The 57671-nt window shown below is 44.1% G+C and carries 45 protein-coding genes and 1 tRNA gene (2 of these 46 running past the window's edge); 24 read left to right on the forward strand and 22 right to left on the reverse strand.

The genetic code is table 11. The features are described from left to right. Positions 1–912, reverse strand: the 5' portion of a protein-coding gene (fabF, locus tag BLU80_RS00400; RefSeq protein ID WP_091392028.1) for a beta-ketoacyl-ACP synthase II. It extends 342 nt beyond the left edge of the window; only the first 912 of its 1254 coding nucleotides appear in the window; its start codon is at positions 910–912; the stop codon falls past the left edge of the window. A gap of 73 nt (positions 913–985) precedes the next feature. Between fabF and BLU80_RS00405 the strand changes: the two genes are divergently transcribed. Further along, positions 986–1276 (forward strand): hypothetical protein, encoded by a 291-nt coding sequence (locus BLU80_RS00405; RefSeq protein ID WP_091392030.1) that lies wholly within the window; start codon positions 986–988, stop codon positions 1274–1276. 145 nt (positions 1277–1421) lie between these two features. Here BLU80_RS00405 and BLU80_RS00410 read toward each other — a convergent pair whose 3' ends face one another. Beyond that, complete coding sequence (locus tag BLU80_RS00410) at positions 1422–1658, reverse strand: acyl carrier protein (RefSeq protein WP_091392032.1); 237 nt, start codon at positions 1656–1658, stop codon at positions 1422–1424. Positions 1659–1888: 230 nt separating this feature from the next. Here BLU80_RS00410 and BLU80_RS00415 point away from each other — a divergent pair, with 230 nt between their 5' ends. Further along, positions 1889–2329, forward strand: a complete 441-nt coding sequence (locus BLU80_RS00415; RefSeq protein ID WP_091392034.1) for a GNAT family N-acetyltransferase — start codon at positions 1889–1891, stop codon at positions 2327–2329. An 81-nt stretch (positions 2330–2410) separates the two neighbouring features. Here the strand turns inward: BLU80_RS00415 and BLU80_RS00420 are convergent, their stop codons facing one another. Beyond that, positions 2411–2896 (reverse strand): YcxB family protein, encoded by a 486-nt coding sequence (locus BLU80_RS00420; RefSeq protein ID WP_091392036.1) that lies wholly within the window; start codon positions 2894–2896, stop codon positions 2411–2413. A 245-nt stretch (positions 2897–3141) separates the two neighbouring features. Between BLU80_RS00420 and BLU80_RS00425 the strand changes: the two genes are divergently transcribed. Beyond that, a complete protein-coding gene (locus BLU80_RS00425; protein ID WP_170831088.1) occupies positions 3142–5724 on the forward strand; it encodes a M1 family metallopeptidase in 2583 nt (860 codons plus the stop codon). Between the two features lie 340 nt (positions 5725–6064). Here the strand turns inward: BLU80_RS00425 and rho are convergent, their stop codons facing one another. After that, entirely contained in the window at positions 6065–7873 is a 1809-nt protein-coding gene (gene rho / locus BLU80_RS00430; protein ID WP_091392038.1) for a transcription termination factor Rho, read from the reverse strand. A gap of 249 nt (positions 7874–8122) precedes the next feature. On the opposite strand from rho, the gene BLU80_RS00435 reads away from it, so the two are divergent. The 8 genes from BLU80_RS00435 to BLU80_RS00470 all read left to right on the forward strand — a co-directional run bounded on the left by BLU80_RS00435 (position 8123) and on the right by BLU80_RS00470 (position 18825). After that, positions 8123–8494 (forward strand): MmcQ/YjbR family DNA-binding protein, encoded by a 372-nt coding sequence (locus BLU80_RS00435; RefSeq protein ID WP_091392040.1) that lies wholly within the window; start codon positions 8123–8125, stop codon positions 8492–8494. A gap of 30 nt (positions 8495–8524) precedes the next feature. After that, the gene (locus BLU80_RS00440; RefSeq protein WP_091392043.1) at positions 8525–9322 is read left to right on the forward strand and encodes a TIGR00266 family protein; all 798 of its coding nucleotides are present in this window, start codon (positions 8525–8527) and stop codon (positions 9320–9322) included. Positions 9323–9452: 130 nt separating this feature from the next. Beyond that, a complete protein-coding gene (locus tag BLU80_RS00445; RefSeq protein WP_170831089.1) occupies positions 9453–10037 on the forward strand; it encodes an RNA polymerase sigma factor in 585 nt (194 codons plus the stop codon). Between the two features lie 71 nt (positions 10038–10108). Continuing rightward, a complete protein-coding gene (locus tag BLU80_RS00450; RefSeq protein ID WP_091392047.1) occupies positions 10109–11329 on the forward strand; it encodes a FecR family protein in 1221 nt (406 codons plus the stop codon). A 134-nt stretch (positions 11330–11463) separates the two neighbouring features. Further along, a complete protein-coding gene (locus BLU80_RS00455; protein ID WP_091392049.1) occupies positions 11464–14943 on the forward strand; it encodes a SusC/RagA family TonB-linked outer membrane protein in 3480 nt (1159 codons plus the stop codon). Positions 14944–15004: 61 nt separating this feature from the next. Next, a complete protein-coding gene (locus BLU80_RS00460) occupies positions 15005–16795 on the forward strand; it encodes a RagB/SusD family nutrient uptake outer membrane protein (RefSeq protein ID WP_091392051.1) in 1791 nt (596 codons plus the stop codon). Between the two features lie 209 nt (positions 16796–17004). Then, positions 17005–17841, forward strand: a complete 837-nt coding sequence (locus BLU80_RS00465; RefSeq protein WP_091392053.1) for an oxidoreductase — start codon at positions 17005–17007, stop codon at positions 17839–17841. A 63-nt stretch (positions 17842–17904) separates the two neighbouring features. Next, on the forward strand, positions 17905–18825 hold the full coding sequence (locus tag BLU80_RS00470; protein WP_091392055.1) for a helix-turn-helix domain-containing protein: 921 nt from the start codon (positions 17905–17907) through the stop codon (positions 18823–18825). Positions 18826–18946: 121 nt separating this feature from the next. Here the strand turns inward: BLU80_RS00470 and htpG are convergent, their stop codons facing one another. Beyond that, positions 18947–20761 carry a molecular chaperone HtpG gene (gene htpG, locus BLU80_RS00475; protein WP_091392057.1) on the reverse strand — a complete coding sequence of 605 codons (1815 nt, stop codon included), beginning with the start codon at positions 20759–20761 and terminating at the stop codon, positions 18947–18949. A 233-nt stretch (positions 20762–20994) separates the two neighbouring features. On the opposite strand from htpG, the gene BLU80_RS00480 reads away from it, so the two are divergent. After that, positions 20995–21711, forward strand: a complete 717-nt coding sequence (locus BLU80_RS00480) for a phosphorylase family protein (protein ID WP_139188058.1) — start codon at positions 20995–20997, stop codon at positions 21709–21711. Between the two features lie 4 nt (positions 21712–21715). On the opposite strand, the gene BLU80_RS00485 is transcribed toward BLU80_RS00480, so the two are convergent. Together BLU80_RS00485 and BLU80_RS00490 are read right to left on the reverse strand one after the other, a co-directional pair. Next, on the reverse strand, positions 21716–21997 hold the full coding sequence (locus BLU80_RS00485) for a hypothetical protein (RefSeq protein ID WP_091392061.1): 282 nt from the start codon (positions 21995–21997) through the stop codon (positions 21716–21718). A gap of 196 nt (positions 21998–22193) precedes the next feature. Next, on the reverse strand, positions 22194–22658 hold the full coding sequence (locus BLU80_RS00490; protein ID WP_091392063.1) for a regulatory protein RecX: 465 nt from the start codon (positions 22656–22658) through the stop codon (positions 22194–22196). Positions 22659–22934: 276 nt separating this feature from the next. Between BLU80_RS00490 and dnaN the strand changes: the two genes are divergently transcribed. Beyond that, positions 22935–24044, forward strand: coding sequence for a DNA polymerase III subunit beta (dnaN, locus tag BLU80_RS00495; RefSeq protein ID WP_091392064.1), 1110 nt, complete (start codon positions 22935–22937; stop codon positions 24042–24044). Between the two features lie 205 nt (positions 24045–24249). Here the strand turns inward: dnaN and BLU80_RS00500 are convergent, their stop codons facing one another. The 3 genes from BLU80_RS00500 to BLU80_RS00510 form a co-directional block, all read right to left on the reverse strand. Then, positions 24250–24567 carry a Rieske (2Fe-2S) protein gene (locus BLU80_RS00500; protein WP_091392066.1) on the reverse strand — a complete coding sequence of 106 codons (318 nt, stop codon included), beginning with the start codon at positions 24565–24567 and terminating at the stop codon, positions 24250–24252. A 25-nt stretch (positions 24568–24592) separates the two neighbouring features. Beyond that, positions 24593–25780, reverse strand: a complete 1188-nt coding sequence (gene hflX / locus BLU80_RS00505) for a GTPase HflX (RefSeq protein WP_091392068.1) — start codon at positions 25778–25780, stop codon at positions 24593–24595. A 215-nt stretch (positions 25781–25995) separates the two neighbouring features. Beyond that, on the reverse strand, positions 25996–26844 hold the full coding sequence (locus BLU80_RS00510) for a porin family protein (RefSeq protein ID WP_091392071.1): 849 nt from the start codon (positions 26842–26844) through the stop codon (positions 25996–25998). Positions 26845–27116: 272 nt separating this feature from the next. Between BLU80_RS00510 and BLU80_RS00515 the strand changes: the two genes are divergently transcribed. Beyond that, the gene (locus tag BLU80_RS00515) at positions 27117–28061 is read left to right on the forward strand and encodes an isopenicillin N synthase family dioxygenase (RefSeq protein ID WP_091392074.1); all 945 of its coding nucleotides are present in this window, start codon (positions 27117–27119) and stop codon (positions 28059–28061) included. Between the two features lie 115 nt (positions 28062–28176). On the opposite strand, the gene BLU80_RS00520 is transcribed toward BLU80_RS00515, so the two are convergent. Next, on the reverse strand, positions 28177–30147 hold the full coding sequence (locus BLU80_RS00520; RefSeq protein WP_170831090.1) for a M1 family metallopeptidase: 1971 nt from the start codon (positions 30145–30147) through the stop codon (positions 28177–28179). Between the two features lie 238 nt (positions 30148–30385). Here BLU80_RS00520 and BLU80_RS00525 point away from each other — a divergent pair, with 238 nt between their 5' ends. The 8 genes from BLU80_RS00525 to BLU80_RS00560 all read left to right on the forward strand — a co-directional run bounded on the left by BLU80_RS00525 (position 30386) and on the right by BLU80_RS00560 (position 39211). Continuing rightward, complete coding sequence (locus tag BLU80_RS00525) at positions 30386–31513, forward strand: glycosyltransferase (protein ID WP_244518631.1); 1128 nt, start codon at positions 30386–30388, stop codon at positions 31511–31513. 61 nt (positions 31514–31574) lie between these two features. After that, a complete protein-coding gene (locus tag BLU80_RS00530; protein WP_091392078.1) occupies positions 31575–32912 on the forward strand; it encodes a sensor histidine kinase in 1338 nt (445 codons plus the stop codon). Positions 32913–33049: 137 nt separating this feature from the next. Continuing rightward, a complete protein-coding gene (locus tag BLU80_RS00535; RefSeq protein ID WP_091392080.1) occupies positions 33050–35242 on the forward strand; it encodes a glutamine synthetase III family protein in 2193 nt (730 codons plus the stop codon). Between the two features lie 148 nt (positions 35243–35390). After that, on the forward strand, positions 35391–36149 hold the full coding sequence (gene rsmA / locus BLU80_RS00540; protein ID WP_091392082.1) for a 16S rRNA (adenine(1518)-N(6)/adenine(1519)-N(6))-dimethyltransferase RsmA: 759 nt from the start codon (positions 35391–35393) through the stop codon (positions 36147–36149). Between the two features lie 4 nt (positions 36150–36153). Then, a complete protein-coding gene (locus BLU80_RS00545) occupies positions 36154–37092 on the forward strand; it encodes an NAD(P)-dependent oxidoreductase (protein ID WP_091392083.1) in 939 nt (312 codons plus the stop codon). 122 nt (positions 37093–37214) lie between these two features. After that, positions 37215–37688 (forward strand): transcription elongation factor GreA, encoded by a 474-nt coding sequence (gene greA / locus BLU80_RS00550; protein WP_091392085.1) that lies wholly within the window; start codon positions 37215–37217, stop codon positions 37686–37688. Positions 37689–37783: 95 nt separating this feature from the next. Beyond that, positions 37784–37860 (forward strand) — tRNA-Pro (locus tag BLU80_RS00555). Positions 37861–37978: 118 nt separating this feature from the next. Further along, the gene (locus BLU80_RS00560; protein ID WP_091392087.1) at positions 37979–39211 is read left to right on the forward strand and encodes an ISL3 family transposase; all 1233 of its coding nucleotides are present in this window, start codon (positions 37979–37981) and stop codon (positions 39209–39211) included. Between the two features lie 561 nt (positions 39212–39772). On the opposite strand, the gene BLU80_RS00565 is transcribed toward BLU80_RS00560, so the two are convergent. The 3 genes from BLU80_RS00565 to BLU80_RS00575 form a co-directional block, all read right to left on the reverse strand. After that, a complete protein-coding gene (locus BLU80_RS00565) occupies positions 39773–40780 on the reverse strand; it encodes a type II TA system antitoxin MqsA family protein (RefSeq protein WP_211481696.1) in 1008 nt (335 codons plus the stop codon). After that, positions 40777–41133 (reverse strand): toxin, encoded by a 357-nt coding sequence (locus tag BLU80_RS00570; protein ID WP_091392088.1) that lies wholly within the window; start codon positions 41131–41133, stop codon positions 40777–40779. Before BLU80_RS00570 ends, BLU80_RS00565 begins: the two co-directional genes overlap by 4 nt. Before the next feature lie 1115 nt (positions 41134–42248). Then, positions 42249–42692 (reverse strand): AlbA family DNA-binding domain-containing protein, encoded by a 444-nt coding sequence (locus tag BLU80_RS00575; RefSeq protein WP_091392090.1) that lies wholly within the window; start codon positions 42690–42692, stop codon positions 42249–42251. 532 nt (positions 42693–43224) lie between these two features. Between BLU80_RS00575 and BLU80_RS00580 the strand changes: the two genes are divergently transcribed. Next, on the forward strand, positions 43225–44022 hold the full coding sequence (locus tag BLU80_RS00580; protein WP_091392092.1) for a methyltransferase domain-containing protein: 798 nt from the start codon (positions 43225–43227) through the stop codon (positions 44020–44022). Positions 44023–44192: 170 nt separating this feature from the next. Here BLU80_RS00580 and BLU80_RS00585 read toward each other — a convergent pair whose 3' ends face one another. From BLU80_RS00585 to BLU80_RS00595, 3 genes are all read right to left on the reverse strand, one after another. Then, positions 44193–44762 (reverse strand): hypothetical protein, encoded by a 570-nt coding sequence (locus tag BLU80_RS00585; protein ID WP_091392094.1) that lies wholly within the window; start codon positions 44760–44762, stop codon positions 44193–44195. Between the two features lie 195 nt (positions 44763–44957). Further along, a complete protein-coding gene (locus BLU80_RS00590; protein WP_091392095.1) occupies positions 44958–45272 on the reverse strand; it encodes a hypothetical protein in 315 nt (104 codons plus the stop codon). A gap of 716 nt (positions 45273–45988) precedes the next feature. After that, complete coding sequence (locus tag BLU80_RS00595; protein WP_091392097.1) at positions 45989–47080, reverse strand: helix-turn-helix domain-containing protein; 1092 nt, start codon at positions 47078–47080, stop codon at positions 45989–45991. Positions 47081–47337: 257 nt separating this feature from the next. On the opposite strand from BLU80_RS00595, the gene BLU80_RS00600 reads away from it, so the two are divergent. Beyond that, positions 47338–48369, forward strand: a complete 1032-nt coding sequence (locus BLU80_RS00600; protein ID WP_091392099.1) for a LacI family DNA-binding transcriptional regulator — start codon at positions 47338–47340, stop codon at positions 48367–48369. Between the two features lie 12 nt (positions 48370–48381). Here the strand turns inward: BLU80_RS00600 and BLU80_RS00605 are convergent, their stop codons facing one another. The 5 genes from BLU80_RS00605 to BLU80_RS00625 all read right to left on the reverse strand — a co-directional run. Further along, a complete protein-coding gene (locus BLU80_RS00605; RefSeq protein WP_211481697.1) occupies positions 48382–49878 on the reverse strand; it encodes a glycoside hydrolase family 28 protein in 1497 nt (498 codons plus the stop codon). A 37-nt stretch (positions 49879–49915) separates the two neighbouring features. Beyond that, a complete protein-coding gene (locus tag BLU80_RS00610; protein ID WP_091392101.1) occupies positions 49916–52156 on the reverse strand; it encodes an alpha-N-acetylglucosaminidase in 2241 nt (746 codons plus the stop codon). A 2-nt stretch (positions 52157–52158) separates the two neighbouring features. After that, a complete protein-coding gene (locus BLU80_RS00615) occupies positions 52159–53400 on the reverse strand; it encodes an acyltransferase family protein (protein WP_211481698.1) in 1242 nt (413 codons plus the stop codon). Positions 53401–53531: 131 nt separating this feature from the next. Further along, positions 53532–55199: a RagB/SusD family nutrient uptake outer membrane protein gene (locus BLU80_RS00620; protein ID WP_244518632.1), complete on the reverse strand. Its 1668-nt coding sequence runs from the start codon at positions 55197–55199 to the stop codon at positions 53532–53534. 27 nt (positions 55200–55226) lie between these two features. Next, positions 55227–57671, reverse strand: partial view of a SusC/RagA family TonB-linked outer membrane protein gene (locus BLU80_RS00625; RefSeq protein WP_091392106.1) — the 3' portion only. Its footprint extends 600 nt past the window's final position; the window shows 2445 of its 3045 coding nt (coding positions 601–3045); its start codon lies off the right edge, out of view; the stop codon is at positions 55227–55229.

Here is a 57671-nt window from a genome sequence, read left to right on the forward strand (position 1 = left end):
CGTATTGATATAGTCAATTTCTTCGATTTTCATATCCGCATCCTTTAAGGCATCCAGCATTACATTCTGGGCGCCCAGGCCTTCCGGATGTGGTGCTGTGATATGATGTGCATCCGCGGTGGCTCCGCCACCCGCTACCTCACAGTATATTTTGGCGCCTCTGGCCAGTGCGCTATCCAGGGTTTCCAGCACAATAATGGCTCCGGCTTCACCCATTACAAATCCGTCTCTGTCCTTATCATAAGGACGGCTGGCTGTTTTGGGATCGTCATTACGTTCACTCATGGCCTTCATGGCATTAAATCCGCCGATACCGGCTTCACTGATAACTGCTTCACTTCCACCGGTCAGCATGATATCTGCCTTACCCAGACGTAAAAGATCCAAAGAGGTATTGATGGCATGGGTACTGCTGGCACAGGCACTTACCGTAGAAAAGTTAGGTCCGCGCAGGTTATGACGCATAGAGACCTGACCCGGCGCAATATCCAAAATCATTTTAGGGATAAAGAAAGGATTAAACCGGGGTGTTCCGTCTCCTTTGGCAAAGTCAATGACTTCATTCTGGAAGGTAATCAGTCCTCCGATCCCGCTACCAAGTACCACGCCGGTACGATCCGGATCAATATTGTCTTTGTTCAGACCGGCATCATCCATAGCCTGTACACTGGCTGCAATGGCCAGTTGGGTAAAGCGGTCGATTTTACGGGCATCTTTGCGATCCATATAATCCGTCGGATCGAAGCCTTTTACTTCACACGCAAAACGTGTCCGGAACTTAGAAGCATCAAATAAGGTGATCATATCGGCACCAGAAACACCGTTAATAAGACCCTGCCAATAATCATGAAGATTATTACCAAGAGGAGTAAGGCATCCGATTCCCGTTACAACAACACGTTTTGTTTGCATAATTATGGTGTAAAGTTACTTACTTACAGTTTAACGTGATGTAGTCCGGCCACATGAATTTAATTAACCGGCTTTGCACGAATTACAGAAGAACGCCGGCCATTACCGGCATGGCATCCCTTTAAATATTTTAATATCAGACCAACCATCTTTGGCCCTTCCGGGAAACAGAGGTTGTCAAAACTACGAACAACCCGCCATTTCAGCAAAAGAAGGTAAATGCTGCAAGTTTTCCGCTTTTATTGCATGCATGCTTAGCCAGTCTCCGGTCAGATCCTGCAGTATCCTGATCAAGGAATTATTGTCAACTCCCGCTTATCTGAACACCAGAACCGTTAAAAGAGTGTTCAGCCGTACTGCCTGAGCGCTTTAAGTTTATAATTGCCGGCAGCAACACCTGCCGCTCCACACTGGTTATAAACTTAAGATAAGCCCGCCCCACGGTAATTTAAATTATCGGGAGACGGACTTAAATGTTGAAATATCTTAACAATATATTCTTCTAAAAACTATTTGGCGTGTTCTTCAAGGTAAGAAACGGCCTGACCCACAGTAGTGATTGTTTCTGCTTGTTCATCAGGAATAGAAATGTTGAATTCTTTTTCAAATTCCATGATCAGCTCAACCGTATCCAGTGAATCGGCGCCTAAGTCGTTAGTGAATGAGGCTTCAGAAGTCACTTCCGCTTCTTCAACACCTAATTTATCAACAATAATTTTTTTAACTCTTGTTGCGATTTCTGACATTGTAAAAAATTTTTAGTTACGGGCACAAAAATATAATTTTTAATCAATTGGCAATGCAATATCTCGGTTTTGTTTTGATTTTGTCTGCTTTAAAAATACCGGCCAAAAGCATTTGCCATTGATTATCAGTACAAAATAAACTAATTTTCATGAAAGTTTTATTTTTGTTTTGAGAAAATAATATAATTTTAGTGGGTAGCAACTGATTTAGAAACCGTTAAGTTTGTACAATGGCAATACAAATAATTGATTATGGCAGTGAGGCCTATATGCAGATGCTGCAGTTAAGGCACCAGATTTTAAGAAAACCCCTTGGGCTGGAACTCTCCAAAAGAGATACCGTAGAGGATGAAAGCGACATATTAATCGGCTGCTTTGAAAGCGACAAGATTATGGGCTGCTGCATGCTCAAAAAGATGGACGCCGGCTCCATGCGCTTGCGACAGATGGCTGTTCACAGCGGCTTACAGGGAAAAGGAGTGGGCCGGGCCCTGGTCGGGTTTGCAGAGACCATCGCCCTGGATTTTGGCTATGGCCATATGATTTTACATGCCAGAAACTCTGCCGTAGGCTTTTATCAGAAACTTGGATATCAGGTATTCGGGGAGCCTTTTACGGAGGTCTCCTTACCCCACAGGCTGATGGAAAAAAGACTGGAAAGACTCTTATAAGGCAGCAACTGCTCCGCCTGGCCGGGGAGCCGATACGAACCGTGCCCGACCAATAACTGACGATCAAATAGTTAAAAAGCCCTAGGTTCTTCCTTTCCGGACATGTTCCCCCAGCAGTGCCCTTAGATGAATAATAAAATCTGCATCCATAGGTGTTTTGGGGAATAAGAAAAAGGAGCGGGGACCGAAGTACAGGTGAAAGAACTGACCGGATTCAAAATAATTAGAGAATTTAGACCAGTCCCAACTCATGGACCCGCGATCGTTTTCCAGCCCTACGCCGACGGCGTTAAAAGTCGCAATATATTGATCTTCAAATGTCTTTTGTGCTCTTTTATAGACCATTCTGGGCATAAAAAACCAAAAAATCAGCATTAATATAAACCACAGCAAAGAACAGAGTAAAAATGCCTGAGGCCGGATTTTATGCATATAAAATAGCACGGCGGCCACAATGGCAAAAATATTGACGGCGTAAGCCATAATCTTTACTTCCGGCCGGGAGACAAAATGTACCCGCAGACCTTGCAGGACCCTGGGCTTCTCGTATTGAAAACTATATTGCATAATTGCGCCAAAATTAGCGCAATAATCCAAAACAAAGGATCCTCCCTTAAAAATTTATCGTCCTTAAAATTGCACTATTGTTAACAACGTCGTAAATTGTGCCAGTAATAATTGGCTTAGTGTTACATAATCCGCTACTTTTTGACTCAATCCGGCCCTTCTCATCTCCCACTTTATAGAGATGGACAACCAGCCCGGCGTTGATTTAAACCAGCTATAGTAAGAAAACCTAAAACAAAATTTGGATGAAAAAATTTTATTTGTGTGCTTTATCCCTGCTTGTGCTGCAAGGACTTTTTGCGCAGCAGAATGGCAGTAAGTACAACCAGCACGAAGCCTTTGCCCCGGGTTTTTATACCCAGACCGGCAATATGTACCGTAGTGCCAGCGGCACCCCCGGGCCCGATTATTGGCAAAACCGTGCAGACTATGATATCCAGGTCAAGCTGGATACGGCGGCCAAGACCATTAAAGGAGCCGTCCAGATCAATTACACCAATAATAGTCCCGATGAGCTACCTTATTTATGGCTCTATGTGGATCAAAATATTTACAGAGAGGATTCCAGGGCCACCGCTACAACCGATATAGGCGGCGGCAGGTGGGCGACGCCCATCTATACCCAGGGTGACGAGATCAGTAATATTACCCTTAAGATGGATGGCAAGTCCTACCAGCCCAAATACAGAATCACGGATACCCGGCTGCAGATTCTTTTGCCTAAGGCACTTGCGGGCAAAGGCGGAAAAGTCGCTGTTCAGATTGATTACGGTTTTTCCATTCCGGAAAGAGGCACCGACAGAATGGGCCGGCTGGACACCAAAAACGGATGGATTTATGAAATCGCCCAGTGGTACCCCAGAATGTGTGTCTATGACGATGTAGAAGGCTGGAACACCCTGCCTTATCTGGGCGCCGGCGAGTTTTATCTGGAATACGGGGATATTCATTATTCCATTACCGCACCTTCCGATCTGGTCATCGTCGGTTCCGGCACCCTGGACAACCCCAAAGAAGTATTAACTAAAAAGCAGATTGAGCAACTGGACAAAGCCAAAAACAGCGATGCTACGGTCACCATTCATTCACTGGACGATGTAAAAAGCGGTAAAGACCATCTCAGTCAAAAAGAGCTCACCTGGAAATTTAGCTGTATCAATACCAGAGACGTAGCCTGGGCAGCCTCCAAGGCCTTTATCTGGGATGCGGCCCGCATTAAAATGCAGAGCGGCAATCAGATCCTGGGGCAGTCCGTCTATCCGGAAGAATCCGCCACCACAAATGGCTGGGACAGCTCAACTTATTATACCAAAAAAGCCATTGAGATCAATTCTTACTGGCACGATTTTCCATACCCCGTTGCCACCAATGTCGCCGGTACCGTAGGTGGGATGGAATATCCGGGTATTGTATTTTGCAGTGCCCGCTCCACCGGACCCGGACTCTGGTTTGTTACCCTGCATGAATTCGGTCACAACTGGTTCCCAATGCTCGTGGGCTCCAATGAGCGCAAATATGCCTGGATGGATGAAGGCTTTAATACCTTTACCAATTTCTACTGTTCCCGGATTTTTAATAACGGTGCTTATAATAATGAACCTGATAAGTACAGAATTGCCAGAAGTTTCTTCAAACCGGGCGCCGAAGTGCCCATGACCATTCCTGATGTGCTGCAGGCGGCCAACTTAGGTAATGAAGGCTATTATAAACCGGCTGTTGGTCTGTTGATCTTAAGAGACGTAGTATTGGGACCTGAGCGCTTTGACGCCGCCTTTAAGCAGTATATCAAAGACTGGGCTTATAAACACCCCACCCCCGCGGATTTCTTCCATAGCATGGAAAATACGGCAGGAGAAGATCTGGGCTGGTTCTGGAGAGGCTGGTTCTATAATAACTGGGCCATCGATCAGGCGGTAAATAAAGTGGACTATGTTAACGGAGATCCAACCAAAGGCGCTTTAATTACCCTTGAAAATATCGGCCAGATGCCCCTTCCGGTTCAAATGGATATTGAACAGGACAATGGTCAGACCCTGCATTTGAAACTGCCGGTAGAAATCTGGCAGCGTGGCGGCACCTGGACCCTGCAGGCTAAAACCACCTCCAAGGTGAAAAAAATCACCCTGGACCCTCAAAGACAATATCCCGATGTAGACTCCACCAATAATGTCTGGCCCAACGCCGCCAGTACGGCTGAGGCGATACCGCAAGGCGTCAGTGCGCAGGATATCATCAATGATTATTTGCAGGCCATCGGCGGCAAGGATAAGCTTTCCGCCGTCAAGACCTATCATGAGACCCTGACAGGAGATGCCAGCGGCACAAAATTAAATGTCTCCTTAAACTATAAAGCGCCGGATAAATTCGCGGAGGAAGTAAACCTGCCGGATATGAATATGCAGGTGATGAAGGTCGTTCTGGACGGAGATAAAGGCACCATGACCCAGCAGGGAAAAACCCAGCCTTTAGAAGGGAAAATGCTGGAGTCCTTTAAAAGCTCCCTGGGCGTATTCCCGGAACTAAAATATCAGAATCCGGGGTACAAACTGGAAGCCAAAGACATACAGGAAATTAACGGCAAAAAAGCCTACAGAGTCCTGATAACAGATCCTATAGGTCAGGTAACGACCAGTTATTATGACATTGACTCCCACTTAAAGGTAAAAACGGAGTCTGCTCAGGGCGGCGCACAGTTTAGTGATTACAAAGCCGTTAAAGGCATCCTGATCCCTCATGCCAGCATCACGGAAAACATGGGGCACTCCGCCAAAATGACGGCGACCCTGATTCAGATTAATGAAAACATTGCAGACAGTACTTTTCAATAATCAGGACCCTGTTTAAACAACGACGCTGTCAACTGATCTTTACCGGTAAAGCCGGATAAGTAAAAGCCCCGTAACGAAAATGTTACGGGGCTTTTACTTATCCCCCATAGGGGCGAATATTCCTAACCTTACCGGCAGCCGTCTCAGGTATTAATTGTTGCCTAACAAATGACTCGGCCTGCCTGAAAAACGCATCCGCTATTACCTTGGGACCGCATCCTTATTTTCCCCTATTTAAAAACCCCCGCACGGTCATTTGAAACCATAACGGGGGCGATAAATTTTCGGGCATTTTAAACCCTTATCATTAGCGGCAACGCGCCGCAGCAGTTACATCTGATTAACCGTTCATTGAAGCCAGGAACTCTTCATTGCTCTTGGTTCCGCGCATTTGTTTTAACAGATCATTCATGGCTTCTTCCGTCTTCATGTCACTTAAATAAACACGCAGCACATTGATTCTGGTTAAGGCTTCCTTACTGATTAACAGGTCATCTCTTCTGGTTGAAGAAGCAACAATATCAATGGCAGGGAAGATACGACGGTTCGCCAGTCTTCTGTCTAAAGACAGCTCCATGTTACCGGTACCCTTGAACTCTTCAAAGATGACTTCATCCATCTTACTGCCGGTATCAACCAGTGCGGTCGCAAGGATGGTCAATGATCCGCCGTGCTCAATCTTACGGGCTGCCCCAAAGAATTGTTTAGGCTTTTGCATCGCATTACTTTCCACACCACCGGAAAGCACTTTACCTGAGGCAGGTGCCACCGTGTTATGTGCTCTGGCCAGACGGGTAATGCTGTCCAGCAGGATCACCACGTCATGACCGCATTCTACCAGTCTTTTGGCTTTCTGCAGGGCCATCGTAGAGACTTTAACGTGTTTTTCTGCCGGTTCATCGAAAGTGGAAGCGATTACTTCTGCCTTTACGCTGCGTTCCATATCGGTTACCTCTTCCGGACGCTCATCAATGAGTACCACCATCAGGTAGCATTCCGGATGATTGACCGCAATAGCGTTGGCTACTTCCTTTAATAAAACGGTTTTACCCACTTTAGGCGGTGCCACAATCAGTCCGCGCTGTCCTTTACCGATTGGGGTAAACAGATCCATTATACGGGTGCTGTAATTGATGGAACTCTGAAATAAATTCAGTTTCTCAAAAGGGAATAAGGGAGTCAGGTAATCAAAAGGCACTCTGTCACGGACTTCATCGGGGCTTTTGCCGTTGATGGTTTCCACCTTCAAGAGCGCAAAATATTTTTCTCCTTCTTTTGGAGGTCTGACAGATCCGTATACGGTATCGCCTGTTTTTAATCCGAATAATTTAATCTGGGATGGAGATACGTATACATCATCGGGAGAGGATAAGTAATTATAATCAGAGGAGCGTAAGAATCCATATCCGTCCGGCATCATTTCCAGGACACCTTCGCTTAGAATGATTCCGTCAAATTCAATATTAAATACCGGTTCTTTTTTCTGGAATTTAGGCCGGCGATCTACAACTGTCGGAGGAATTAATTCTGATTCGTCCAGTTTTTCCAGCTCTTCGACAGAGATATCTCCCTCATCATTGGATAATAAAGCTAGAAACGCGTCAGAGATTTTCGGGATTTCCTCATCACTTAACAGATCGCTTTCTTTCTCAGTGCTTTCTTTGTATTGTTCTTTACTTTCAGTAGGATGTGTTGGTTTTGCTTTAGTAGCAGGCACTGTTTCTTCTTTTTTAGTCGGCTGAGGTTTTATTGCCGTATTTTTTGTTTCCCTTTTAGCTTCCAGTTTAACACCTACCTTATCCTGATGTTCTCCATCATCCTTTTTCTCTGCTTTAGCAACCGGGGCTTTTTTAATCACTTTTCTGGCTCTTTTTCTTGGGGCGCTTTCCTGCTCCGGTTCATCACTCATGACTTCAGCATCTTCGGTCGTATTACCGGTGGTCGCCTTGATTGTTCTTTTTCTGCCGGGCTTTTTCTTTTCCCCTGCTTTTTTATCTTCACTCTCATCTACGGCCTGTTTGTCCAGTATTTTGTAGATAAGATCTTGTTTGTCGTTTTTTTTCGAGGCAGGTATTTTTACTTTCAGCTGTTCGGCAATTTCGAGTAACTGCGAAACCGGCATATCATTTAATTGCAAAATGTCGTACATAAAATATGTATAAATTGAAATGTGAGGTTCACTTGAGCGCGCATAAAAATAGGGACGCTGTCGTTGTATTTATTAAATAAATAAGGATAAGTTTGTGATCTTTTTTGAAAAAAACAAGCAAAGAAATGAACTGGTTGTTTTAACTTAAAGCCTGTTTCCGGTGCAATATTACAACAAATATTTAATTGACAAATTATTTTAGACGTTAAAATTTTAGTGAAAATCGGGTATTTTTGAACAAAAGCACTTATGTATTTAGACGATATCCGGGATTATGCATTATCCCTTGATCCTGAAATAGATGAATGTTTCCCCTTTGGTCCGGAAACCTTTGTCTACAAGACTTCCGGTAAAATATTTTTGCTGATGCGCTTCGATGATGTAGATTTAAGGCTAAATCTTAAATGCAGTCCGGAAGAGGCGATTGAACTCAGGGAGAGATATCCGGCGATTATCCCCGGATATCATATGAATAAAAAGCACTGGAACACCCTGATTATAGACGGCAGCCTGAGTCAGGAACTGATTCAAACACAGATTCGGCAATCCTTTGACCTGGTGCATAAAAAACCGGCCAAAACTCCCAAAAAGGCATCCGGGACTCCAAAGTCAAAAAAATAAACGTTCAAACTAAGAAAATCCAATATACTCATGCAAAACCATGAAATAGACTATAAGATAATAGGGGAGGAGATGCAGTACGTAGAAATCGAACTGGATCCTGAGGAATCCGCTATTGCAGAGCCGGGCAGCTTTATGATGATGGAAGAAGGCATTCAGATGCAGACCATTTTCAGCGACGGCAGCGCGCAGAATGCCGGCATTTTAAATAAGCTCTTTTCCGCAGGCAAGCGGCTGCTTGCCGGTGAAAACCTGTTTATGACGGCCTATACCAATATCTCGGCTCCGGGTCAGAAAAAACATGTAAGTTTTGCGGCGCCCTATCCCGGCAAAATAATCCCGCTGGACCTTTATCAGCTGGGAGGCAGGATCATTTGCCAGAAAGACGCGTTTTTATGTGCCGCTAAAGGCGTCTCTGTCAGCATTGAGCTTCAGCGCCGCCTGGGGACCGGTCTATTCGGCGGTGAAGGCTTTATCATGGAAAAACTCGAAGGAGACGGCATGGCCTTTATGCATGCCGGCGGCCATATCGTAGAGAAAATATTAACGCCGGGCGAGCGATTAAAAGTGGATACCGGCTGTATTGTAGGCTTTACAGGTCAGGTCGATTATAATATTGAATTTATCGGCGGCATCAAAAACACGCTATTTGGCGGAGAGGGCGTATTTTTTGCCACTTTAACCGGTCCGGGCAAGGTCTGGATCCAGTCACTGCCGGTCAGTCGTCTGGCCAGCAGAATCCTCGCATACGGGACTTATAAACAAAAAGATGAAGGCAGCATATTAGGCGCCCTTGGCGGCTGGCTGGATGGAGACAACAGCAGATAACTCATTTTCAAACGCATATTAATCATACTCCCATATACTTCAATGCGGTCTATAACCTTATAAGTCAGCATAGAAGCACCAGGGGGTGGCATCATGATATCATAGAACTATAGAGCCCAGGAAGATCAAGGTGGATCAACATTCAATTCCGGATAAATTACAGATACTGGCAGCGGTCGCGGCAGGCGACCAGCTTGCCTTTAAAAAACTGGTTGACCTTTATAGTGACCCGTTAGGCCGTTTTATTGCCGCCATTACCAAAGACCATGGCCTGGCAGAAGAAATCGTGCAGGATGTCTTTTTAAAAATATGGCAAAACAGACAAACCCTGCCTGAAATCAAAAACTTTCACGGCTGGCTCTTTGTCATTGCCAAACATCAGGCGCTCAATGCGCTTAGAAACGCTTTGGTCATTCACTATGATTTACAGACCCCCCTTTTCCAGCTAACAGATTCGAATGATTCCATAGAGCAACTGCAGGAAAAAGAACGCCGGCTGTCCCTGCTTGAAGCAGCCGTCCAAAGCCTGCCCAGTCAACAGAAAACCGCCTACCTGCTGAGTCGCAGAGCTGGCAAATCTTATAAACAGATCGCCCAGGAAATGGAGTTATCGCCTCAGACGGTCAAAAAATACCTGCAACTCGCTACCGGTCATATTATTAAATATATTGAGGCCGGCACCACTTTAACTTTATTTGCACTTTTTGTAAAATAATTAAATTTTTATACCCCTTTTTTTAACGAATGGTGTCATATAGGTAGAGACACTGTTAAAAAAAGCGGAAAATGGAGCCAAGTTTAGACATCTTATTACAAAAATGGTTGGATGGCCGGCTATCTAAGCAGCAGGCGGAAACCCTGCTTGATTACAGCCGGGATCCCGCACTGCGTACGGCCTTTGACGCATGGATGGAACTGCACTATAATGAGCAAATGAGTGCAGCAGGGTTCTTTTTTTCAAAAAGACAGAAAAAGGATATTTATGCGTACGCCTTGGGCAGGACGCCAGATCATCCGGCAAGTCCCAGCCAGGCGCCGGATGATCTGGCAAAGCCCTTTGCTTTTGATGCTGAGCAGGTTCAAAAGCAGGTTCAAAGGCGCAAAAAGTCAAAACGGCTGTGGCGGGCGCTGGCCGTCATTACCACGATCAGCTGCCTGACCTTTCTTTTCTATAAAATAAACCGTCCTCCGGCCAGCGTAACGGCTGACACCGGGCACGGCTCTTCCGGTCAGGATATTACAGCTCCCAAACTGACTGCCCCCACCATCAGCTGGGGCGTACAGGGCCAGGCCCTGCACCTGGACCAGGCCCTGAAAGAACAGGCTACCCGTGTCAAAAGAGCCGCTGACGGACGGCTGGTCTTTTTAAAAACATCTGCGCTGGCGCCCCCTAGTGACATCACGGTTCCTAAAGGCTCCAGACCAGTGCATATCCAGCTTCCGGACAGCTCTGAAGTCTGGATCAATACCGGTTCCACCCTTAGTTTTCCAGGAGATTTTGCGCCGGATAAAAGAACAGTCCGGCTCACCGGAGAAGCTTATTTTGAGGTACGTCACAAGGACAAACAGCCTTTTGAAGTCCTCCAGGAATCCAACTCCGTTCTGGTACTGGGCACCCATTTTAATATTAATGGATATAAGGATAACGGACAAACCAAGATTACGCTGCTGGAAGGACTCGTGGAAGTAAATCACCATTCCTATCTTCACCCCTTAGAACAGGCTGCCATCCGAGATGGCAATATTCAGGTGCGAAGGGACATTGATCTGCAGGAGGTCATGGCCTGGAAAAACAATCAGTTCTATTTTAACGGGACCTCGGCCGAAGAGATTTTAAAACAGCTATCCCGGTGGTATAATATTGAAATTGTGTATAAAAGTCAAATACCCAAGGGTCATTATTCCGGTATTATCAGCAAAGACAACAGCCTCTCTCAGGTCTTATCCATTTTAGAGACCGGAGGGATAAAGTTTGAATTACATCAAAAAGCGCTCTGGATCTTATAAACTAAGACTTGATTTAAATTTTTCAAAGCCCTGAAACAATAAAATGGTCGGAACATGGCAGTGTTCCGACCGGCCTCGGGCTTATTGGATAAACATCGCGTATTTATTTTTTAACCCAAAACTTGATCAAAAGTATGACAAAGATTTTTAACCTTGTCTGGCGAAAATCCAGACACAAAATCTGGCTAAAGATGCGACTTACCACACTCCTTGTAGTGGCCTGCTGTATGCAGCTCAGCGCCAAAGGCGTTGCACAAAATGTGTCTATCAAAGCAAAACAGCTGACGGTAGCTCAGTTCATCCGGGAAATCCACCGTCAAACAGGCTACCAGTTCTTTTTTAATGATGATCTGATCAAAAATGCGCCGGACATCAAAACCGTTCCGATGGTGAATGTGCCGCTTGAAGTGGCCCTGAAAAACGCCTTTGCCCATCAGGATTTTTCTTATAAAATAGTTGAGAAAACGATTACATTATTACCGGAAAAAAAGCAGGAACCTACTGAATCTCAAGCAGCTATTCAGCCTAAACCCTGGCGCCTGACCGGCACTGTAACCGATTCCACAGCAAAGGCCTTGTCCGGGGTATCCGTCAGGCTTGCGGGAACAGGCAAAGGAACCATCAGTAACGGCTCCGGCGCCTTCTCCTTATTTGTCAACGAGGGCGATGTATTGGAGTTTTCCTATATCGGGTACAAAAATATATCCGTCACGCTGAATAGTGAAGCGTCCTACACCAGTGGCCTGCATATTACCTTACAGGCAGATCAGGCCAGTAGTTTAAACGACCTGGTGGTCGTCGGTTTCGGGAAGCAGAAAAAAATCAATCTGACCGGAGCGATTTCACAGATATCAGGCAAAGACCTGGAAAACAGGCCGGTCTCTAATATCGGTCAGGCTTTGCAGGGATTAATGCCCAATGTCAACATCAGTATTGCCAACGGAAGCCCCAATACAACACCCAGCATTAATATCCGCGGCGGTACTTCCTTTGCCAAAAACAGCAGTGGCGATTTTGAAATACAAACAGGCAGTCCTTATACTTTAGTGGATGGCATACCGATGGACATCAGTCAGGTAAATCCGGAAGACATAGAAACGGTTACCGTCCTTAAGGACGCGGCCTCATCGGCCATTTACGGGGCACGCGCCGCCTATGGCGTCATGCTGATTACAACCAAAAAAGGTACCCACACCGAAAAACCAGTACTCAGCTATTCCAATGATTTTCAGTGGAACAGGCCGGCTGCCAGACCTGACCTGCTGAATGCCTATGAGATCCAGCAGGCATCTAATGACGCCTATGCCTTTACTGGTCAGAGTGTGCCTTCTGACCAGGTCACCAAACTGGAGGCTATTAAAGCCTACATGGCGGACCCTGTGCATAATTCCCCCTATATCATGAGTGTGCCTGGCAACGACTCCAGCTCCATCATCTGGGTAGGCAACCAAAACCCTTATGATGAGGCCGTCAAAAGCGCCACCCCTATGATGAAGCATAATCTGAGCATTTCCGGGGGGTCAGAAAAAACGACCTATTACGCCTCCGTCAGCTACCTGGGTCAGCAGGGTATCTACAAGATGAATACAGACAAGTTCCAGCGCTATAACGCCAACTTCAATCTAAACACCAAGGTTACGAACTGGTTTTCCATGGAGTTTAAAACCAACTATTATAACACGCAGTACAAACAACCCGTCTATCCTTCCGGCAAAGGCGGCTGGTGGCGCGCCCTGGCCCAGGAACCGGGACGTAATATCAATATGCCATTAAAAACACCGGCTGACGCTCCTTTTGGCATGGGCGGCCTGTATACGGATAACATTTTATCCTTTATGGATTACGGATCCTTAGACCAGGATAATACCGAGAATCTTCTACTGGCTGCCTCTCCTACCTTTCAGTTAACCAAAGACTGGAAAATTAAGGGAGACATCTCCTATACTTCAAACAATTACCGGGGCAAAACCATTATACCGGAACTCGACAGGGTGGAGAACTCATGGCTCAATACGGATAATGTATATACCAGTCCCAGTTCAGTTTCCAAAACCTATAATCATTTTAATCAATACCTGATTAACCTCTATTCTGATTATTCTTTCAGCAAAGGCGGTCATAATCTATATGGCCTGGTGGGTTTTAATCAGGAATGGTACAGTTATGATGAACTGGATGGCAGCGGCAATGATATTATTACCCCCGAAGTTCCGGCCATTGATCAGACCACCGGAGAGCGTACTGCCAGTGATGGGGTCTCTTCCTGGGCTGTACGGGGCGCGTTCTACCGTTTGACCTATAATTATAAGGGGAAATACTTACTGGAGTCCAACGGCCGCTATGATCTGACCAGTAAGTTTCCGACGGATTCCAGAGGGAAGTTCTTCCCCTCCATCTCCGCCGGCTGGCGTATCGGCCAGGAGGGCTTTATGCAGGGCTTAAAGCCTGCACTTACCGACCTTAAACTACGCGGTTCATATGGTAGCATCGGCAATCAAAATGTATCCAATTATATCTATATCCCATCCTATGGGACGACCGCTAAGGTTTCCCAGCTTTTTGATGGCAAACGCCCGGTGGGCGTCTACCCTCCGGGTCTCGTAGACCCAAATATTACCTGGGAAACTGCAGCGACCCTTGACTTTGGTATGGATATGACCCTTTTTAATAAACTGGACATCAGCTTTGACTGGTATAACAGAACAACCAGTGATATCTTAGTAGACGGCGATAAATTTCCGGCCGTTTTAGGCGCCGCATCGCCTACTAAAAACTCCGGTGAATTAAAAACGGTCGGATGGGACCTGACAGTCGGATACAAGGACAGAACAGATTATGGACTGAACTATAGTCTGAACTTTGTGCTGTCAGACTATCAGACAGAAATCACCAAATTCGACAATAACCCCAATATGCTGTTGAGTACCCTTTATGTGGGTCAGAAAATGGGAGATATCTGGGGCTATCAATCAGTAGGCATCTTTCAAAATCAGGATCAGATCGATAAGGCGACCAGCCAGAAGTTAATAAATTCCGGAGTCTGGTATCCCGGTGATATGCAGTATGCCAATTTAAACGGAGATTCTGTTATCAGTGGCGGAGCCGGTACACTGGCCGATCACGGAGACCGGCGCATCATCGGCAACAGTACGCCCAGGTATCAATTCGGGCTCAACTCCAATTTTTCCTGGAACGGCTTTGACCTCAATATCTTCTTCCAGGGTGTGGGCAAAAGAGATGTCTATATCAGTGACAACTTATTCTGGGGCGCCATTGCCGGCGGCTCCGGCACCAGAGAAGTCTATGAAAATTCCTGGACCCCTGACAGGCCCAGCGCCCTGTATCCGGCTTATAGAAACGCCAGTAAAAACATCATTACGCAGACCCGTTTTTTACAAAACGCCGCGTATATCCGGCTTAAAAACCTGACGCTTGGCTATACCCTGCCTCAAAATACGGTCCGCAGGTTAGGCCTGCAAAAAATCAGGGTATATGGCGCCGCCTATAACCTGTGGCAATACAGTAAGGTGCCGGACATTTTTGATCCTGAGCTGTTAAGCGCCAACTATCCTATGATTAAATCCCTGGCGGTTGGTCTGCAGGTGAACTTTTAAAAGGCAAAAAGCCAAACAAAATTTTAAAAACTGATTTCTATAAAGTATAAACGAATTGATCATGAAACGACATTTTATCACCGCTGCTCTGGCTCTTTTAGTGCTTGGCAGCTGCAATAATAAATTTCTGGAAAAATATCCTGAGGACAAACTCAGCGATGCCACTTTCTGGACCACGGAGCAGGATTTAAAACTCTATTGTAATGACATTTATCCCGACTACATTGTAGGCTTTGGATACGGATTTGGAGATGCAACTGTCAGCCCTTATGGCTATACCCAGGCCGCGGTTGTCTATGGCGATGTCATTACCGATAATGCCGCACCCAGCAGCTATTCACTGGTGGCGGCCAATGAATATATCGGGTATCTGACAGGCGCCTCGGGCAGTGGCGGCTGGAACTTCGATAATATCCGCACCTTAAATCTTTTCCTGGAAAACTTCAGAAGAGCAGCCATCCCTACCGCTACTCAAAACATCTATGGTGGAGAGATTCTTTTTTTCAAAGCCTGGGATTATTTTAAAAAGGTAAGGTTATTCGGAGATGTTCCCTGGCTGACTAAAACACTCAATATTGATTCCCCTGAACTATACGGCCCCAGAACTCCCAGAAAAGAGGTGATGGACTCCGTTATGGCCTGCATTGATACGGCCATCGCCTGGCTGCCATCTAAAACGGAGGCAGATTACCAGACCGACAGAATCAGCAAGGAAACAGCCCTGTTTTTAAAAATGCGTATTGGCCTTTATGAAGGTACCTATCGTAAATATCATAAGGACCTGAACCTGGACGGCACCTCCTTTTTACAAGCCTGTAAGGATGCATGTGAACAGTTAATGGGGGATGGCTATAGCCTGTACAGCACCGGCAAGCCCAAGGAGGATTACTTTAATCTCTTTGCCCAATACACTTACAAGGGCAATCCGGAGATTATCTTATCTAAGGAGTACGATGCCACCCTGGAGCTGGGCGTGGCTTTCAGCCGCTATTTTGCCCAGAACCTCCGTCACCGCTTCGGCGTTACCCGTAATCTGATGGACGCCTATCTGTGTACGGACGGTAAACCCATTAGCTCCAGCAGCGTATTTCTAGGCAGGGATTCTATTCAGGAAGAGTTACAATTTCGTGATCCGAGACTGAGTCAGACCGTAGCCAATTTTGGCACCTATGACCTGGCCACCGGTGTGATGGGTGCAGACAATGCCCCACGCCCCAATATACCAGGGCTGTCAGGGAATGCCTGCCCTACGGGATACCGGCTGGCCAAATGGTTTTTGAACGATCCTGAGGACTGGAACCGCGTCACCAACGGGATGCAGGCAGCGCCGATATTTCGGTATGCAGAAGTCTTACTGGATTATGCGGAAGTAAGTTACGAGCTGGGGCAGGCAACACAAGCGGTCATTGACGGCACGATCAATAAGCTTAGAGACCGGGTCGGTATGCCGCACTTAGACATCAGCAGTATTGCCGCAGACCCCGTGCTGGATGGCAATTACGCTAAATATTGCGGTTATACGCCAGCACCACTCCTCAGAGAGATCCGCAGGGAAAGAAGGGTAGAAATGGCCTTTGAAAACACACGCTGGGATGACCTGATGCGCTGGAAAGCCGGGCGTTTTTTAGAAATTCCGGTAGAAGGAATGAAATTTGTCCAAAGTCAGTTCCCGACCGTCAAAGTGAACAGCGATATCTATTTAAGTACAGATGGATTTATTCTGCCTTATTACAAGACACTCCCCGGTGGCAGAACCTTTGATGAGACCAAACAGTATCTTTTCCCGATTCCTATTGAAGATTTAGTGCTTAATAAAGCGCTCACCCAAAACCCGGGCTGGAAAAGCAATTAATAAAACCCGATATTCATACGGAATAAAATAATTGACCCTCCGCATCTATTACCAATAGGCGGAGGGTCATTTTTTTTGAGCCCCCTGTATTGTAACGCAGGTTTTTTAAAAATAGTTGTTTTAACTACGATATCCGTTGATTTGACTAATGGTACCCTGTCTGCTCTTTATAATTTTGCCTTATCAAATTAATCTTTAAAAATTCAAGAATGAAAACAAATAAAGTATGGTTCGTTACAGGAGCGTCTAAGGGTCTGGGGCTCGCCTTATCCAAGGCGCTGCTGGCAGCGGGCTACCCACTGGCAGCCACCTCCAGAAATAAGGAAGGCCTTAAGGAAATAGGGGGAGCCTCCCCTGGTTTTTTGCCTTTGGAAGTGGACTTAACAGATGAGCGCTCCGTTAAAGAGGCTGTTGAAAAAACAGTGGAAACATTCGGGCATATTGACGTCGTTGTCAATAATGCAGGCTACGGTCAATGGGGCACACTGGAAGAATTAACTCAGGCAGAGATCCGCCGGAATTTTGATGTCAATGTTTTTGGGGCCTTAAATGTCATTAAAAGCGTTATGCCGTATCTGCGGGATAAAAAATCCGGTCATATAATAAACATTGCCTCCACAGGCGGTTTTGTCGGCACCTTTCCCGGGTTCGGTATTTACATTGCCACCAAATTTGCCCTCGTCGGCCTGACGGAATCCTTGTCGGCAGAAGCAAAAGAGTTTGGCATTCAAGCGACCATTGTCTATCCGGGATATTTCCGGACCAACTTTTTGGAAAAAGGCTCTATTATGCTGCCAGGGCGGCAGATTGAGCAATATCAGGCCGCCAGGCAGTCCGGGAAATGGCATCTGGAAGAGATGAACGGGAATCAGTTAGGAGATCCCCAAAAAGCGGCCACCGCATTTATTCAGTTAGCCGAAACAGCGGAGCCGCCCTTACATTTTTTTATGGGAAGCGACGCTTTCCAATTAGCGCATCAAAAAATCGACTTACTGCAATATGAATTAGCCGCCTACGAATCCCTCACAAAATCAACAGATTTCTAGTCAGCAGCTAAGGCGATAGGATCCTGGCGATTCTATCGCTTTTTTTATAATTTTGAATAGACAATGACGCATAAAAAACACATATTCACCCGGATCAGCGACTTTCATACAATCAGCGGCTTACCTAAACCGGAGCATCCACTGGTCAGCCTGGTTGACTACTGCCGTGTAGATTATCAAACAGATGAAAGCGAGCTTAGCTGGGTGCAGCATTTTTATTCCATCGGACTAAAAAGATGCATGCCGCATGGCAAATTCAGGTACGGTCAGCAGCAATATGATTTCGATGAAGGCTTATTGTCTTTTATCGCACCCGGACAGGCCATGACGCTTGAGATCGATAAAAACCCCGGCGTTAAACCCACAGGCTGGCTGTTATTGATTCATCCTGACTTTATCTGGAATACGCCACTTGCAAAAAAAATAAAACAATATGAATTTTTCGGGTATGCCGTCCATGAAGCGCTTTTCCTTTCAGAAAAAGAAGAGCGTATTATCACCGACATTTTACTGAATATTCAACGGGAGTATCATTCCAATATCGACCGGTTCAGCCAGAACATCATTATTTCCCAGATAGAATTGCTGCTCAATTACAGCGAACGGTTTTACCAAAGGCAGTTCCTTACCCGCAAAAAAAGCAATCACCAGATTGTTGAAAGATTGGAAAGTATGCTGAATAACTACTTTTCCAATCCGCAGTCTACTGACCACAGCTTACCAACGGCGCAAAGCATTGCCGCCTCCTTAAATATTTCACCGAACTATCTGGGTAGTCTGCTCAAAACCCTGACCGGACAGACCACGCAGGGGCATATCCACAATAAAATCATTGAAATCGCCAAAGAGAAGCTATCTACCACTCAGTTAACAGTCAGTGAGATCGCCTATCTGCTGGGATTTGAACATCCTCAGTCTTTCAGCAAACTGTTCAAGGATAAAACAAAGCTGTCTCCACTCGCGTTCAGACAATCCTTTAACTAAAAAGGGATGCTGAGCAACGAATCTCCGGCCGAGACATCTGCTATCCAAAACAAAAAATGTGGTTACCTGAAACGGTGTTCAGCTAACCACATTTAAATAATCATATAAACTTTTATGACGCTTATTTATTTTCCATCAGTTCGACACTGCGGTTAATAAAATCAGTCAGGCCGGCTCCTTTGAGCAGCCCCTGAGAGAGTAAGGCCAGATCCGCCAGGTTGCGGGTTTGTTTTTCCTGCTGCGCTTTATCCTCTATTTTTAAAATCTGCTGATAAATCGGATGGTTGCCGTTTACAGTAAGGGTGACATCATCCGGCATGGTCGCATAAAAAGAAGCCATTCCGCCTCCCATGGCACCCATGTCTTTCATGCGGCGCATAAATTCAGGGCGTGTGGCCACTACCGGCGCGGAATCCGGGCTGAGCCCTTTTACATCTACCGTTACATTCAATCCCGGCACTTCCAGAGAGAACAGGGTTTTAAGATTGGACGCTTCCGCTTCACTTAACACTGAATCATTACTTTCTGCCTTGTCAATCAGGTTGTCCACAATGTCCGCATCCACGCGGGTAAACTGTACATCGGACCATTTCATCTCCATATTATTGACAAAAGCATTATCCACGATGGTCTCAAAACGGATTACTTTATATCCTTTGCCGGTAGCTGCTTTAATATAAGCGTCCTGCCCTACCGGATCAGAGGTGTATAATATAACGGTCTTGCCTTCTTTATTTTTCTGGGTAGCCTCGGTCTCGGTTTTATATTCATCCAGGGTGTAAAACTTGGTCGTTTCCTGGCTGTCCTGCATAATAAAATACTTGCCCGCTTTTTCCAGGAACTTATCCTCGGTCATCATGCCGTATTTTACGAACAGGCCGATGCTTTCCCATTTTTCCTCAAAGGATTTTCTGTCATTTTTGAAAATCTCTTCCAGTTTATCAGAGACTTTCTTGGTAATATATCCGTTGATCTTACGCACATTCGGATCTCCCTGCAGATAGCTGCGGCTGACATTTAACGGAATATCCGGTGAGTCGATCACACCATGCAGCAGCATTAAGAATTCCGGAACAATATCCTTTACCTCATCCGTTACAAAGACCTGGTTGCTGTACAGCTGGATTTTATCCTTTTGAATTTCATAACTCTGCTTGATTTTAGGGAAATATAAAACGCCGGTCAGGTTAAAAGGATAATCTACGTTTAAATGAATCCAGAAAAGCGGCGGTTCGCCAAAAGGATATAACTCTTTGTAGAAATTTTTATAATCCTCATCTGTCAGCTCAGATGGCTTCTTAATCCAGATGGGCTGTGTATTGTTGATTTGCTTGTCTTCAAAGAAAATAGCGACTGGCAAAAATTTACAGAACTTCTCCAGGATTCTTCTGATATTATCCGCCTCTAAAAATTCTTCACTATCCTGATTTATATGCAGTACAATCCTGGTCCCGCGACCTTCTTTTTCAGTGGGGCCTAATTCAAAAGAGGGGCTTCCGTCGCAGCTCCAGTAAGTAGCCGGCTGATCCTGATAGCTCTTGGTATAGACCTCTACCCGGTCACTGACCATAAAAGCACTGTAAAACCCAAGTCCAAAATGGCCAATGATATTGGCATCCTTATATTTTTGCAGGAACTCCTCGGCGCCGCTAAAGGCTACCTGGTTTAAATACTTATCCACTTCCTCTTGGGTCATACCCACACCACGGTCTTCAATGGTCAGGGTTTTTGCCTCTTTATCGATGGATACATCAATACGTAATTCCCCTAAATCCCCTTTGGCTTCGCCAATGGAAGATAAAGTGGTGATTTTCTGAGACGCATCCACTGCATTACTGATCAGCTCTCTTAGAAAAATATCATGTTCGCTGTACAGGAATTTTTTAATAATGGGAAAAATGTTCTCCGTCTGAACCCTGATTTGCCCTTTTTCCATATTTTTTTGTTTTTAATCTTTTTTGTCATCTAATAATTACAAAACCGACATTTTTTCCGTTTTTGTGGTTTAAAAACAGTGAAAACGGGTCCTGCATTTGCCAACACCTATTAGTGCAAAGCAAATACCAAAGGGATTTTGGTCAAAAATGCTGACAGACTGTCAAGATTAACTGTAAATTGCAGGGCGATCAGGAAATTCTGGTACTTATCAGCACCCAACCCGTTTTACTTATGAACATCTCTATTTGTGCCGCGACCGCTATGGAATTAAGTCTTTTTAAGCAACAGGCGACCACGGCCATGAACAATCCCGGCCGGCACCGCCTCCGGTTCGTCGTCACCGGCATCGGCATGTTGCAAAGCAGCTTTTTTATCCAGCAGCATCTGAAGGAAGCCGACGTTGATTTTATCCTGCAGATTGGTATAGCCGGATGTTTTAATAGCTCCGTTGCTCTTTCCAGCGTCTGGATGGTGGACAGAGAATATCTGGGCAGTCTGGGTGTTGTGGAAAATAGAGAACAGGCCGGCCTGTCAGAAAATGCCACGGAAAACTGGCAGGACATTTTTGATCTGGGCCTTCAGGTGCCAGACATAGCCCCCTTTACGGACAAAGCATTAATTAACAGACATATACAGCAAATGGCACCTTTGAGTAACGGGGAAATAGGTCTTGCCACCGGGGTTACCGTAGATGAAATCACCACCAGCCCTGAGAGAATGCGTACCTTATTTACACGGTACGGCCGGCCGGATTATCCTGAACGGCCGCTACTGGAATCCATGGAAGGAGCCAGTCTGCACTTTAACGCCTTACAGTACAATACGCCGTTTGTACAGTTAAGAGCCGTATCCAATTATACAGGTCAGCGGGATAAGGCCTTCTGGGATATTGCGGGGGCGGTGAAAGCCGTGACGGCTGCAGGACTGGACCTGATTTGCCGGCTGTAATCCATTATTTAATGCTACCAGGAAGCAGCGCTCCCTGTAAAGCCGGCAGATCCACTAAAGGAGAAAGGATTTTCATCTCGGGTAAGGTGCTGTGCGTCTGGACATCACTGTTCTCAGTACTTGTTTTAATAGGCAGATGCGTGGCTAGGACCGACAGGCCAATTATAACCACAAACACCACTGATAACCTGATCAGTCTCGGGATGAACGCCGCCTGCGTGCTCCAGCCCTCAGGCATAGAAGCCGGCATTTTTATCTCTGCTACATTTTTGGGATATCTGAACATGATTTTGCTGTCTTATAAGTTGACGATCTGAGACATTGAATCCCATGCCAAACGTATTCTTTACTGAATATCAATTACTTAAATTTTTGCTTATCCCTTCTGAACTGTTCGGAATTGATACAGTTGATACAATACAGCGGTCAATTCATTATTTTTTCATATATGAGTTTCCGGCTACCACCCCTTTACCTTACTACTACTGTAACAGTCCCACTGCTTTTTGAATCAGCGGCAGTTCATACCCTTTTTGCATCAGGTAGCGCGTAGTTTTGGCAGCCTTCTCTATTTTTTTACCGCTGAGCGTTCCCCATTTTTTCGCGGCCAGTTGCTCCAGGCAACCCTGATAATCCATATCGGGAATTTCTTTCATGGCCATCCTGATATTATATTCACTCACCCGTCTGAGCTTAAGCTCCTGGACAATCTTCATTTTACCCCAGGCCTTCATCCTGAATTTCCCACCGGCAAACAGGCGGGCAAACCGCTCTTCGTTTAAATAGTTTTCTTCTATTAAATCTGCCAGGAGCTGATCCACCTCCCGGCCATATAATCCATACCCGTATAGTTTTTGTTTCACCTCATCATGACAGCGTTCCTGATAAGCACAATAGGCTTTTATTTTTAGGGAGGCTTCCTGCAGGGATAATCTTTGTTTGGGCATGAAAGGGATCAGGTTTTAGGTTATATTTTGCTGTTATTACTGCCCAAAGTTCCCGAATTATTACAAAATGTCCATAAATTTGGCTTTTGTGGACAGTTTTTCAACAATGTTAGTTAATAATTTTTATCAATTGGTGACTAATTAGTAAAATTGCACCTGATGTAGGTGCACCTCAAGGGTGAACTACCCCAAAAAGTGTCGTTTGGCTGTAAAAAGACCGGTAAGCGGGGTGTTTTTCCAGGTAACCAATCATTTAAAACTATTAAATTTTTACCGATGAAATTTATCGTTTCCTCTTCTACCTTACTTAAACAATTGCAACATATTGGAGGGGTAATCAGCAGCAATACCATCCTGCCGATTCTGGAGGACTTTCTCTTCGAGATTACAGATAAAAAGCTGTCTGTGGTAGCTACTGACCTTGAAACTGTCATGCGTGTACAAATCAGCGTTGAAAGTAATGAAGACGGACGGTTCTGTGTACCGGCCAAAATCCTGCTGGACACCCTGAAAGCCTTACCAGACCAGCCGCTGACCTTCAGTATCGAAAGCAACTACGCTATTGAGATTACCAGTGACAGCGGAAAATATAAAATTCCGGGTGAAGATCCGGAAAACTTCCCTAAAGATCCTTCCGATGAAGAGGGCAATGCCTTTAAAATGCGCAGTGACGCCCTGCTGACCGCCATCAATAAAACCCTGTTTGCCGTCTCCTCTGATGACCTCAGACCGGCCATGACGGGTGTTTATTTTGAACTGGGCCTCAATGAAATCCAGTTCGTGGCGACCGATGCCCACCGACTGGTTAAATATCGTCGCACGGATGTTTCCCCGGGAGAAACCAATAATTTTATTGTTCCCCGTAAACCGCTGAATGTACTCAAAAATGTACTTCCGGAAAACGAAGATTTACTCGATATCAGTTATACCAATAATCATTTATTTGTCTCTCACGAAAATATCTCCCTGATCTGTCGGCTGATTGATGCCCGGTTCCCGGATTACAAAGTGGTGATTCCTACGGAAAACCCTTATGTAATGACCATCAACAAAGCCGCCTTCGCCAGTGCCCTCAGACGCGTAAATGTATTTGCCAACAAGAGCACCAACCTGGTCGGATTATCCATCTCAGGCAGTGAATTGCAGTTAAAGGCACAGGACATCGATTATAACTTTGAAGGAGACGAAAGAATGGAATGCCAATATGATGGGGAGCCCATTCAGATTGGTTTTAATGCCAAATTCTTAAGTGAAATGCTGGGGGCTGCAGACTCCAGTGAAGTAAAAGTAGAATTATCTACCCCGGCTAAAGCGGGTCTGATTAAACCTACCGAACAAGGCAGCAATGAAGATCTGCTGCTGCTGATGATGCCGCTGATTTTATAACAGCCGCCTCTGAAAACATAGTGTTTTAAGCTCCAATCAATATTCAAAACAAGGCCCGGACCTGATTTAAATTCTTCATAGGAGAATTAAAATTTAGTCCGGGTCTTTGTCTTCCCGACAATCCGGGAAATGCAAGGCCGGTATCCGGCGTTTACATGAATACGTTTACACAGAAAATAAAATATCAGGATAAAAACAGTTCCGGTCAGATAAAATCCACATACCAGCCATCGGAAAGCCGCTTGGTCTTGTAAATCTTAATATGATAGCCTTCTCCTGACGTATCAAACCCGTTGGAAAGGCTGAACCTGTAATTGTGCAAAGGACAGACGATGCAGTTTTTGGAATCTAAATAGCCATCAGCCAGATCATGGCCTGCATGCGGACAGGTTCCTGAGAATGCAAATAACCGGTCACCTTTTCTGGCTAAGGTAATTTTTCGTCCCTCCAGCTCCATGGAGCATAAACCATTTTTGGAAAAACGAATCTCTTGTAACCGGTCAGCTAGTTTATACAGCGACATAATTCAAAAAAAGTTGTTTAAGTAGTTAATAGTATTGTACCTTATAAGGATAACGGATGGTATATAACTCCCGTATCCGGGTCAGTAAAAAATTCCTAAGGGTTTCAATATTTTGTTTTTGGGCAGCAGAAATAAATAAGCTGTTGCCCTCTGTTATATTATGCCATTTCTGGGAGAGCTCTTCAAAGATCTGAGCTTTAATATCCTCTGGCAACCACTCATCAAAATTTTTCTCCGTATACAGGTCCATCTTATTAAAAACCGTAATTATCGGTTTGTCAGATGCGCCGAGTTCCTGCAAGGTCTTATTAACCACTTCAATCTGTTCCTCATGCTTCTCATGAGAGATGTCCACTACATGTACCAGAAGGTCCGCTTCTCTGACCTCATCCAGGGTGCTTTTAAAACTTTCGATAAGGTGATGGGGTAATTTGCGAATAAATCCGACCGTATCACTGAGTAAGAACGGCGTATTTTCCAGCACCACTTTTCTGGTCGTTGTATCCAGGGTGGCAAATAGTTTATTTTCTGCAAAGACATCGCTTTTGCTGAGTAGATTCATAATGGTACTCTTACCCACATTGGTATAGCCTACTAAAGACACCCGGATAAACTCTCCGCGTTCCTTTCTTTGCGTATAAGATTGTTTTTCAATCTCTTTTAACCTTTTGCGTAACAAGGAAATCTTGTCTTTCACAATACGACGATCCGTTTCGATTTCTGTTTCACCCGGTCCTCTGGAACCGATACCGGCTCCTTGTCTCTCCAGGTGGGTCCACATCCCTCTGAGTCTGGGTAATATGTATTGGTATTGCGCTAATTCTACTTGTACTTTGGCCTGCGCCGTTCTTGCCCGGCGGGCAAATATATCCAAAATCAGATCACTGCGGTCAATGGTCTTTATCTTGACGACTTCCTGAATATTTTTTATCTGCGAGCCGGTCAATTCATCATCAAAAATGAGCAGATCCACCTGGTGGGAGGCGACATACTGATGGATCTCTTCGAGTTTTCCTTTACCCACAAAGGTGCGGCTGTCCGGGTTGGGCAGGCGCTGAATAAATCTTTTTACGGTTTTGGCGCCGGCTGTTTCAGCCAGAAAAGCTAATTCATCCAGGTATTCATTGGTCTGCTCTTCGGTCTGATCCGGCTGGAGCACGCTGACCAGTACAGCTAGTTCGTCTTCCGCTATTTTATTTTGCTTATCTATCAAGGAAATTAACTTTTGGCAAAGATAGCATTTGTTAATCTATTTGTAATACATGTTCCGGGGTCAGGTATGCAAATTTATCATAAAAATAAGGGTTGTTTTGCTGACAAGAAAAGAGCAGTGTCCGGACTTTAGCCCTGATACTGCTCTTTTAACGTAAAAACTTTACGCAAATTATATGGTGCGGATTCTACCTTCCTTATTTAAAGCGGCGGAGTTTACATAATGCCGATACCCAGGCCGATGCTAAACGGATTTAAAGTCGGGCCTGCGCCTGAGTTTAAAAGCGGGGTCAGCTGATAAGTACCATACAGGGAGAAAAGGCCATAACCAATTCTGACTGTTCCATCCAGTCTGGTAGATCTGAAAAAACGCTTGCTGTATTCTTTTTCAATATACCCTTTACCATACTGGGTGCTTCCCTCACTGGAGATCTCATTTTTACCCTTGGAATGCGCGCTTAACAGGTAGCCTCCTTTCAGACCAAAGGCAATTCTGAAGCCTTTATTGGGCTGCTCCATGTTTGCGCTGTAACGCAGTTCTACTGGTATTTCAAAATAATTTAAAACAACTTTGAACTTATTAAAGGAGTTAGAAGAACCGGTAATATTGGTGGTAATCGGCAGCTCGGTGCTGGTAGATTTGATATCTACATACTTGCCGTTAAAGAACAGATTAGAGCTGCTGTATCCGATACCGAAGCCCAGGCTGTAATGGGGGTTGGTTTTAAAGGGTTTATCCAGCATAAAGGCGGCATTGAACTCCCTGGAAAATCCTTTGGTGGTATATTCATCCGTTGCGCCTGCAAGGCCCATGCCTCCGTACTGGAACAAAAAATGGTCTGCGCCGCGGTGGCTTAAATCTACGTTTCCGAATTTTTTCTTTTGATTAGCGGCCCTGTCTGCTTCGGATGGCGTCTCAACGGGTCTTGCAATGGCAGGAACCGTACTGTCCTGAACCGCATTATTGGATTGCGCCGCAACAGGAGGAGTCACATCAGTAATCTGTGCCTTCAGTAGACCCATAGAGCAAATGGCAATGGTAAAAAGGCCGATAAGTTTCTTCATTCTTTATTGTTTTCCCTTTTATATTTTTAAATAAGGGGTGTTTTACTTAATGGGCAAATATAAATGAATTGTTGTAGCCGTCTGTTAAAAACTTAGTAAAAATCTCTCGTAATCACCTAAGTAAGTTCCCTCTGTTTTAGCTTTTCAATGCCGTTGACCATTTGGGTAAAAAAAAGCGGGGGTTCAGGATTTAACAAGGGCCCTGCACTATATATATCCATTACACTGTATCTTTAACTTCTGAATAAACAAACCCCTAACGATTATAAATTATGTCAATACCCGTTGTAGATCTCTCAGATTTTCTGGGAGTAGAACCCCTTGAAAAAGACGCATTTGTGCAAAAATTAGGCAAGGCCTACGAAGAAGTAGGTTTTGTAGCCGTTAAAAACCATGGTATTCCGCAGACATTAATTGATGACTTATATAAATATGTCCAGGCTTTTTTCAGTCTGCCAACACAAATCAAACGCAGTTATGAAAAGCCGGAGCTGGCCGGACAAAGAGGGTATACCAGCTTTGGGAAAGAACATGCAAAAGGCTTTGACGCCCCGGATCTCAAAGAATTTTTCCAGTATGGCCAGACCCTGGAGCCCAATTCCCCCAGCAACGAAAACTACCCACCCAATGTAGCCGTGGCGGAAGTCCCGGAGCTTGAGCCCACCCTATTTGAGACCTATCGTCATTTTGAAAAAAGTGGCAAGGCCTTATTATCTGCCATTGCCCTTTACCTGGGTCTTAAGGAAGACTATTTTGACGAATTCGTTCTAAACGGCAATTCAATTATCCGCTGTATTCACTATCCGCCCATTACCCAGGAGCCTAAAAGCGCCATCCGGGCAGAACAGCACGAAGATATCAATCTGATTACCTTACTGGTTGGCGCTTCGGCCGACGGACTGGAAGTCATGACCAAAGACGGGCAGTGGGTGCCTGCTACGGCGGCCCCAGATGAGATTGTCGTAAATGTCGGAGACATGCTTCAAAGGCTGACCAACAACAAACTTAAAAGCACGACCCACCGGGTCGTGAATCCGCCCAGGGAAAAATGGAATACCAGCCGGTATTCAATCCCCTTTTTCCTGCATCCGGTCAGTGATATGAGCCTGGATTGCCTGGAAGGATGTGTAGATCAGGCACACCCCAGGGCCTATGCGTCCATTACCGCAGGCGGCTATTTAGATGAAAGGCTCAGGGAGATCGGCCTAAAAAAATAACCCTCAGCAGGTATATTCAGACCTGTACACTAAAAAAGGGAGTGGCAGTGCCGCTCCCTTTTTTAGTGTATAACCCATTGATATACTGGTAATATTACCGAATTGTCCTTTGTAATTATTTACTCCAGACATTGTTTTGCAGGTTTGCATCCGGCAGATCATGGTCCGGATCCAACTCTACCTTAGTAACCGGCGTTGTTGTATTTACTTTAAAGGTCCAGTCAGGGCCTCTTTGCCAGACTTCCACCGGCAACCTGAGGTTGGTCACCTGTCCATTTTGTTCGGTTACCCGGACAATAACCGGCATGGCCATTCTTTGTTTATTCACCAGGGAGATCAAACAACCCTCTGCCGGATTATCAGATACCTGTCTGACCTCGCTAATGGCCTGATCCAGTTGCCAGGTCTTATAAATCCACTCCTTCCAGAACCAGTTCAGATCTTCTCCCGCCGCATTATTCATAAACCTGAAAAAGTCTTCCGGCTGCGGATGCTTAAAGGCCCAGGTCTGCACGTACTGTTTAAAGGCATAATCAAAACGCTCAGGACCCAGTACGACATTTCTTAATATCTTAAGGCCGGCGGCTGTTTTAAAATAATATTCTCCGTAATTTCTGAGCCCCATATTCTCCGGAGCCGTAATCAGGGGGTCAGTGCTTGTTTTAAGCACACGGGACACCTGCATGATATCCCGGTTGGAGGTATCTCCATATTCTCCGCCATTAAACCAGTTGGAGGCAAAACTATTAATGAAGGTATTCATCCCCTCATCCATCCACATGAATCTTCTTTCATTGGTACCGACAATCATAGGAAACCAGTTATGCCCGATTTCATGGGTCACATCATGAAAGAGGTTGCCATCCTGTATGTTGTACATACAAAATACAATTCCCGGATATTCCATCCCCAGTGCCACGCCGGCAACAGCTGTCGCATTATCCCATGGAAATTCAAAATAATGCCTGGAATAAAATTCGATGCTTTGCTTCAGATACTGAGTAGCCCTGCCGTAACGATGAACACCGTTGCTTTCTACCGGATACACCGCATTTGCCAGTCCCTTTCTGCCGGAAGGATAATTTACCCTGGCAGCGTCCCATATAAAGGCATTGGAGGCAGCCCAGGCAATATCTCTGGAGTTTTTCATTTTGAAATGCCAGGTCAGATTGCCGCTGGTTTTAGGCCGGGCGTCCGCTTTGCCGATTTCCTGCTCGCTGACAATGGTGACGGTACTATCCGAGCCTGCCGCCTTTTTAAGGCGCTCCTGCTGGGTTTTGGTTAATACCTCTCCCGGATTTTGTAATATGCCGGAACCCGATACAATCATGGTGGCGGGCACCGTAACGTAATAATCAAAGTCTCCGTATTCCAGGTAAAACTCTCCGAGTCCCATATAAGGCAAAGTATTCCAGCCCTTGATATCGTCATAAACGCACATCCTGGGATACCATTGTGCCAGTTCATATACTACACCGTTTTTGGTGTACAGCCGTCCCATTCTGTCCGCTCCGTAGCGGGGTATGGAAAAGGAATATTTCACTTTTACGTCAATCTGATCACCCTTCGGCCGGATGGTTACGGGCAGCTGCAGCTGCATTCTGTCATCAGAGATGACTGGCTTAACGGGATAGGTCTTTCCTTTATAGGTAATTTCAACCTGCTCAATATTTTCCCCTCCTTTGGTATAGCCTTTTACATCAAAGCGGTCTCCGGAGACCGGTGTCGTGGCAGCCCCCCTGGAATTAGGGTGAAAGAGGTTCTGGTCAATCTGTAGCCAGAGATAACGTAAAGAATCAGGGCTGTTATTCAGGTAATGAATCGTTACCTCACCGGACAAGGTGGTATCCTGTTCATTAAGGGTGGCATGGATTTCATAATCCGCCCGGTTTTGCCAATAGGCCGGGCCGGGGACACCGCTGGCGCTGCGATACATATTACCTGAAGAAGTAAAGAAGCTCGGATCAAAGACCTCGTGTTGGTTGTAAACCGAGGCAGACTTCGTTTGCTCAGTTTGTCCTTGTCCCATAAAGGGAATAGCGGCCGAAGCGGCCATTAAAAATGCCAGCCGAAAAAAAACTTTCATTAATTAAAATTTAGAATTGCGTTATTACCTGCTTGCTATAAATATAGACTGCCGGTAAACCGGCAGCCATACAAAGCAACTTGCGTGAACGAATATACGACAATCGATGATTGTATGCATCAGGATTTTGAATAATCCGGCTGGCCAGCCGGTAATTATTTTTAAGGCCGGGATAATCCGGACCAATAATATCCTATGAAAAAGTCGCTAACATCAAAACTACGCTTATTTTTGTGCCATGATAATGTCGATGAGTCTGACGGGGTGGATCGTGCTGGGAATATTTGTAGTGGTAATCCTGATACAATTAGGATACTACTTATTGGTTTTCAGAAAATTAGCTTATTATACCCCCCGCCCTAAAAATAACAGTCAGGAATATGCCGTCTCGGCAATTATCTGTGCTAAAAACGAGGCAGAAAACCTGGCCATGCACCTTCCCGGTGTTTTGGTGCAGGATTATCAATCGACCCATGAGATTATTGTGGTCAATGACAACTCTACAGATGAGACCAAATATTTACTGGAAGAGTTCCAGAAACAATTTAAGGTATTAAATATCTTAACCCTGGTTCAGGAAGCTCAGGGAATTCCCGGTAAGAAATTCCCCTTATCGATGGGCATTAAGTCTGCCAAATACGAAGTGTTGCTCTTAACGGATGCGGACTGTGTGCCGGCTTCTGAGAAGTGGATGCAATTAATGCAAAGCGGATACGACAAAGGCATTGATATCGTTTTAGGATACGGGCCTTATATCAGAAAAAAAGGAATGCTCAATCAGCTCATCCGCTTTGAGACCTTCCATACCGCCTTGCAATACCTGAGTTTCGCACTGGCAGGCCAGCCATACATGGGCGTAGGCCGCAACCTGTCCTATAAAAGAGAGCTTTTTTTAAAAAATAAAGGTTTTGCGTCCATCAACCATATCCCGGGAGGAGACGATGACCTGTTTATCAGTAAGGTGGCAAGTAAAAGCAATACCGCCATTATGATTGACCAGGAGGCCCACACCCTCAGCGAACCACCGTTAACCTGGGGCGCCTGGATGAAGCAAAAAAACCGCCATTATACTACCGCCAAATACTATAAGCCGAAAATGAAATTTCTTTTAGGCCTGTATAGCGGATCCGGTTTTTTAGTGTATCCGGCCCTGGTGGCTGCGATGATCCTGTCCTGCTGGTGGCTCGCGCTTGGTATCTATGCCGTCCGGATGACGGTGCTGGCTATCATCTGGAAAAAAGCTATGAAGCAGTTAAATGAACAGGACCTTTGGTCAAAATTCTTTATTTTCGACTTATGGATGTTCCTTTATTACTTTATAATGGCGCCGGCTTTAATCAGAAAGCCGGAAAAGAAATGGAAATAGCTCCTCTTTAAAGCCTGCTGGTCCAGTAATCATCTGACTCCTTAAATGCAATATAAAATTCATGAAAAAAGCGATACCCGTCAGTTTAATACTTGTAGCTCTGTCCTTGGTGGGATTTGTATTCCTACAGGTAAACTGGGTGGTGAATATCGTTCAAACCCAGGAGCAGAAAATATCGTTCAGGGTATTCAAGGGTGCGCAGGACGCGGCCGATTCTCTGGGCAAATACTCTGCAGCCGCCATGCGGTTGCGCGACCAGAGCCTTACCTTTCCTTTTAACGGCAATGCCCTGCCCAGCATTAAGGTCAACCAGCGCTTCTCTGAATCAGAGGTGAATCAGATCATTCAAAAGGCACTGGCCCAAAACGAGGCAGACAAATATAAAATAGAATACGCCATTACCTATGGTCAGGGATCTTCCGGCATCCCGGAACAGATTACCCCTAATTTTGCAGCCCTGGCCCAGCAACTGGTAACCGATTCCGTATTAAGAGAAAATACACCCGCCCAGAGTTTTCCCATTGACGCCAGACAGGAAGACGGATATGTCACGGCCAACGAATTTCTGACGGTCTTCATTCCTGATCTGAACAGTCAGGCCTGGCAGTCCCTTACCTGGATTTTGTTTGGATCCGCCCTACTGACCTTAATTACCATATCTGCCTTTTATCTGACCGTACGCACCATGTTGCAGCAGCGAAAACTTAGTAAGATCAAAAGTGATTTTATTAATAACATGACCCATGAATTCAAGACGCCGCTGGCCACCATTTCACTGGCGGTAGATGCGCTGCAAAATGAAAAGGTCCAGGGCAATAAGGAAAAATCAGGGTATTTCAGCGGTATTATCAAAGAAGAGAACCGCCGCATGAATAAACATGTAGAAACCATCCTGCAGGCAGCACTTATGGAAAAGCAGGAGTTGAACCTCAGAAAGGATGATTTACACGTCCATGACCTGATCAGGCATCTGGTAGATAATTTCACGTTACAATTATATGATAAGTCCGGCGAGGTGGTCATGCATTTAAATGCCAGCAACGATTTAATCAGAGGAGATGAAGTCCATATTAATAATCTACTGAACAACCTGATAGACAACGCTGTCAAATACTCCAAGTCAGATGTGCCGCCGCGGATTGTCATTACCACTACCAATTCTTCCAAAAACCTCATTATACAGGTAAAAGACAATGGCATAGGGATGTCTAAGGAGTCCGTGAAACGCGTTTTTGAGAAATTCTACCGGGCCCATACCGGTAATCTGCACAACGTAAAAGGTTTTGGTCTGGGTATGAGCTATGTAAAAGACATTATTGAAGGACATAACGGGAAGATCAAAGTGGATAGCACGCTGGGCAAAGGAACGACCTTTACGGTTGAGTTACCGCTCTCATAGAAAGGGAACTAAAAATAGCCTGTACAATATATAGCATTTTATTTTATGTAAGTTTTTTTTGACTAACGATTGTTATATCCAGTGGAATAGTTTTAATTTTGCGATATTAATTTATTTTTAATTCAAAAAATTAGTCAATGTCCCTGAGATTTAACGCTATTAGTGCTTTGACCAGCGATAACACTGCAAAGGCAGGTGTCGCGGATACAAAAGTTACCGCTATTTTTGGAGAAAATGTATTTACACTGGAAAAAGCCAGATCCTTTCTGAGCAACGAAGCTTATAAAAGTTTGCTTTCCAGTGTTCAAGGCGGAAAAAAAATCGACCGTAACCTGGCAGGTCAGATCGCTACCGGAATTCGTGCCTGGGCAGAAAGCAAAGGTGTAACTCACTATACACACTGGTTTCAACCATTAACCGGAACAACTGCAGAAAAGCATGATTCCTTCTTTACCTTAAAAGGCGATGGTACACCTATCGAAGAATTTGATGGCGGTACCCTGATTCAGCAAGAGCCTGATGCCTCTTCTTTCCCTAACGGAGGTATCCGTGCTACCTTTGAAGCCCGTGGTTATACCGCATGGGATCCTTCTTCTCCTGCATTTATCTATGAACTGAACGCAGGCAAGACCTTATGTATTCCAACCATATTCGTATCTTATACCGGAGAATCTCTGGACTATAAAGCCCCTTTATTAAAAGCAGTTGAAGCTGTTTCTAAAGCAGCTGTGGAAGTGGCTAATCTGTTTGATAAAAGCATCAGCAAAGTAACACCTACCCTGGGTTGGGAACAGGAATATTTTGTTATTGATGAAGCCCTGGCCAATGCCCGCCCTGACCTGATCCAGGCAGGCCGCACGGTATTTGGTGCTGCACCTGCTAAAGGCCAGCAGCTGGATGACCACTATTTTGGTTCTATACCTGAAAGAGTATACGCCTTTATGCGTGACTTTGAAAACGAATCTTACAAATTAGGTATTCCTTTAAGAACCAGACACAATGAAGTAGCGCCTGCTCAGTTCGAAGCGGCTCCTATCTTTGAAGAAATCAATATTGCCGTTGACCACAATATCCTGTTAATGGATGTAATGACCAGAGTGGCCAAAAGACATAAATTAAAGGTTTTACTACATGAAAAACCATTTGCCGGCATCAACGGTAGCGGTAAACATAACAACTGGAGTCTGGCAACCGATACCGGCATCAACCTGCTGGCACCCGGCAAGACCCCGAAAACCAACCTGTTATTCTTAACTTTCTTCATCAATATCATCAAGGCCGTTCATGACCATGCGGACATCCTGAGAGCGTCCATCGCCTCTGCCAGCAATGACCACCGTCTGGGCGCCAATGAAGCACCTCCGGCCATCATTTCCGTATTCGTAGGCGAATACCTGGCTCAGGTATTAAACGATCTGGAAAAACGCGTAGGTGAGAAGTTTGACGAACAGGATGAAGCCATCTTAAAACTGGATCTGCACAGATCTATTCCTGAACTGTTACTGGATAACACGGACAGAAACAGAACCTCTCCATTTGCCTTCACCGGTAATAAATTTGAATTCCGTGCAGTAGGCTCTTCTGCCAACTGCGCCAATGCAATGATTACCCTGAACACGATCATGGCCGACTCCCTGAAGAAATTCAAGGCGGAAGTTGATGAGCTGATCAAAGGTGGCAGCAAAAAAGAAATCGCTGTAATGCAGACCCTGCAGAAATACGTGGTTGAAAGCAAAAACGTACTCTTTGAAGGAGACGGATATAGCTTTGAGTGGGAAAAAGAAGCCGAAAAACGCGGCCTTCCGAATGTCAAAACCACTCCTTTGGCGCTCGATGCACTGTCTACAGACAAGGCTAAAGAACTGTTCGAATCTAACGGCATCTACACACACCGTGAATTAGAAGCCCGTCATGAAATCGAGCTGGAAAACTATCTGAAAAAAGTACAGATTGAAGGTCGTGTAATGGGAGACTTAGCCCTGAATCATATCATACCGGTAGCCGTTAATTATCAAAACACCCTGGCTCAGAACATCAAAAATCTGAAAGACCTGGGTCTGGAAGAAGCCAGCTACAGCGGCCAGCTGGAGTTACTGAACCGAGTTTCTACCCATATCAATGTGATCTACAAAAAGATCCATGAAATGACGGAAGCCCGCAAAGTAGCCAATAACATCGAAAACATCCGTACCAGAGCCATCGCTTACGACAGCCAGGTAAAAGCACAGTTCTTCGATGAGATCCGTTATCATGTTGACAAGTTAGAACACCTCGTTGACAATGAAAAATGGACCCTTCCTAAGTACAGAGAAATGCTGTTACTCAGATAATCAATTGTTTCTTAGCGTTAGATCCAACATACCAAGTAAATGCCGGCCGCTTAATTGCGTGTCGGCATTTATGCTTTTAAACCCGGCAGCTTCCTTCAAAACCTATTTTTATGGCTTAATTTGGCAGTCTATAGCTTAACTTTGCGGCATGCAAGATTATACCCTTAAAAAGTCGCTGGGCCAGCATTTTTTAAAGGATGAAAAAATCCTTGAAAAAATCATGCAGGCACTCAGCCAAACTTCCTTTACCAGACTGCTTGAAGTCGGGCCGGGCGGTGGCGCGCTGACAAAACATTTGTTGCAACTGCAGGGTATTGAATTTAAAGCGGTAGAGCTGGATGAGGAAAAAGTGGTATATCTGGAGAAAACCTATCCGGATATTCAGGGTAAGCTGATTCATCAAAGCATCCTGGAGACAGCCCCCCCTTTTGAAGCGCCCTTTACCGTTATCGGTAATTTTCCCTATAACATTTCTTCTCAGATCCTTTTTAAGGTCCTGGACTGGAAAGAGCTGGTACCTTCTGTATTTGGCATGTTCCAAAAAGAAGTAGCCCAAAGAATTGCTTCCAAAGAAGGCTCTAAAGACTACGGCATTTTAAGTGTGCTCATCCAGGCACATTATGAAGTCACCTATCTGTTTGATGTTCCTGCTTCGGCCTTTAATCCGCCACCTAAAGTTATCAGCGGTGTTATTGAACTAAAAAGAAGAGAAACGACTGAGGCCGTAGCCAGCGATAAAAAATTTAAGCTGCTGGTTAAAACAGCATTTAACCAGCGCCGCAAAATGCTGCGCAATGCAGTCAAGGGTTTGTTTGACCCGGAATACTTAAAAGACGAAATTTTTAATAAACGTGCAGAACAGCTCAGTGTGGCCGATTTTGCCCGACTTACTTTTAAAATGCAATAATAAAGTGACAAAAAAAGTACTGATTACCGCAAAAGCACATGATATCTTAAAACAAACCCTGGAGGCTGAAGGTTACCAGGTAGATTACCAGCCAGCGATTACCCCAACAGAACTGCTGGAAAAAATTCCAGAAATCGAAGGGCTGATTGTAACAACCCGTCTGAAAATAGACAAAACCGTCTTAGATGCGGCTCCGCAGCTTAAATGGATTGGCCGGCTGGGCAGCGGAATGGAACTCATCGATGTACCCTATGCCGAAGCCAGGGGGATTACCTGCGTCAGCAGTCCGGAAGGCAACAGAAATGCCGTTGCAGAACATAATCTGGGACTGCTGCTAAACCTGCTCAATAAAATCAGTAGCAGCTTTGAAGAAGTAAAGGCCCACAAATGGATCCGGGATGCCAACAGAGGAACGGAGCTTACCGGTAAAACGGTCGGGATTATCGGTTTTGGTAATACCGGTGGCGCATTTGCAAGGTTATTAGAACCCTTTAATGTAACGGTGCTGGCCCATGATAAATATAAAGAGGGATTTGCCGGCGGTTATATCCACGAAGCACAGCCGGAACAGATATTCAAATATGCTGATGTTGTCTGTATGCATATACCGCTTACAGAAGAAACATTTCATTATGCGAGTGACGCATTTTTTAATGCCATGCAGCATAAACCCATCTTTATTACGGCCTGCAGGGGAAAAGTTACAGATTTGGAGGCCCTGATCAGAGCACTGGATAGCGGTAAAATCTCTGCTGCTGGCGTGGATGTGCTGGAGAACGAAAAACTGGATTCTTATACCCAGAAAGAGTGGGATATCCTGGATAATCTGGCCGGCAGAAGCAATGTTATTTTAACGCCCCATATTGCCGGATATAGCCATGAAGCCTTTTATAAAATGAGCCAGGTTGTGCTAGAAAAGTTAGGATTTGGGTCGAAAAAATAGGGGTCTTATTGTATATTTCTTAACAAACAATACATTATCTTCGTAAAAATAATATTAATGTACAGCGCCGCAGCTTGGTTGCGGCGTTGTATTTTTTTTGTGCATAATCAAAAATATGTCCCATGAGTGAAGTAATGTATGTCTCAAAAGAGAGCTTCGAAAAAATGAAGCAAGAGCTCCACGAAATGCTAACGGTGCAGCGCCCCGCAGCCTCCCGCGCTATTGCTGAGGCCAGAGAAAAAGGGGACCTTCGGGAAAATGCAGAATATGATGCCGCCAAAGAAGCACAAGGCATCCTGGAAGCAAAAATTGCCAAGCTGGAGATTATGGTACACAGTGCCAGAATCGTGGATGAAAGCCAGATTGATACTAGCAAAGTCTCTGTTTTAACTAAAGTGACTTTTACCAATATGGCCACCAAGAAGAAGAGCACCTTCCAACTGGTTGCTGAAAAAGAGGCGAACCTGAAAGAAGGCAGATTATCCGTTTCCTCTCCAATCGGACAGGGATTACTGGGTAAAACCGTAGGAGAAATCGCAGAGGTTAGTGTTCCCAATGGCAAAATGAAGCTTAAGGTAAATGCAATTGCCTTATAAACAGCTGGTAATTGATTTATAAAAAAATAGAAAAGATTTGACAGTACTTAAGTTATTGTCAAATCTTTTTTTACATTTGCAACCTAACCGGAAAACGGGATGTAGCGCAGCCCGGTAGCGCACACGTCTGGGGGGCGTGGGGTCGCAGGTTCAAATCCTGTCATCCCGACCAAATCGATTAATAATAATTAATCGGCAAAGAACTGTTCGAAACATTTTGGACAGTTCTTTATTTTTTTGGCTCTATGATGATTAGTGTGGGTAAATGACAAATATGTTAGATTTGTGGCATGGATAGTAAAGATATATTTGCAATGGCCTTAAATCTTAGCTCCCCATGGGAGATAACAAAAATGGAACTTACTAAGCCTGATGGGCTAAAGAGAGGGCAGTTAGATATCTATATAGATTTTACTGCTGGATCTCAGTTTGTAGATGATAAGGGCAACTTTTGTGGCGTATATGATACTGAAGAAAGAAAATGGCAACATTTGAATTTTTTCGAGCATAATTGTTTTTTACATGCGCGTGTACCACGTATTAAGCAAAAGGATGGCAAAGTAAAAACAGTACAGGTGCCGTGGGCGCGTCCTGGAAGTGGATTTACGTTACTGTTTGAGGCATTTGCCATGCTTTTGATTGAATATGAGATGCCAGTCAATAAGGTAGGAAGTACCCTGCGCATTGAGCCACATAGAGTCTGGCGGGTTTTCAATCATTGGGTTGAAAAGGGAGTAGAAAAAGACACTTTATCGACAGTAAAAAATGTTGGCATTGATGATACATCCTCCAAAAAAGGCCACAATTACATTACCGTCAATGTAGACTTGGATACAAGACGGGTTATCCATGTATGTAAAGACCGGGGATCAGACGCCATTGCTGAACTGGCGGATGTTTTAAAGCTAAAAGGCGGTAGTCCAGTGGCGGTAGAAAAAGTGGCTATTGATATGTCACCTTCTTACGTCTCTGGTGTACAAACGAGCCTACCAAATGCATCGATTACCTTTGACCGTTTTCATGTAACAGCAAAGTTAAGTGAGGCAATGAATGAGGTCAGAAAACTGGAAAGTAAAGGTAACCAAATGCTAAAAGGGCATAAATATACAGTGCTTAAGAACTCTAAGAATCTAAGCAAGACCAAACAGCAAGAATTAGAGTTTCTATTAATGATGTACCCTAGGTTAGCAGAAGCCTATAGGCTTAAATTGATGTTTAATGATTTTTGGGAAATTACGGACACGCAGGAGGCATTGACATATTTGCACTTCTGGTGCGATATGGTTGACGATACAGATATATTCCCCTTTAAGCGCTTTGTAAAAACAGTTAAAGCCCACTGGAGTGGTATCATAAATTATGTCAAGTCCAGAATCAATAGTGGGGTTATGGAAGGCATTAATAACAAGATTCAATTAGCTAAAAGGAGAGCCAGAGGGTATCGAAATATCCGCAATTTTAAAAACATGATTTATTTTATTGCAGGTAAAATGAAATTCGATTACCCATACTATCCGTCATAGAACCATTTTTTTGGAGGATCTTCTAAAAACTGTAAGCCTGGATAAAGTTGTTAAAGTATTTTCTGCTTACCACCGGTATACAAATTACCCCCTGTAAATTCGGGCCATCTGCGGAACCTAACCTGGAAAGCTTCTGCCTTTTGTTTTTCGTTGGCCCCTCTTACAAAATGTGGATCATGTCAAAAAGTTGGGAAGATATTAAATAATAGTATTATATAATTAGGGGGTTTTATGAAAAAAACCTCGCGAGGGTTTGGGGAGCGCGAAGCCCCCATATATTTTAGTTATGCGGTTTGCGAAGTATACTATTGAACCATTTTTATATACACCCAGCGTGCTATGAATCATGGGATGTAAATTTGACAGTCCGGACAAAAAATAAAACTAACGTTTAAGTGGGAAAGTGCATGAGAACTGGGAAAGTACTATGAGAAATTACAAAATCCTCCTTTCTATCGTTTTCTTAGAAATATTTAGAAAATCTGCATTGTATGGAGCATGATTACCCAGATAAGCACTTATAACTTCATAAAGTTTATTTACTCCCTCATTTGGGCCGTTTTACATTTCATACTGTAAATGGAAAGCAAACTCATAACTAATTACCCTCTTTTCTTGTTCATTGCGCTTCCAGGCATCTTCTAGGTGGCTTATTTCAACAATATCACTGGTACTTGTAGATTTAAAAATCTCCACAACTTTGTCTAACGTTTCCAATTCCCATTCTGAAAATATTGTCTCATTAAAATCACGGTCCTTATTCATTATAAACCGTTCTCCAATGTATCCTTGAGGGAATTGGATATAAGCAATATCAATTTCTCCTTTGTCAACTAAATATTCATAAATGCTTTGAAAGTTATTTGGAACCGGTCCCATATTTATTGCTCTATACCTAACACCACTTATCGAGAAACAGCTCTGCTTAAACATCAAAAAATCCGCATAAAATAAAAGTTTGTTCATTTTTGTCTTAAAAGGTTCAAGCTTCTTTGCAAAATAAACAACCATTTCGGAAAACTTCTCAAAATCTGGATTTCTATATCCAGTGTATATGTCAGCCTGGTGGCTCCCTAATAAATATTCTTTTATGCTTAAATTGGTAATGTTTCGTTTTCTTTCTTCCAATAGAATTTGAGCTTTTTGAATATACCGTGTTTTTAATTTCTCGTCCAACGTTCCGCTCAATTCAACCATATCAATAAATTTCTTCGGATCGTCCACCAACTGAATTAATTTGGCATTTGAAACACTGGGCATTTCGCCGGCTTCATACTGTCTGTAAGTATTTATTCCAAACCCCAATATTTCAGACATCTTCGAAGCCGCTAGCCCGTATTTTTCACGAATTCGTATAATCTCGTCAGGAAACGGAATGTTGAATCTCTCGCGGTACTGATTATACACCTGATTCAGATTTAATTCATCTAATGCAGTGGTAGTAAACTGTTCTCCGCTATCCTCACATTTGTAAAAATGGAAAACAATATCAAAATTTTCTTTTCTGAATTCCATTGACCTTCTCTCAGTAGCCAACAGCATTTCTTTGTTTGTAAATGGACTTCTCATCTTGCGTATTTTAAAGGATAGTTCATCTTGTGCTCTGCCAAATGGAAAGAAATACAGATCACACCGCTATTTGTCCCACCGAGCGTTATTTTAATATAGATCTCTTTTTTTTTAATTGTTTTACCAAAAACCCACATTTCAGCGCCTCCATTAAGCTTTTCTTCGATCGGGCCTTCACTATAATCCATAAAATCAAGAGCCTCCAATACATTTTTTCTTTCTATTGGCCGAAGTTCCAGTTCAACTAGAGCTTTTGCATTTTTACCTCTATCATCACGAAAAAGAACATCCCAAATCTTCATCTTCTCTTTGAAGTCTTTCAAAAACAATACAATCTCGTTTTCTTTATCCATACTTTAGCTTTACCATTACCAGATACCCAACTTTAACGGCTCCCATATTAATATTTAATATCCTCCAACTGTACTGCAAAGATACTGAAATTTTCTACAAAACAACTATAACGTTGTAATAATTAAATTATAATTTCATTTTTTCAACTAATTAGTTTTTATCACTATAAACTGCGTATAAATTAGCAATACGTGTAAATTGGCGCTAATATAACTACAAGCTCAAACTGGCACTACAACTGTTTTAGTTTTGGTAAAAACCATCACTAACCCTCACTGGGGTTAAGCAAGTCTTTTCTTCTCAAGACCATAGACCTAGTTATCAAATTTGGTAGAACAAGTTCCGAACCGGCAAGCAGGCTGGGAAAATTCAAAAGTTAGAACATTCAAGGTAAGATCTAGCTCAAGTTTCTTATTCTTGCTTACCTGGCATTTGGCCAATAACCTCCCGTCCTCGTACTACCTTTAAATTCTATCAGGTCCTTTTCTCTGAGAATTCGAATCCACCTTTCTATTGTTTTTTTAGAAATATGTATAAAATCAGCATAATAGGGGCCTCGATTACCCGGATAAGCGATTATAACTTCATAAAGTTTATTTACTCCCTCACCTGGGCCTTTTACTCCCTCACCTGGGCCTTTTACTCCCTCACCTAGGCCTTTTACTCCCTCACCTAGGCCTTTTACTCCCTCATCTGGGCCTTTTACTCCCTCATTCCTAAAGTCTGGATGAATCTTTAAAATAACTTGAAAATAGCTCCGTTCTTCATCTAGTAGTAAATTCTGGTTCCGGTGTGTAAAATCTCATCAAATGGCAGTAAAATCGCAGGTGCTAGTAGCCCCCCTTTTTGGACATAAAACCTGTAACTGTGGCAGGACCGCAGTGATTCTCAAATTAATTGCTACCACTATTTTGCAATTTTAGTGTGCCAGTTTTTCTCATTTTATGTCGATCCATCATTGTTAAAAAAGAGTTCATTTATTATGAATAGCAACTATATTTTTAAAACATATAAATCTCCTCAATTCTGGTGATTTTTTCAAACGCAGTTAAGTAGGCTCTTTCTAACCGATACCACCCAGCTTTCCCCTCATTCTCAAGTGTGTGACAGCTAGTTAATTCTTACCTTTTGCCTTAATTTCCTCAGGCACTTCATAGGGCCTAGCATCTCCACTAAAAACCCAAATAACCAATACCTTTTTACCCATAACTTCCTCAATACTCAGCTTAGGGAAATAAACTGGCCTAATTAAATTATTATAACCTATCATTTCTCGTTGAATCCTATCAATTTCTTCATCACTTACACCAACAGGAGGCAGCACTGGCCGCCCATGATTTTCTTCAATCCCAATAATTATATATCCTCCGCCAATATCTTCAAAATCATTGGCAAACGCACAAATACTACGATAAATAGACCCGGGATTCCAACCTTTCTTATATTCAATTCGCTCATTTTCCACAATTCGTCCACGAATAAATTCTTCTATATTAATGGGTAAAGGCCATAACAAAATTTTGAAATTTCTGAATTCTAACTCAGATACAACAACCATTTATATATTTCAAACCACCTATAACTTGATAGTTTGTATCTACTATTCAATCATTTAATTTACAAATTAAAGAATTTTATCCTTCCAAATACAAAACCATGTACAACTTCAGAATCTTAGATTTCAAAATAGACATAAATTCGACCATTTAAAGTTAGTCCATTATTTGGGAGAATAGAAGCCGATCAATTTCATACAGAAAAAGCGCCGAAGATACCATTATAGCTTAGTTACTAAAATAGGCTGACACATCGTCAACCTATTCATAATCAAAAATTCACAGAATATATTTCAAGTCGAGCGGCACTTCTACAATTCCAGGACTGAAGGGAAACGGTTCATTTTTTAGCAAAAGCCAACACGATCTGTTATGACTAATAATATTGTTGTTTGGCGCAAGCGCAGAATAAAGCGTGAAATCCTATGATGAGAAATCTCTTGATCAATCCAATTCTTCAAAATAAAATCACATGTCCGCTTTCTTCAATATTTTCCAGCTCGATAAATTCTACAATTTATTTATATTGCATGTATGTCAAATGCAGAACAAAGAGCCAGTATGCCGGAAGGCACACAAGCTGTCCTTAACAGAAGGATCCTCGAAATCGATAATAGTAACCTTTTACATATTATTCAAAAGGGGCAACGGGTACTGGACGTAGGATGCGGTTCGGGAAGTATTACCTCTGGAATTGCAAATCTGGTAGGTCTTGATGGTTATATTGTCGGCATCGATACAAGCCCGCACCTCATTGAATTGGCGAAGCGGCAATACGAAAACATACCCAACCTTCATTTTCAATTAGCGGACCTTTATTGTTATACAAGCGATCAACTTTTCGATGTCGTTAGTTCTGCACGTGTGTTACAATGGCTGGCCTATCCACAAAAGGCCATTGCACAATTAGTTAAATTTATTAAGCCAAATGGCATGCTTAGCATATTGGATTACAATCACCAAAAAATTGAATGGTCTCCTTCACCTCCTCAAAGCTTGCTGAACTTCTATGACGCTTTTTTAAGATGGCGCGCCGATGCCGGCATGGACAATTGTATTGCAGACCAACTTTCAACAATCTTTAAAAACCACGGATTAAATAATATAACCGAGCAAGATCATTCCGAATTCACCCAACGCCAAGATGAGAACTTTGCAGAAAACACCAGCATTTGGATTAAAGTAGCAGAAACCAGAGGGCTGCAGATGGTGCAAGACGGCTATTTTCAAGAAGAAATGCGCAGACAAGCAATTGTGGATTATACCAGTTGGATTAAAAACGAAGGGATTTCCATGAAACTGTATTTACGGGCTGTAACTGGCCAGAAATAAAGGTTTTAATGACCTTATAAGTTCTGTTTGTAATTATACTGCCTCTTTGATTATTTGTCAAATGCAGGTTTCATTCTTTTAAAAGTGGTGAAAAGTATTCTACAGAACATTAGAACTGAGCTACCCGAAAGCTGCTCATATAGGCAAGACCGGTAAAACTTCTTAATCCTTTATAAACTTGATTCCTCCCATATAACCTCATTTGGCATATCATAAACATAATCCAAATGTGAGCAACGCTCATGCAGTTGCCGCAAAAATTGGTTGATAATGCCTGCTGATTCATTTTTATATTCCCGTTGTAGTTTGGTATTAAAGATTGTCACTGCTTTTTTAACCAGTAGATAGACCTGATAATCAAATTTTGTAAAACAAGTGCCAAACCGGCGGGCAGGTTGCGCAAAGGTAAAGGTTAGTACATCCGCAATGAGATCAAGTTCAAGTTTCTTATCCTTACAGACCTTACTAAACGCTACTACTTTTTTGTTACAGGCAATCAGCATTTCAGCCAGTCGCAATTCTTCAGAACGACCCCGATATTGCTTGTTCATTAATATGGCTAGATCTGACTTCGCTGCTTCAACCCTGATACGCCCTCCGTCGTCCTTATTGATAACATTGACCAACAAATAATCGTGAAACTCTTTATTTATAGATGCAGCCTTCAGCACCAGCTTTTCCAGTTCCATTTTACTTAGTTTCAAGACGGCTCTCTTTACTGAAGTCTCCACTGTTGCCATATGCTTGATTGTTTTTTAAAAAAAGTGACACAAGATTTATCCTTAATTAATTGCACTGCAGGTACAGTCAGGCATCGTATTAACGCACCGTTAGCCACTTGCCGGCCGCACGACACGGAAAGCCACAGCTAAACACTTATCCGATAGATGATCCCACCCTTATTACATCACCAACGACCCACAATACCGATTTCCTTAGCACTGCTCATAGGAACGTTCTTCCATAGGTATCAGCCGAACCTGCTCTATATTTACAAGAATTCTGCGCAAACATTGCTTAAAATCAGTCAGTCTGACCGGTCCATTAAAAAAGATATCCTCAGCTGCCCGCCTCAATTCTGTACATCCCAATAATTCCTTAATCAACGCCTCACTAAGCATCAAAAAGCCGTCATCATCTGAGCACTTTTCCGCCAGGAATCCAAACCGTAGGCCTAAATCATCATTAAAAATATCTGCTTCAACAATTACACCCTTATAGGTCTGTTCTGACAAGTCATCTGTGTCCATGATTGTACATTTAGGTTAAAATTTTGCCAGATTACTAGTCACTTCAATATTACAAAAAAATAATAAAACAAAGGAGTCATTCTCTCTCATTTTCCGGAGCAACTTTCTCTTGCACCTTTCAGCACGTTTCAGGTCAATTCTTGCTCTTAAGCAACTTCTTTGCCGTCCTCTTTAAATTCGCTATCATTTTTTGGGTGAAAAAGTTATGATATAACCGCCCCGTTGTCATTTGACTTTGTGGATTCAGAAGTGCTTTATACACTTTTACTAATTTGGCTAACAATAGATATATTAGAACTTTATCCAAAGTTTTACCCTTGGACCTATATCACGAATATTTTAAAGCACCTTTACAGCCTTTTAGTCGCCAAAATAAGTTGCAGCCCCTATCCTAAATTCTAAGCGACCATTTTTCGCCTTATCGGGCCATCCAAGTTCATTATAAATGCCTTTTCGGGACACCCTTTTATCCGGATATTTGACATCTTTGCACAGCAAAAAAAAGATTAGAGGACATTAAACCAGACACCGGGTAATCAGTAATAATACTTCTGCAATGCCCGTCTAATCCTTTAATAGAGGTGCCGCAACCAAGACATCTGCTTACTATTTATCTAACCCAATCATCCTTTAAAAGGCATGAGACCATACAACAACATGAATCCTTCTCATAACGTCTTATGCCTTTTTTATTTGTTTAAAGATGTCTTATCGGGCTATCCGTTCAGGGCTGAAGGGGAGAAACCGTGACATTTTTTAAACGCCTGAGCAAACTTGCCCGGGCTTTCGTATCCGAGTTTAAAAGAAATATCCTTGATCAGCATTTGGTCTTCTAAAACCATGTTTTTAGCCACCTCCATTTGCCTGTCCTGAAAATATTGATAAAGCGGTTTGCCAAACAATTGGCGGAACTCTGTCTTTAATTTGGTTTCAGATACACCGAACTTTTTGGCTAAAAAGCTCACTCCGGCAAATTTCTCAAACAAATGCTCCCTTAAATACCGCTCAACCTTGCTCATAGAGAATTTATCGTCGTAATCAACCGCTACGCTTCTTTCCACAACCCGCTGTTGCTTGCAAAGGTCAAAAAACTCAAAAATAAAAGCAAGCGTGGTGTATTTCAGGTTGAGCCTATCCACTTGGCTGACATCGCTTCCTAGGTTCATCACCTTTTCAAAACGATCGAAATTTTCCAGGGCCTCATCCGTAGGGCCTAAAGGCCAGATAATATAACTGGTACTCGACTGGATAAACTTATCCAGTCCTCCGTCTGAAAATTTTTTATTCACTCTTAAATTCTTTTGTAACCATGCTTCACTAATATAAAGGGTTATATACTTATTCTCTGCTCCTTTAAAATTCAGGTCACAATGCCTTTCTCCGGGTTTATAAAAGGTCCAGCTGTATTGTGGGAAACAGACAAATTTGTGGCATATATCGTTATTAATACTGGTCACATTGTTTATGTTATTCAGACTCAGCATATAATACCCTTCTAATTGCTCCGCCGCCGGATCCTTTTTATAGATAAGGTCATAGGCAACATTAGCCTTATACCGAATCTTAGAATACATAAGCCAGCATCCTTCTTCGAGCTCCTGATAATAAAAGCCGCCCTGACAAAAGGGGTTACTGGAATAAATCTGCTGCTTTTCCTTAAAATGCCTGACAAAAGGAAATCCGTCGAAACTATCTATCAGTGATTTAGCAGACTGGCCGTTATAAGGCAGGTGATAAAATCCTTTGCTATAGGTAAAATAGCATTGTTTGAACTGATTCAGCCAGGTTTTTAATTTTTTGGGGTACATAAGCAGTTTTTGTTTAGTAGCAAGAAATATCCACGCACCTTTGCTTGTCTACGCAATACAGATAGTCAAATATACCGATTAGCCTATTAATACCCCCGGCTCCGTCGATTTTAAGCGGGCAAAAGCCTTGACCAGGCTTAAAATGCTTTGATTATCAGCTAATTTATATATTGTATAATGTACAAGATACCTTGAGTATGGTTTTTTCGGGTATATTTAGGCCCATAACAAATCAAAAGAGGGATTGATCTTTTTTCATGAGTAAAATGACCATACAGGTCCTGGCAGATCATCTGGGACTATCTATTTCTACGATTTCTAAGGCATTAAAAGACAGCCATGAAATCAGTGCGGCAACCAAACAAAAAGTCCTGGAGGCCGCTACTGAATTAGGCTATACGCCAAATCCTTATGCAAGCAGCCTCAGAAAACAAAAGAGTAAGACCATTGCGGTCATATTACCAGAAATCTCTGACAGTTTTTTTGCGCTGGCTGTAGGGGGCATTGAGTCAGTAGCCACTGAAAGGCAGTACCATACTTTGATTTACCTTACTCATGAAAGCTTCCTGGCTGAAAAAGATGTCCTGAAGCACTGTGCCGGGGGCCGGGTAGACGGTGTTTTAATTTCTGTTTCAAAAGAGACCACCGAAACCACCCACTTTGACACTTTAAAAAGAGCGAATATTCCTTTTGTTTTTTTTGACAGGGACCTGGAAGGCTATGAAGCCAACAAAGTATTAACCGATGATTACAGGTCTGGCCTCATCGCCACCCGGCACCTGATTGACCAAGGTTGTAAATATCCGGTTTTCATCTCCCCATCAGACAGTTTATCTGTCTGCAACAGGAGATATGATGGATTTAAATCTGCACTTAATAATGCCGGGCTCCCTCAGGGAACAGAAAATTTTATACTGGTGGACTGTCAAAACAGGGGCGCCTCCTTAACCGAGCAATTAAAAACCGTACTCCAGCAAAATCCTGCTATTGACGGAGTTCTGGCTTCCGTAGAAGACATCGCTATTCATAGCTACCTGGCCTGTAAAGAACTTAATATTTTAATTCCGGACCGCCTGCAGATTATTGCCTTTACGACTATTAAAACTGCGGATATATTTAGCCCGACACTGACAACGATTACCCAACCCGCCTTTGAAACCGGCAAACAGGCCGCCAGCATTCTGTTTGATTTAATTGATAAAAAACAACCTAAAGTCAGCGGGGCGCCTTTAATTTTGCCGTCCATTCTAACCGAGCGCGCATCCACCAAAAGCATCACCCGGGCTTGATGCCCGGGATATTTATTTCCAGACCAACTGCCGCACATCTTTTTGGTAGAGACTATCCCCGTAATAAACGGCTTTATGTTCGCCCCAGTTAACAGAGCAGTTGCGGACCGTAATCCTGGCGGCAGTATCAAAATAAAAGCCCGCCGTCTTGCCCTTTACAAAACCTTCTACCTCGGCCGGCCGCCTGTCGTAAACCCCTCCCGGAAAATTCGTCGTTTTATTAATAAATACATCCACGTTATCAAACACGATGTTATCCATCTTATCCTGAGACTGTGCGCCGACAAATACCCCGTTCTCGCTAAAACACTTGATATTGGTAAAAAAGATATTGCTGACCCGGCCCACACGTCCCTCGGTGGCCCCCATGGGGAACCTGAGACTGGCATCCTTGTTACTCGTCTTTGCTCTGCGGTAGGCCGTTACATAAATAGGCTCGGCCTTACCCCACCATACATCACTAAAAAAATGACCTTCAATGATCATATTGGAAAAGATCACATTATCCACTATCCCTTCATCTCTGTTCTGGATACCGACCCCTCTGTTGCTATTGCTAATAATACAATTATCAAACACCACCTTTCTAATCGTATCCATATTCTCAGACCCGATTTTTATAGCACAGCTTCTGGAAGTAAGTGTACAACCGGTAACCGTTATATTTTCGCAACTTCCATATGCCCCGTATTCTCTTCTGTTTTTAAGGCAAATACAATCGTCTCCACTCTCAATATGGCAATCACTGATTCTTACGTCTTTACTATGATCCAGGTCTATCCCGTCACTATTACGCACTTTAACGCTGTTTTTTAAGGTAATTCCACTGATGACAACATCCTGGCATCCCACCAGATGAATGGTCCAGTAAGCTGAATTCCCTATCTGCACATCCCGGACACGGATATTCTTTCCGTCAATAATGGTCAGCACATGCGGCCTGGGATCTACTTCAGTAAACGGTTTGAGTTCATAGCTGTCCTCCAGCTCCTTACCCATAAAGGAAATCCCGTTGCCATTTATAGTGCCGGTACCGGTAATAGAGAAGTCTTGAATATGCTCCCCGTAAATCCACAGGGTGCCTTCTCCTGTGTTTTGCGCAGTAAACGCACTTAAGGTATAAACGCCGGGATCCGGACTTGCAAGCAGTTCAGTGCCTGCCGCCAGATGTAGTTCTACACCCGATTTAACTTCAACAGGTCCTGACAGAAAAACTGCGGGGTTGTTTGCCGGTTCTGCGCATAGCAATACCTGGCCGCCTCCGGCAGCGTTGCAGGCATCTATCGCTTTTTGTATAGCGACGCTGTTATCTGTTTTCCCATCCGCTACGGCCCCATAGGCCCGGATGTCAAATACCGCAACAGGTGCTGATTTTATAGAAGGGCCTTGTGCCGATCCCCAAATACAAAAAGACATAAAAAAGACGAAAAAGACACTTCCCGGCAGGCTAAACCAGGTTCTTTTGCACTTAATCCTGCTTCTTTTTTTGATAAGGCTTACTACATTCATGCTTATGCTGACTTTTTAGATTAGGTTGTTCCAGTGATTAAAAGGCGCCCGTGACGCTGGTGATATATTTTGTATAGAGCTTCCTGGACAGGGCAACAGGATCTCCCTTGGGTTTAGTGGGATAATCCTTCCGCTGATTGACCCAGTGCCACTCCCAGTCCTTTATCTTCTTTTCAAAGGCGGCCTGGTCCATTGATTTTCCCTGCCTGAGCGCCAGTTCTGCCTGGTCAAAAAACTGTTGCCATCTGGGTTTATAAAAATCATCTAACAGCCCACTCCACTGCCGGCAGGAATACTCATGCAGTTTACATTCTTTATCTCCCCAAAGCGTAATCAGGTCTTTGGCATTGAACTCATAAAGTGCTTTTTCCCGCGTGGTCGTTCCCCATTTTCTGGCGTCCGCGATCCAGGGCCCGAGTAAAAAATCCTGCCTTGTGGCAAGCAGCGCATCCAGATCTTCAATCAGCTCAATAAAGGATGTGGCCTCCTTATGAAATACATTCAGGTTCTTTGCCTTATAGGCAGCTGCTGCTTTTTGTTGAATCACCAGTGCGTAATTAGCCAGCACCTGTCTGCCAAGATCTACCAGATCATACTGAAACCCGTCACTGTTGTGACAGGCCGGCGCAGCAAGCATTAATTCACTCCAGGCACCTACCAGGTCATTCCCGTCATAGTTTAAAGAGGTATTTGTCCAACGGGTGCTGGAATCAAACGTAGGTCTTGCCTGTAATATCGATTCATTGCCGTCCCTTTTGTACCTGCTGGCAGGCACGGTATACACCGTCTTTTGCAAAATCTCCCAGGCCTTCCGGGCATGTATATTATCCACTTCGTAACGGTTTGTCAGATAGGCGGGCAGCCAGCTATTTAAATCAATAGGTGTGTTCCTCCAGGTGTTTTCCATCATGAGTTCATAGATCACCGGATTCTGCTCGATGGCCTCCATGGTCAGCCCAATGCCGGATAAACGTCCTTTCAAGGGACTGGCAAGGGCCATTGCCGGGCCGGTAGCCACGGTCTCCATTCTTCCGAATAAATTATTATTACCCCCAAAATTATTCAGCATATTCCAGATCCAGGGTTTACCATAAAAAGCTTCTGTTCTTTTCCATACGGGTTCAATTTCTGTGGCCAGATCAAGAACAATCATTTTGTCATCCGGCACCGCGTCCAGCAGGGCTTTAATCTGGGGCGCCTTCCAGAACTTACGGTCACTGAAAAAGAGCCAGCCTTGCATCACCCACACGGCTGCGCTGTCAACCGCCTGCATTCCCTGGTAAATCTTTTTGCTGAGATCTGCCAGATAATCCGGTGCATCGCTGGGCGGCTCATTTTCATTAAAAGTATCCGCCGAATATAAATGATCCGTTCCCAGTAGTGCTGTCTGTTTTTTAAGGAATAATTGCGCCACTTTCTCAAACAACGGATCATGTGCATCCAGAATATAGGTGTCTGCAAACCCGTTTCCCCAGGAAGTGGTTTTAAGTTTCGCCTCGGGGAATTTTTCTTTAAAGGCCTTAGGCACGTGCCCGGTAAAAGCCGGCAGGACGGGCGTCATCCCCAGCGACCTTTCTCTTTCCAGGATTTTCTTTTGTAACTCAAAATGACTTTTCATCCAGCTAAGGGGCAAAGGCCCGCCCCACCCGTCCAGATTTCCCATCCAAAACCAGCTGAAATAAGCAGGCCCGCTAAAAAAGCCCTGTAATTCCCCGTCTGTAAAACCCATTTCTTTATAGACCAGGTACCAGGTGTACGCCTCACCGGTAATCGCAAGGGGCATATTGATGCCATGTAAAGCCATCCAGTCAATTTCCTTTTCCCAGCGGGTCCAGTCCCACCAACTCATGCTATAATTAAAAGTGCAGTAGTTTAGATAATATCTGTAAGTATAAGGTGTTTGTTTTCGGATGATATGATCAGGAACGGGCAGCTTTTCCGGTAAATGCATCTGTACACCGTTCCAGGTAATCTGGGCATGGCAATAATGGTTCAGATAATAATATAAACCGGAGGCTACAGCCGTGCCGCTACCGGCTTTAATTAAAATCCTGCCCTCTTTACCCGCGATGGTAAAGCCTTCCGGCTGCTCCCCAGCCGGCTCCGCTTCAATGATAAACTGCGACGCGTGTCTGGGTACGACTCTATGCAGCAGAGCCTCTGCCGCCTTTTGATTCAGCTGGCAGTAAGCCGTCAACGGCCCTGCTGTCAGTAGAATACCCGACAGTATTATAAAAACAAATAATCCTTTGCGCCTTATCTTACCGGATACATCCATAACTATAATTTTAAAAAGATTTTCTTTTTATACAAAAACCAAAGCAGCACAAATTGAATCAGTGCCACGCCTGTCCAGATAAAGGCATCATGATAAGGCAAGGCCGTACAATCAATCAACCCGCCGAACAAAAATCGGGCGGACGCTTCAAAGTCAACAACTCCATGGGCCGCCATATAAATGAGTATGGAATTACATCCCAGATAAACCAGCGGCATCGCCCATTTCCTGTAACCGGACACGTCAATAACAAAATAAAACAGGGTCATTAACAGTAAGCTCCACCCAGCCGTATACAAGACAAAAGAGCTGGTCCACATATTTTTATTGATGGGAAAAGTAAGGTTCCATGCCCTGCCTATCAACAGTAGCGCAATGCCCCCAAGCATCATATACAGAGATTTTCTTTTTTTGGACAAGGACTCCCTTCTCAGCAGCTCTCCTGTAAAGATCCCAAATAAGGCAGAACCAATAGCCGGCAAGGTGGATAAAATACCTTCCGGGTCATAAACGCCGCGGTGCAGTTTTCCGGGTAAAAACAACCGGTCAAACCAGGCGGCCAGATTACCCCCCGGCGTTAACACCCCTGGTCCAAACCCAGGCACCGGAATTAAGGTCATCATAGCCCAGTAGCCCAGTAAAATACCGGCTAACCAATAGATTCTACGCTTAAAGTCTGTATTCAGGTAGATGAGCGCCGCAAAAAAACAACTTAGCGCAATGCGTCCCAGTACACTTGCAAAACGGGTATCATGATACCCCGTAAAAGCAAGCGCCCCGTTTACCACCATGCCCAGTAAAATCAAAAGGATGGTCCTTTTAAGCAGAGATTTGTAAATACGCTGTTTAGCCGTTTTGATATCCGCCTCAGGCCTGCTGAAGGATTTGGCAAAAGAAAAAGGCATACTGACCCCTGCAATAAAAATAAAAAGCGGGAAAATCAGATCATAAAAGGTAAACCCGTTCCAGACGGAGTGATGAAGCTGATTGCTTGCCCCGACAATAAAATGCTCCCAGCCGTTCAGCCGGCCGTCAACCGCCATCTGATAATCCACATGATTTTGCGCCAGCTGATATTTGTCTTTCACCACCCCGGCCAGCCCATGAACAATTCCCTCACCGCTGACAATCCAGAACATATCAAATCCCCGCAGCGCATCTAAAGATAAAAGTCTGGCGGAACTTGCCTTTGTCCCGGTTTTTGCGCCGGATACAGGGTCTGTATGTTGAATATTCTGACTCAAAGGTTAAAATTAGGCGATGAGCTGCATGGAAGTAAAAGCGTTATAAAGATAAAAAGACTGTTTCAGAACTGCACATTTTACTTTTAGTAAATGGTACAGCGGCTAAAACAGTCTGATTATGTTTTTAAAAATTAGTATCCCGGATTTTGTTCCAGCTTGCTATTGGCAGTTCTGGCAGCTGTCGGGATAGGGAAGATCTCACGGTAGGTATCTTTATTGGTTTTAAAGCCATAAGTATCTTCAAATTTACCGAAACGAATCATATCATCTCTGTGCTGACACTCCCAGGCAAATTCCCGGCAACGCTCTTCATAAAGTTTTTCCAGACTAACGGAGGTCCAGGCGGCGGCGGTAGTTCTGTTGGAGCGCACCTCATTTACCAGAGACAGCGCCGTCTCACCTTCAGTAGCCGTTCCTCCTCTTAAAATCGCTTCAGCTTTTGTCAGCAGGATATCTGAGTAGCGGTAAACCGGCACGTCATTATTCTGGTTTCTGGTGCTGGAGCTGTTATCGGGATAAAATTTAATATTTCTGGCACCCTGGTTCCAGGCAATTTCATCATTGCCACAGTCCAGTAAGGAGACGTTTTGTCTGAGTTGAATAGCCGTATCGATATTCAGGGCATAAACATAGGCCGCCGATCCGTCTGAGCCGGAGTAAAACTGATCATATCCCTGTTTGGTCGTGGCTACCATAATCGGATTACCATCATCCCAGTACTGCGGGCCATACAGCCATTGCTTTAAACGGATGTCGTCGGTATCTTCTAAAAAGTAATTTAAGAAGCTGGACAGGGTCGCCCTGGGTCCGCTGGGCTTACTGTTCACCAGCCCGTTGCCCGTTGTCTGATTCACCACCGGATCTACATTAGACCCCACCGTGGCTCCTGAATATCCGTACTTCATACCCAGGTTGCGGTTAAGATCATAACGGCCATAGAACATATATCCATCCGAGGTGGAGGGGTCATAGGGGATGGCAAAGATAAACTCAGACTGCGTAGTCGGGCCGTTGTCCGGATAAAACATTTTCAGATAAGTACTTCTGGGCTGTACGGCGTATTTTCCGGACTGGATAATACTGTCGCAGGCCGCGATACACTCATTATACTTGCCGGAGCCTGTATACACTTCAGCATTCAGATACATTTTTGCGAGCAGTGCATAGGCAAAGTATTTAGTCGGCTTGCCGTAAGTGGTCGCATCTACCTCTGTTTTTAAATCCGGTATTACCGCTTTTAATTCAGAAGCTACAAAGTTAAAAACTTCGGTACGGCTGGCTCTTGGCTGAAGGCCCGGGCTTGGGTAAATCGTATCCAGGGGTACTCCTCCGTATAAATCCATCAATTCCCAGTAAGCATACGCTCTGATGGCTCTTACTTCGGCCAGACTGCTGCTTTTTGCCTCGCCTTCGGGCGCATTTTGCAGCAGATACAGGGTCTGGTTACAGGTTCCTACCAGTCCCGTGACATCGTTCCAGGCGGTCGTCGTCCAGTTATGATCTGGTGTCCAGGTGTGGCGGTGCAGCATTTCATAACTGGCTCCGTCATACCAGTTTCCACCAAATGCCAGTAAAACAGCTTCATCCGTGGAGCACTCCTGCATGAAAAAATAAGTCAGGGCATAGTGGCCGCGAAGGCTGGTATAAACCGGTCCTATTAAGGCCTGAAACTGCTCTTCCGTTTGCGGGAAAACATCTTCTGTATATAAAGATTTTGGCGTAACATCTAATTTATGACACCCCCAGATTGTCAGGGGCAATAATGCCGCCATAATATATTTTAAAGTCTTTTTCATCATCTTGATTTGAAGGTTAATTACATTGTTTTAGAATCCAAGGTTTACGCCAAATACCAGTGTCCGGGTCTTAGGATAGAAATTGTTGCCATCTACACCCAGGCCTACACCTCCCTGGTTGATTTCGGGATCGATACCAGTGTATTTGGTAATGATAAACAGGTTATTGGCTGTCAGATAAAGCTTCAGACCGCGGACGGCTGAGTTAGCCTTAATCGGTACATGATAACCCAGTGTTGCATTATCGAGTCTGATATAATTACCGCTTTCGATATACCTGGTTGAGTAGGCATTGTTTTTAGCATCCGTCATCAGATCATCCTTAGCATAGGTGCTGATATTGTTCACCGCTGCATTTACCGTATAAGACAGATCCGCCCTGGTGACATTAAATATTTTGCTCCCGAAAGACCCTCTGAAAAAGAAGTTCAGATCAAAGTTTTTATAGCTGAGTGTGTTATTCCAGCCCACGAGTAATTTCGGATGCGGGCTGCCGGCATATACATAATCCTCTCCGATACTGGGCGACGTCGTTAAAGAGCCGTCCTTTGCCCTGAACTGAGAATTTCCGTCAGCATCTTTTCCTTCATATTGCAGGGTAAAGAATTCACCAATAGCATGGCCTACTTTTAAAATCTGCAAAGTGCTGTTGGTCTGGCCCGGTCCATCAGGCTGCGTATAACGGATGGAGTCAGAGTTAACCCCGTACTTTGCAGGGCCTTCCATATTTAAAATCTTGTTCTGGTTGGAAGAAAGATTAAGCCCGGTGTTCCAGGAGAAGGTGCCGGTTTTCACCGGCGTTGCGTTTAAACTCAGCTCAATACCCCGGTTACGGACTTTACCGCCATTTCCCCAGACCGTTCCGCCGGGCACAATCGTGCTGCTGACCGTGTAGGAGAAAATCATATTGGTCGTAATCTTATTGTATACATCCAGGGTGCCGTTCAGTTTACCGCCAAATAATCCAAAGTCCAGCCCCAGGTTGGCCGTTGAGGTCACTTCCCACTTTAAATCCGGGTTGGAACCCTGCGCAACCCCGATAGCCGTCTCATATTCCCCGTTATTATAGTAGGTTCCGTAGCTTTTAAATAACTGCTTGGCCGTATAAGCGCCGAAGCCGAAGGCATTACCGGTCTGACCATAACTGGCTCTCAGTTTTAAGTCGCTGATAAATTGCTGGTTTTTCATGAAGTTTTCCTGATCGATTCTCCAGCCCACGGAAACAGACGGAAAATAGCCCCATTGATTATTGGTTCCGAATACGGAGCTGCCGTCTCTTCTGACGGAAGCCTGCAACAGATATTTTCCCGCGTAATTATAATTGACACGGAAGAAATCACTGATAAATTTCGTGGTCTCATAGTTGGTTCCTCCAAAATTAACCGTGTAGCCGCTGACGGTCTGATAATTGCCCAGCCCCAGATTATAATATCCGGTGTAATCTGAAACAAAATTAGTGTTGGAAGCCTGCAGACCGTCTCCGGAGTTATTCTCCTGCCAGGAGTATCCCAGAACAGCGGTAATGGAATGCTTGTTAAACTCCTTATCCCAGGTCAGATAAGATTCGATGGTCGTAGCATTGTTCTCATAAGAACTTCTGTACGCCGCCCCGTTTTCTCCAAAGGTAATCAGCCCTTTATTCGTAAATCCGGGGTCCGGATTGCTGTAAAACCCGGATTTATAATTATCTGAGTAATAGCTGTTATAATATTCTCCATGTAAAGAAGTGTTCTTCTGATAGGCCGCATTTATATTATATTTGAAGCCCCAGGGCAGGGTAGCCTCCACCGTAAAATTGCCCATCAGGGTATTATACTTGGTGTTATCCTCGGCATTATTAATCAGCGATACCGGGTTAAAATAGCCGGGGGTATTGAAATTCTCATAATAAGTACCGTCCTCATTATAGACGGGAGAAGTCGGCAGATGTTTGGCTGCCTGATACAACACCACATTACGCAGCGGTGTATTATCTGCCTTACTGCTTGAATTGGTCAGGTTCAGGCCTAATTTTACTTTATCATTTAACACTTTCTGGCTCAGACTTAACCGGGCAATCAACCTGCTTAAATTACTTTTTTGTAAAATCCCTTCTTTATCCAGGTAGTTCAGACTGGCACTGTACGTGCTTTTATCATTGCCCCCGCTAAATGAGAGATTATGGTTATGAGAGACGGCCTGGGAACGCTGAATCGCTTTCATCCAGTCGGTGGTAGCCCCCAGGTCATTTTCCGGGGCAATGGACCCGCCATTACTTTGCACATAATTTTTAATCTGATCGGCATTCATGACTGATAAAGAGCCTGACACCTTTTCCAGTCCTACATATCCGTCATAAGAAGCAATGGCTTTACCGGCCTTTCCTGTTTTGGTGGTAATAATAATGACCCCGTTAGACGCCTTATTACCATAAATAGCGGTTGCCGCCGCATCTTTTAAGACTTCTATCGAAGCAATATCAGAAGGGGCTACCGT

Origin of the sequence: Arachidicoccus rhizosphaerae (assembly GCF_900107765.1) — a bacterium.
Taxonomy (GTDB): Bacteria; Bacteroidota; Bacteroidia; order Chitinophagales; family Chitinophagaceae; genus Arachidicoccus; species Arachidicoccus rhizosphaerae.

Excerpts from the sequence above, each read along its gene's own strand:
- BLU80_RS00410 (WP_091392032.1), bottom strand. The coding sequence starts at position 1,658 with ATGTCAGAAATCGCAACAAGAGTTAAAAAAATTATTGTTGATAAATTA.
- BLU80_RS00415 (WP_091392034.1), top strand. The coding sequence starts at position 1,889 with ATGGCAATACAAATAATTGATTATGGCAGTGAGGCCTATATGCAGATG.
- BLU80_RS00420 (WP_091392036.1), bottom strand. The coding sequence starts at position 2,896 with ATGCAATATAGTTTTCAATACGAGAAGCCCAGGGTCCTGCAAGGTCTG.
- BLU80_RS00425 (WP_170831088.1), top strand. The coding sequence starts at position 3,142 with ATGAAAAAATTTTATTTGTGTGCTTTATCCCTGCTTGTGCTGCAAGGA.
- rho (WP_091392038.1), bottom strand. The coding sequence starts at position 7,873 with ATGTACGACATTTTGCAATTAAATGATATGCCGGTTTCGCAGTTACTC.
- BLU80_RS00435 (WP_091392040.1), top strand. The coding sequence starts at position 8,123 with ATGTATTTAGACGATATCCGGGATTATGCATTATCCCTTGATCCTGAA.
- BLU80_RS00440 (WP_091392043.1), top strand. The coding sequence starts at position 8,525 with ATGCAAAACCATGAAATAGACTATAAGATAATAGGGGAGGAGATGCAG.
- BLU80_RS00450 (WP_091392047.1), top strand. The coding sequence starts at position 10,109 with ATGGAGCCAAGTTTAGACATCTTATTACAAAAATGGTTGGATGGCCGG.
- BLU80_RS00455 (WP_091392049.1), top strand. The coding sequence starts at position 11,464 with ATGACAAAGATTTTTAACCTTGTCTGGCGAAAATCCAGACACAAAATC.
- BLU80_RS00460 (WP_091392051.1), top strand. The coding sequence starts at position 15,005 with ATGAAACGACATTTTATCACCGCTGCTCTGGCTCTTTTAGTGCTTGGC.
- BLU80_RS00465 (WP_091392053.1), top strand. The coding sequence starts at position 17,005 with ATGAAAACAAATAAAGTATGGTTCGTTACAGGAGCGTCTAAGGGTCTG.
- BLU80_RS00470 (WP_091392055.1), top strand. The coding sequence starts at position 17,905 with ATGACGCATAAAAAACACATATTCACCCGGATCAGCGACTTTCATACA.
- htpG (WP_091392057.1), bottom strand. The coding sequence starts at position 20,761 with ATGGAAAAAGGGCAAATCAGGGTTCAGACGGAGAACATTTTTCCCATT.
- BLU80_RS00480 (WP_139188058.1), top strand. The coding sequence starts at position 20,995 with ATGAACATCTCTATTTGTGCCGCGACCGCTATGGAATTAAGTCTTTTT.
- BLU80_RS00485 (WP_091392061.1), bottom strand. The coding sequence starts at position 21,997 with ATGTTCAGATATCCCAAAAATGTAGCAGAGATAAAAATGCCGGCTTCT.
- BLU80_RS00490 (WP_091392063.1), bottom strand. The coding sequence starts at position 22,658 with ATGCCCAAACAAAGATTATCCCTGCAGGAAGCCTCCCTAAAAATAAAA.
- dnaN (WP_091392064.1), top strand. The coding sequence starts at position 22,935 with ATGAAATTTATCGTTTCCTCTTCTACCTTACTTAAACAATTGCAACAT.
- BLU80_RS00500 (WP_091392066.1), bottom strand. The coding sequence starts at position 24,567 with ATGTCGCTGTATAAACTAGCTGACCGGTTACAAGAGATTCGTTTTTCC.
- BLU80_RS00510 (WP_091392071.1), bottom strand. The coding sequence starts at position 26,844 with ATGAAGAAACTTATCGGCCTTTTTACCATTGCCATTTGCTCTATGGGT.
- BLU80_RS00515 (WP_091392074.1), top strand. The coding sequence starts at position 27,117 with ATGTCAATACCCGTTGTAGATCTCTCAGATTTTCTGGGAGTAGAACCC.
- BLU80_RS00520 (WP_170831090.1), bottom strand. The coding sequence starts at position 30,147 with ATGAAAGTTTTTTTTCGGCTGGCATTTTTAATGGCCGCTTCGGCCGCT.
- BLU80_RS00525 (WP_244518631.1), top strand. The coding sequence starts at position 30,386 with ATGATAATGTCGATGAGTCTGACGGGGTGGATCGTGCTGGGAATATTT.
- BLU80_RS00530 (WP_091392078.1), top strand. The coding sequence starts at position 31,575 with ATGAAAAAAGCGATACCCGTCAGTTTAATACTTGTAGCTCTGTCCTTG.
- BLU80_RS00535 (WP_091392080.1), top strand. The coding sequence starts at position 33,050 with ATGTCCCTGAGATTTAACGCTATTAGTGCTTTGACCAGCGATAACACT.
- rsmA (WP_091392082.1), top strand. The coding sequence starts at position 35,391 with ATGCAAGATTATACCCTTAAAAAGTCGCTGGGCCAGCATTTTTTAAAG.
- greA (WP_091392085.1), top strand. The coding sequence starts at position 37,215 with ATGAGTGAAGTAATGTATGTCTCAAAAGAGAGCTTCGAAAAAATGAAG.
- BLU80_RS00560 (WP_091392087.1), top strand. The coding sequence starts at position 37,979 with ATGGATAGTAAAGATATATTTGCAATGGCCTTAAATCTTAGCTCCCCA.
- BLU80_RS00565 (WP_211481696.1), bottom strand. The coding sequence starts at position 40,780 with ATGAGAAGTCCATTTACAAACAAAGAAATGCTGTTGGCTACTGAGAGA.
- BLU80_RS00570 (WP_091392088.1), bottom strand. The coding sequence starts at position 41,133 with ATGGATAAAGAAAACGAGATTGTATTGTTTTTGAAAGACTTCAAAGAG.
- BLU80_RS00575 (WP_091392090.1), bottom strand. The coding sequence starts at position 42,692 with ATGGTTGTTGTATCTGAGTTAGAATTCAGAAATTTCAAAATTTTGTTA.
- BLU80_RS00580 (WP_091392092.1), top strand. The coding sequence starts at position 43,225 with ATGTCAAATGCAGAACAAAGAGCCAGTATGCCGGAAGGCACACAAGCT.
- BLU80_RS00585 (WP_091392094.1), bottom strand. The coding sequence starts at position 44,762 with ATGGCAACAGTGGAGACTTCAGTAAAGAGAGCCGTCTTGAAACTAAGT.
- BLU80_RS00590 (WP_091392095.1), bottom strand. The coding sequence starts at position 45,272 with ATGGACACAGATGACTTGTCAGAACAGACCTATAAGGGTGTAATTGTT.
- BLU80_RS00595 (WP_091392097.1), bottom strand. The coding sequence starts at position 47,080 with ATGTACCCCAAAAAATTAAAAACCTGGCTGAATCAGTTCAAACAATGC.
- BLU80_RS00600 (WP_091392099.1), top strand. The coding sequence starts at position 47,338 with ATGAGTAAAATGACCATACAGGTCCTGGCAGATCATCTGGGACTATCT.
- BLU80_RS00605 (WP_211481697.1), bottom strand. The coding sequence starts at position 49,878 with ATGAATGTAGTAAGCCTTATCAAAAAAAGAAGCAGGATTAAGTGCAAA.
- BLU80_RS00610 (WP_091392101.1), bottom strand. The coding sequence starts at position 52,156 with ATGGATGTATCCGGTAAGATAAGGCGCAAAGGATTATTTGTTTTTATA.
- BLU80_RS00620 (WP_244518632.1), bottom strand. The coding sequence starts at position 55,199 with ATGATGAAAAAGACTTTAAAATATATTATGGCGGCATTATTGCCCCTG.